Raw genomic sequence first — 55293 nt, 5'->3', positions numbered from 1 at the left:
CCGAGTAGCGGCCGGCGATGATGTCGAAGATTCCTCCTTCATCGCTCATCACCGACAGTCGGCCGCCTTGTTCGGCGATGAGCGAGGTGACCGTCTCGGGGGTGCAGTCGTCCGCCAGCAACAGGGGTTCGGCCGGCACGGTGAGCGTGTCGGCGGTCTGCGCGAGACCGACGGCGGTCTTCACCATCTCGTCTCGCTTGTCGCTGTCGGCGGACGCGGCTTTGACGGTTGCCTTGTCCGCCGCTTCCTTCGCCAACCTCGCCGTCAGCTCCGCTTCCACGATCCGCGGCTTCATCGCCGCCTGTAGTTGTTTCTCCGCCTCGTACAGCGGGTCGGTCAGCAGCCCGAAGACGGCCGACTTGCGGTTGCCGGGCGGGAGCGCCACCACCGTGTAGAGGTTGGTCGGCTCGCGCCAATGACCTCGTACGTGGACTACCGACCGGCCGCCGGCCGCCGTGGCGAGCACGGCGAGGGCGACCGAACCGGCGAGGTCGACCGGGGTCTGTGTCTCTTCCGCGACGGCCGCCACGAACTCCCCCAACCAGGTGGGGAAGACGTGGGCGGGAAACCCCGGCCGCTCACGGCGACCGGTGAGAGGAATGGGGTCCTCCCACACATCCGGTGCCGCGTCGTCCTCGCCGGGCGGGTCTTCCAGGGTGGGCAGTCCGGCCCATAGGTCGGGGCTGTCCACAGGTTGTGGAGTCATGACACTGCCCTCCCTTCGGCGGTGGTGGTGTGGGGGCAGACGCCGACGCTCACGCGGGCGCTCAGCCTGATGACGGCGGCACGGCCCCGGGCGCGTTCGTGATGCCCACAGGCACAGAGCCAGTCCGCGACCGGTACGCCCTCGCACTGGATCTGAAAACCGGGGGTGATGCCGGTGATGGTGACCGTCTGCGGGTCGGAACCAACGGCAGAAAGGACGCCCTTGCGGGCGGCGACCTTCGGTTCGCCCACGGACGGCTGTAGCGGGCCCTGTACGGCGCCCTGAGTGCTGTTGGTGGGGGTTCGGGATGCTTTGTTCATGCCGCGCGCTCCACAGCCGTCTCAAGGCCGTTGGCGACCGCGCGGCGGGCGTAGGGCTCCGGGACGCCCACCAAGACGGCGGCCGTCACGATCTCCTCGCCGATGGCTGCGAGTCCGCACGGTCCGGGACATGCGGTGTGCTGTGCTGCGAGGAACCGTGCGACGCCGAACGCCTGTGATCCGGCGCCGGATTCGGTGCGGGCCCGTACGAGGGTGAGGCCGCGTTCCAGGCCGGTTCGGACGTAGCGCTCGGTGTGGCGGCACCCGGTGGCCACCTCTCGCGACCAGGTTGCGCGGGCGGGAAGAGAAGAGTCCACCTCCCCCGGGGCGGGGGTGGTGTCTTCCTTCACCAGCAGCGCGCGCACGGCCGCCGGGAGAACGGCCATACGGCCGGACCCGGGTCCAAGCCAACGGGCGTACTGCGTCAAGGACTTGATATCGACGCCCGGCCGGACCGCGTTCGACGACCGCATGGCGCCCCGGTAGATCCAGTGCTCGCCGCGCGTCGTCCGCACGGTCCGGGTAGGGGGCAGGGTCGCGCGGGCCCATGCGACGGCCGCCGCGTTGTCCAGGTCGACGACCGTCAACCCGGCCCCTCCGGGGTGGTAGGCGACCGTTGCCGCCTCACGCCATGCCGGCGCCCACGGGGGCGAGGTGAGGACGTGCGGGTCAGTGGTCGCTGCCGCCCACCCGTGGCACGGTGCCGGGCACTGGCAGGGGCCCGCCGCTTTCATGTTGGGTCGGTCGCCGCAGACGCTGTCCTTGCAGGAACGGCAGTTGCCGAACGGGAGCTTGCCCGCTCGCAGGGGCAGGACGGGGACACCGGCCGCCGCGAGGGCGAGGGCGACGTGCAGGGGGTTCGTCGCGGCGTTCACGAGATCAGATCCAGCGGACGCGGCCGGGACGGGGCGCGCCCCGTTCGAGTGGCAAGGGCTGAGAAGCCCTCGCCGGACACACGCAGTTGAGTCATGCTGTAGGTCTCCTGTTCTGCAACGTCGGGATCGGAGACCGTGGGCGGCGGGCTGTCCTTGTCCGGGAGTGCCGCCGCCCACGGGCAGAGCTAGAAGGGCGGTTCGTTGCTGTAGCCGCCGGGACCCCACGGGTCACGGCCGTTGTCGCGGCGACGCCACCACCGGGGCCGGCGCGGCAGGGGCATCAGGTACCAGCGGCGGGTCTCGTTCCAGCAGCCGCAGGGCTCCCACTCGTCACCGGCGTACTCGCCGTTGTCGTCGCCGTAGGGGTGCTCGATGCCGCCCAGTCCCTCGCAGTTGAAGCAGTCCGGGCGGGGTGTGTCGGTCAAGACCAGGGACCGGTGAGGCCAATGGGCGACCTGAACGCGGAGTCGGATCACGGGTGTTGTTCTCCCTTGTCAGCCGTAGAACTTGTTGCGCTTGACGACCGCCTTGCGGATGTTGACCGTCGTTCCGCCACGGCTCCCGCTCGCGCTGAACACCTGCACGGCGATCCAGCCGCCGAAGATGACGGCGGCGAGGATGACGAGTTGGGTCACCAGGGCGGTCAGGACGGCGATGAACGTCGTGAGCAGCAGCAGTCCGCCGCACACGGCGAGGAACCCGACGCCCCCGAGGGCGACGTTCACGGCCGCGCGGGAGACGGCCGGCTTGGCGGTGACGACCGGGTCGGGGTGGGCGGGGTTGAGGGTGTAGCCGGTGACGACGCGGCCGTCGGGGAGGACGACACTCGTCACGGCCGGGATGGTGCCCGGCTGCATCGGCATCAGCGGGGCGGTGTGGGCGGGGGTGAGCGGGGTGGGGATGTGGACTTCCACGGCCGCCCTGTCGCGTCCGGTCGGACGGCCGTACGCGGTGGGTTCGTTCATGGTGCTGGACTCCTTTCGGATCAGCGGCCGACGCCGGGGACGGCGTCGGTGAACGCGGTGACGAGGTCGTTGATGGTGTGGGCCGCGCCGGTGTTGGCGAGGTAGAAGCCGAAGAGCGCGACGGCGACGACCGCGCCGGCACCGACGGCCTTGAAGCGCAGCAGCAGCGCGACGACGACGGCGAGCAGCAGAACGAGCGGGATGGTGATGACCACGAGTTGTCTCCCGGCGGGGTCAGCGGGTGCCGGCGCGGTAGGTGCGCGCGGCGCGGTTGTAGATCCAGCGGCCCACGCGTATGCGCTTGCCGGTGGCGTCGCAGCGTCGGCAGTCCTTGCCGCGCTTGGTGTTGCCCTTGCGGTCGGTCTTGAAGCCGTGGCCCATGCCCTCGCACTTGCGGCAGTCGCCGAACGGGCTCAGCCAGCACTTGACGACGTAACCGAGGGTGACGAACAGCAGGAATGCGGTAGCGAGCAGTACAAGGCTCATCAGGGGCCTCTCAGAGGGGTTGGAGGGGGTTTCCGCAGGTCGGCCGCTACGTGCTAGCGGCCTGATCAGGGGTGGTTTGGGTCGCTAGCAGGGTTGCTACCGGTAGCGACGTGTGCCGCTACCGGTAGCAGGCTGCGGGGACCTATCCGGCGTCCCGCTTCTTGTTGCGCTCCGTAATCGTGGTGGCGATGTCGTCGCGCTTGATGCCGCGCTTGTTGACCTGTTCGCCGTCGATGCGCCGGCTGATCTGCACGGTGCCGATGCCGAACGGCTTGAGCGCGGCGGTGAGTGCTTCCGCCTTGGGTTTGGGCTCCATCTCGGCCCACGGGCCGTAGACGTCGGGGCGGAGGTCGGCGAGTCGGTCAACGACCGTTTCGGACCACACCTTCGTCTCGCCCTTGCCGAGCACGGCCGCGACGTCGTCCAGGATCGTCGCGGACGTCTCCGGTGCCGGGCTCTCGCCGACCGCGTCGCCGGACAGCGTGCCCTCGGCCTCACGCAGCGCGGCGGCGCGGGTCAGGATGCGTTCGGCGTCCCGGCCGTCGGCGAGGTACGTGCGCACGATCCCCGAGTCGTCCGACATGCCCTTGAGCAGACCCACACCCTTGTGGGACTTGAGCAGCTTGGACGCGTCCAGTCCCTCCGAGTACGACCCGGCGCCGAGGATCGTGTCCGACACCTGGTAGGCGCCGACCCGCAGCGCGAACCGGGCCTGATGCTGGTCCCGCAGCTCCGAGGGGCACGCCTTGTCGTCCGGCTTCTGCGTCGCGGTCATCACCGAGACGCCGACGGCCGGCGCGACCCGGGCGAGGTAGACCATGAGGGACAGGATTTCCTTGCCGTGCTCGGGGTGGGTCAGGTACTCCTGCACTTCATCCACCACGAACAGGGTCAGGGGCATGTTGAGCTTCTTGTCCCGGCTGATCTCCGGGGTGAGCTTGCCCTCGGGGCAGACGTGCAGCGGCAGTTCGGAGAGCCGGTGGTAGCGGTCTTCGACGTCCGCCTTGAGTTCCCGCAGCGAGGTCAGCAGGTGCTGAACGGGGTCGAACCCGTTCTTGGGCACGATGCCGAACCCGATCCGGTGGGCGACCTTCGCGAACGTGCGCCAGTCCGGCGACGCCTTCCCGTCGAACAGGTACAGCCGCACGTACGGGTCCAACGCGGCGGCGAGGGCGATGGTGCGGGCGGAGAACGTCTTGCCCTGACGCGGGACGGCGCCGACCAGCAGCGACAGCCACAACATCGTGGCCATGACCGGGTTGCCGCGTTCGTCGACGCCCCACGGGAAGGGCTTCCAGAAGTCCACCCTCGTTGCCCCCAGCAGCGGGGACTTGCCCGACGGGACGGCGAGCGGGTCACGGTCGGCGATCCAGTACGACACCCGACGACCGCTGGTTTCGTCCTTGTCCAAGAACAGTTGGGTCGGGGCGATGTCCATGCCGGACGCGAGACGTGCGTGCGCCTTGAGCGCGTCTTCGAACGTCTTGCCGTACGGCAGGTCGACGACGACCCGCCAGCCGTCCCCGTCCCGACCAATCGGCCGGGGGAACGAAATCGACTGATCCTTGGCCGTCAGGCCAGCCGCCTCATGCGCGCGGATCACGATGTCCGAGGACAGCTTGCGCTTACGGAACGTCACCTTGGCCATGTCAACCAACGGCCGGTCCGCCGGCGCCCCCGCCACACCCAGCGTGGTGGTGAACGCGGCGATAACCAGCATGAGCAGCCACGACGGCGCCATGACGTACAGGGTCAGCGCGGCGGCCAGACCGACGAAACCGCCGACCGTCGCCACGATCCCCCGCAGCCTGACGCGGTCGTTGCGCTGCCGCGACAGCTTCAAGTACTCCGCCGCGTCCTCGTTCGCCACGGACGCGATACGCAGCGACTTGCCCTCCGCGTCGAACACCCACCGGCCGACCGCGGTTGACCAGCGCCACGCTCCGCGCGGCGAGTACATGCAGATCTTCGGCGTGTAGACGAGCGGCAGACGTACGGCGTGGTAGCCGGCCACTGCCGAGTAGTGGCGAACTGCCCACTTGCGGACGGCCGTTCGCTGGTCAGGGAGCTTCACCCAGTCCGGCAGGACCGGCATACGGGCCTTGTCCCGTGCCTCCATCCACTCGCTGACGGACGGCGGGTAGACCTCGCGCGGCGGGTCGACCGGGGCACCCTCGGCAAGTCCCTCCGTCTCGGGGTCGTCGGCGTCGGGGAGTTCGGCCTGCCACTCCCCGGGCTTGACCGCGCCCTCGCCGGTCGGCGCCGGCGGGTCGGTCTTCTTCTTCAGCGGGAACGGCACGATCTCGGCCGTCGGCTGTTCGGTGCCCTCCGGGTCCCCGGGGGGCGTGAAGGTGGTGGTTTCCGTCACGATGTACGCACTCCTTCGGGAGTCGAAGGGTCCGGCCGGCTTGCTGTGGAAGGTCGGGCGGCCGGACCCGGGTTGTGGTTGGTTCAAGCGGCGCGCTGTTCCTCGGGATAGGCGCAGGTCACACAGGCTCCGAGCGAGGTGGGGATCACGTATCCGGCGTCCCGGCCGCACTCGGGGCAGCGGCGGCGGGCGGCATTGGCTTTGGCGAGCGCTGCCCACCTCGCCGGGGTCATCGGCCGCACCGGACGGGCGAGGTCGACCCGGTACAGGTAGGCGGTCAGCGGTTCGCGCCGGCGGCGCGGCCGGAAGAGTTGAGCCGCGATGTCCTGACCGCCCGGCCGTAGTCCACGGATGCGGAGTTGGCGGCGGGTGGCCAAGTCGTCGGGGGCGCAGCGCCACGGGTAGGTGGGGATGCCGAAGCGTTCGCCGTCCGGGTCGAAGCAGTCGGCGAGGGTAAGCCGCTTCACGCGGCCTTACCGCCACCGGCCGCGCGTTCGGCGAGGATCGTGTCCCGCAGCGTCCGCGCGTTCGCCGGCGAGGTGTGGAGTTCGCGGCGGATACCCTCCGCCGTGACCCGGCTGTCCGGCCAATCGGCGGTCGCGGTTCGGGCCTCAGCGAGCAACTGATCCGCCGTGCGCTTCGGCCGGGGTGATCGGGCCACGGAGGGAACCCGGCCGGTTGCCCGGCGGGATCGCGGGGAGTCGGCCGCTACCGTCCGCCGCCCCGTCGACCCGGCCGACGTCCGGTCGGTCTTCACCGGTACCGGCACGATCGGCGAGGTGATCGCCGCAACCGGCTTGAGGGGAAGCGTCGGCTTCACGCAGTCGACCGCCACCGGATCGGGCACCGAGAATCGAGTCAGCACCACTGTCGGCACCGGGGTCGATTCCCGCAGGTCAGCCGTAGACCGTTTCCTGATGGTCTCGGTAGATTCCTCCGCATTCGTGACCAGGGCGGGGACCGGGTCGGTGCCGCCGAACATCGACGCGAGGGCGGCATCCGCACCGGCGGTGATCCGGTCGCGCTGAACGTCCAGCAGCCTCGATCCGAGCGCCGCGTCCCCGACCCCGACCTTGCGGGCCAGACGCCATGACGCCCGCTCCGACCGCTTCCTGACCCGGTCGGCCGGATGCTGAGCGGCACGAGCGCGGTGGTAGGCGAGGGCTTGGACGGTGTCGGCGGTGCGCCGCTCGTTCTCCGCGTCGCGGCCGTCGGTGTGAACGACGATCCGCCGCGCGAGAAACGCCATGCCCTCCGCCGATACGGACATGCCCATGGGGGTCAGGGCGTAGATCACGGTACGCCCCGGGTCCGGCGCGGCCATGGCGCCCATGACGGCGGCGGCGGCCGGCAGTGCCCACAGTCCGATCCGTACGACGCGCGGAGAGGACTGTCCCAGCATGGTCAGACCCAGCAGCACCAGGGCGAGGACGGCGGTCGCGCCCTCGCCGGCGGCGAGGGCACCGAGGGCGGTTCCCTTGCCGTAGGCGTGCCCGATGTTGCTGTAGGTGCCGATGCCGCCGATCACGCCCGTGGCGAGCATCGGCACGAACGCGGCCGTCAGCACGCCGATCTGAACCCTTGTCAGGGGCTTGCGCGTCTCGCTCATGCCGCTTCCCCCGTCCCCGAGCGCAGGGCGCGAGCGGAACGCAGGAAGGGGACCGTGCGGGTCAGCGCGTCGGCGTACAGGGCGTCCCAACCGGCGATCTCGTCACCGGCCTCACCCATCGCGGCCAGGTCGGCGAGGACGTCACGGGCCGCGTCCTCGCGGGCCGCGCGGTCGTCGTCCGTCTCGGACTCCAGCGGGCCCCGGAACAGGTCGACGTCGATACCGAGCGCCAGTTCCGCGAACTCCAGGTCGCCGAACGCTTCCTGACCGGCGATGAAAGTGCGCATACGCATGGTGGGGTTCTCCATTCAAGTACGTCGGGATGGCGCGGGGCGGTCGGCTGTCCTGTCCGGGAGTGCGACCGCCCCGCGAAGAACGGGGGTCAGACGGTGGTGATGGTGAGCGCGGCGCGTGCTAGGCGATCTGCACGTGGCCGCTGGTCACCCGGCGGCGGACGTTCAGGTGACCGGCGCCGGTGATGCGGGCGCTGCCAGAGGTGGCGTTCACGGACAGACGGCCGGTGGACTGCGGGGTCGCGGCCATGCGGACGTTGCCGGACGTGAGGTTCAACCGGGCGTTGTGGCCGCTGTAGGCGCCGACGTTGACGTTGCCGGACGTGAGGTTGATGTCCAGCGGACCGGTCACCTCGCCGACGACGACGCTGCCGCTGGTGACCGTGGCGTCCAGGTCACCGGTCCGCTCAGCGGTCAGCGTGCCGGACGTGCCGACGTACTCCAGCCGCGCCAACGTGCCGGTGACGACGGTGTTGGCGCTGTACGTGCTGATCGTGGCCACGGACCGCGCGGGCAGGTGGACAACGGCCTCAATCGGCGTCGCCGCGTCCCCGGCCGGGCCGGTGGAGGTGACCTCGCGGCCGTTGACGAAGACCTTGCCGCCGCCGTGGCCGGTGATGTGGACGTTGCCGTTCACGATCTGCACGCCGTTGCCGCCGGAGAACGTCATGGTGCCGCCACCCATGCGGATGGTGGTGCTGCCGTTCATGCCGCCGGCGACGTCCGGGACGCGAACCCCGAGGTTCTGCCCGTTGAGGCTGACGGTGGTGTTGCGGATCGCGTCGGCCGACGGGCCGGATGTGGCTTCCGTCGTCAGCACCATGCGCGCCTGCTTCAACGCGGGGTCGACGACGACGCGGATGCTGCCGGTGTTCATCGTCAGATCCAGGGCGATCGGGCCGACGACGTCCACGGGGATGATTCGCTCGGTCATGGGCTACTGCTCCTGACTACGCCGGGATAGGAAGATCCGGCGCGGCGGGCTGTCCTGTCCGGGAGTGCCGCCGCACCGGATACGCAGGCCAACGCCGCAGAAAGCGGCGGGCCAAGTGCCCCGACCGGGAGTCGAACCCGGCCCGAAGACCATCGGGGCTGTAGTGCTGGGGAGGGTCAGCCGTTACGGCCGTAGGCCTCGTTCAGTTCCTTCTCAACGTCCGTGCACTGACCGGACGCGATGCGGTCGTAGACCTCCTGACCGCACTGAACGGACTCCGGGGAGGTCAGGTCGGACGACTGCTGCGACTGCACGCCGAACATGTGGACTCCTGAGGTGTCGTAGGTGGTGGGCCCGCGCCGAACGGATCGGCGGGCCGCGCGCCCCTGCCTGCTTTGCTGCGTACGCCCGTGGTGGCCGGGCAGGGGCTGAGGTTTCGTCGTTCTCGAATCACGCTGTTCAGTTCTCAAGTAGCTGCCGATCACGGACGCTCGCGGCGAGCGACCGAAGCCGCCTTCCTTACGAGCTGTTCCGTGCCGGTGATGCAGTACCTGTTTTACAGGTACTGCATAGGGGTCCGTCAAGTACAGCGACGGGACTTCCTGGCTTCGCACCGGGACTTCTTGGTGCACCATCAGAATCGGTGCAGGTCAGGGGAGTTGGTCACCCCACGCGTGGACACCTCAGGGACTTCTGGCTACCGTCAAGAGGTCCCTAGAAGTCCCACCGGGAGAGCAGATGTCCAACGAACGTTTGCGTTCAGCCCTGTTGGCACGTGGCATGACCGTTCAGGGGTTGGCCGAGGAAATCGACGTCAACCCGAAGACCGTGGAACGGTGGATTACTCAGGGGAAGGTGCCGTACCGGCGACACCAGTACGCCACAGCGTCCGCGCTCAGGGTGGACGTCACGACCCTGTGGGACGACACCCGGGCTGTGGACAGCGCTGCGGACCTCAGCAAGGCGGAGATCGTCACTGTCTATCCGCATCGCCACCTGGTCCCGTCCGGCCTCTGGCGGGAGATATACGAGCGTGCTGAGAGGTACCTCGATGTCCTCGTGTACTCGGGGCTGTTCCTGTCTGAGGACCCCCAGTTCCTTGGTCTCCTCAAGAGGAAGGTGGAGCTGGGGGGACACATGGGGCAGACGCAGGTGCGCATCCTGCTCGGAGATCCCAAGTGCGCGGCGGTGAAGCAGCGCGGCATCGATGAAGGTCACGGGATCATGGACGGCAAGATTCGCAACGCCCTGGTCAACTACCGCCCGCTGTTCGAGAGCCACCCGGAAATACGGTTCCGACTACACGAAGCCACGCTGTACAACTCCCTGTTCCGCGCGGATGACGAGATCCTGGTCAACACCCATGTCTACGGCGTCGCCGCGTACATGGCTCCCGTCCTCCACCTGCGGCGGATGCCCGGCGGCGGATTGTTCGACACCTACGCCAATAGCATCGAACAGACCTGGGGAGGAGCACGCCAGGCCACGGAAGCTGACTTCAAGGGAGCCTGACCATGGGACGCATTGACCACTTCCACAACCCCGACGCCCCGCCGGCCAACTCGGTCGTTCCGTCCGTGGTGGCGTTCGTACAGAACCCCGCCGGACAGGTGCTCCTGATCAAGCGTTCCGACAACGGCCGTTGGGCACTGCCGGGCGGGGGCCATGACGCCGGCGAGTTCATCAGCGACACCGTGGTGCGCGAGGTCTTGGAAGAGACCGGCATCAAGGTGGAAGTCCTCGAACTGTCCGGGATCTATACCGACCCCGCGCACGTGCTCCAGTACGACGACGGCGAGGTCCGGCAGCAGTTCAGCATGTGCTTCCGCGCGCGGCCGGTGGGCGGCGACGTCCGTACGAGCAGCGAAACGACGCAGGTCCGTTGGGTCGACCCAACGGACCTGTCTCAGTACGACATTCACCCCACCATGCAACTCAGGATTGAGCACGCGATGGATCAGACGCGGACGGTGCCCTACATCGGCTGACGCTTGGCGGCGGCGACCTGTTCGAGCACGCGTGACGTGCTCGCAAGGATCTCTGGCTCAGCTCGGCGGATGAACGTTCCGATCAGGCTGTCCGGCCCGTATCGGCCGGTGATCTCGTTGATCCGGTCCACTGGGTTCGTCGGCGTGCCGTCCGGCGTCGTGTTCATGTCGCAGTAGCACAGCGCGTCGTTCAACCCGGCGGGTTCGCGTGGGAACTCGCCCTCAAGCTCCTCGCGCAGGCCCCGGGCTTCCGCCTCCATCCACGCGCAGGAATGGTGCGCGACCAGGTTCACGACCCGTTCGTCCGCACGCGCGATGTCCCGGAGGTAGCGCGCACCATCGAGCGGGTGGAACCCCGTCTTGGCGAGGTCCGGCGCGTAACCGATGTCGTGCAGTACCGCAGCCGCTTCCAAGAGCTCCGCGTCCTCGCCGACGACGGCCGCGATGGTGCGCGCCCTCTCAGCGACTCCGAGCGAGTGCTTCCAGCGACGCGGCAGCGGCTCAGACAGCAGCGATTCCGCGAGCAGGTACGCCCACTCAGTCAGTCCCGTCAAAGTGACGAACGCTCCTCTCGATTCGGCAGGGCCCGCACGGTCCGTAGCTTGCCCTGCCCTCCCTCGGACAGCCATCCCGCAGCTTCCAGCTTCTCAAGTGCCTTGGTCACGGTCGGACGTGAGACCTCAAACCTCGTGCACAGCGCCGAAGCACTCGGGAAGGTTGCTCCCACCTTCAGCTTGTCATCCGTGATGACCTCAACGAGGCGTTCCGCGAGCGGCCGGCGGTCGGTCCGCTGTCCGTCCCGGATCACGCGCCAGCGTCCACCGGGAACCGGCTCCGCAGCTCCCTCATCCCGGAGCACTCCGAACGCCCGGAGTACCACGCCGCGAGACACGTCATGATCACGCATAACGTCTGCGGCCGACGGTAGTTCCGCCATCCTCGGGTTCGCCTCAATCTGGCCTTTGAGTAGATCCGCGATCTTCTCGAAGGTCCCGCGCGGGTTGGCGTCCTGCGCCACGTGGCTCCCCCTCATTGACCTCGTTGGCGTCCCGGTGGCGCCTCACTCCAGCTTCCCACGGGTGGGCCGTCACTCAGTAGATACACCCATAGAACCCTCCAAGATACGCACTGACGTTCGACTTTCTAAAATCTCCCGCATGTCGGCTTTGCTATAGCCAGAATGCTTCTACAGCAGGGGCATCGAGAAGAAGGCTTCCACGGGCATACCGAAGGGTAGACATGAGCGGCCAGTCCGTCATAAACGAAAACTCCATCATGGAGGGGCTTCGACGAGCATTCCGCAGCGATGGAACAGCAAGCGGCGACTTCACTCTGCGAGACCCCATTCCGCTAGGCAACGGGAAGACGATAAATGGCGCAAGCAGTGCTGAAATAAGAGAAATCGTAGCTCGCCTTAACAGCGCAAAATCGAAGAGCGAGAGTTCGTTCCAGTGGGAAAATGAGGCGGAGTTCTCCCTGGTTGCACTCGATCAGATCGGCGCTTTCGATAGATTTTTCGAGGACAAGGCGTTTGAAGGACAGGGCGATAATCCCGTAACCTTTAAGGTCGGAAAACCGTCCCGAGAATTCGCCGCCTATCTACTTTGCAAGTTCGTGGAAAATCCGGCTCTTCTGACATCTCCGAGAACCAGGATGATATTGAACCGGATGCGCCAGGGCATCGATCGAAATGCGCTGAGTTATGACCCAGTTGCAGGCGACTCACTCTTCGATGTCATCGCCGGGGGTCTTCGCGCTACTACGTTGCAAATCACCGCCGCCAAATCCCGTGCAGACTTTGAGGCACTCGCCAATTCTTTCCTTTTTCATGCCGCTTACAATACGGATGCAGCAGCTCGAATCGGCCTAGAAACGATGTTTCGACCGCAAGCTATCCAGCGCGTCCGGAGAAGTCAAAATGGTTTCTTTGACGCACCCAGGCAGACCTACGACGCGGACCTGGTGCACCACTACCTCATGGGCGTCGCCGCAGAAATCCCACTATTGGAATATCTGGCCTACTATCACATTGCTGAGCATTTTTTCGGAAAGGTGTTTAATGAAGACTTGATAGACCAGGTGCGGTCAAGCATTACCGATCCATCGTTCTCCGCCCGCCGAGATAAGGATATAAATTCGATCATTAAGATCGTCACAAAAATTAAAGGTCAAATCAAAGATGAGGGTGGAATGAACGAACAGCGGTCACTGAAATTGGTGCTCGATAAATTTGTCAACATTCCTCGTCTCGTAGCCGACCTCAACGCCTACGACGTCAGCTTGGTCGACCACTACGCGAATAGCGACGTCCCTTTTGCCGGTGCAAGCAAAGTGAGCCTTGGCGCAAATGATGAAGAGGCCGTGCGCAGCGCAATCGCAAAAAGAATCTATAAGGTTAGGAACGCCTTGGTGCATGCCAAAGAAGGAGAACTGCCAAAATATGCACCCTTTGCGCACGATGAGGAGTTGGCTCGCGAAATTCCCCTAATGCGGTTTGCAGCAGAGCAGATCGTCATTGCGCAGGGAAAGGTCCTGTAACCCCCCGGACGCCGCCCTATCTTCATAGAGCACCGAAGGGAGCTGGGATTCCTTCCTGGCTGATCAGCGCCACCGCGAGAAGGGCGCGGCATCGATTGGATGCCGCGCCCGTCCTGGTACTCACGATTCCACCAACTAGGACTTCGACCTCTTCTCCACGATCGCGGTCGCCTTCCGATGTAGATAGATCGGAAACTCCGGATCCCTCAAGACTTCTCTCAGATCCGACCGAGATTGAATCCGGTCGTGAACCACTGCGGCAATTGCTTCAACATTCCAAGACCGCTGGAGGTCGCGAGTCACACCACCAACAACGCCATTTATTGACAGCGCTTTGGAGTGCGCCAAATCGGCACCGAAAATGCGCGTACAGCATTCGGTCAGAATCTTGTGCGGCGTTCGGTCATCAGTCTCGACCGTGTGCACAAACTCAGGAAGCACCGACTGTGGAATCAGCAATGCCCATAGGACTCTCCGCCCTTGATGGCTGAACTCTTCCACGGAAACCGCACCGTGCAGATACTGGTCGACTGCAGAATCACTCAGTGGAGGAGTACCCGGCCAGGATGTTCCCTGACTGATAGCAAATGCACCGTCAACAAACAATGCATGACCCGGCAGAAGGTGACGCGATAGGGCGATAAGTCCAGCCGATGCAGACATTTCAGCTTGCGAGAGAGCATCCAGAAGTGCCGACATCGAGGCCCGCTCGAAGGAGGTAACACTCTTAACCAGAGGTGACAGCCATCGGTCGGGCGCCAAAACGCGAGAGGCGAATTCGTTCGCTTCTCTTTCCTGCGATCCGGTCACCCTGTCAATGGAATACTCTTCTTCAATCGATACGCCATTCACCTGACAGCCAATCGAACCCACATGCCAGGCCAGTTCGATGTGTGCCCATTCGTGCGCCAAAGTGAAGCGTTCACGCAATTCCGGTAGCCCCGAGCGTACAAAAACTCGCGGAGGTTCTACGCCAAGCGCAGTGACCGCATCGCATTGGTGAGACCAGTCATGATATTCGACCTGGGCACGTTCAAAAAGCAGCGCCCTGACGTCAACCGGAGGGGTCAAATTGAGCTTTTCAACTAGGATCCCGGCCCTGTTTCGCGCAGCATTTAAAGGCGACCAGTTTTGCGCAACCAAGTAAGAACACTCTCAGCCTCGTTGGAAGAACCAGCACGCGCCGCCAAGGCGAGCTCACTAGCGGTATTCTTCAGTTCTTCATTCACCGTACGGCCGTGCCTTCTGGCCGAGAGAATGAAGCGGAGGGTATTCGGCTTCTCGACCCACAAGCGATACTCGTCCCACGTCAGACCCAAATAATCGTGCAGTTCAAGGTCCGAGTCGGATTCATGCCAAGAATCGACGTAGGAGTCAATGTCCGTGATCCCAGATACGCCTGTCAGGGCGTCATCAACGAACGTTGCGCTAGACATCGATACTCCTTCCCCTCACTGCGGACTTGATCGTTTCACCTGTGACTGGATGGGCGACACCGATGTGCCGTCCCCGCTTGTTGAAGACCTCAACCTCACCTCCGTGCTCCCCATCCCACGTGTAGATGCGGCTCCCATCGGCCTCATACCAGCGGCGGGAGTTGTAGACGTATCGTGAGTTCAGGCCATGCAAAAAGCAGTCTGGAGGCAAGTTTACCCAGGGCACAAGCAGCGATGCTAGCTGCCATCACTGGGAGACGTGACGGGTTTCATGACCTCCCCGCTCACAGGCGGTGTGGGGTCGCAAGCCGTGTCCTCTCACCAACCCCCGATGTTGTTCAGGTCTTTGCCCAGTGCGCTGACGTCGGCCACCGTTCCCCGCCGTACGCACATCCCTCTGACCTGCCGCGAAAGCCCCTGGACGGCCGGCCGGACAGTTGAAAAGCATGTCGGGGGCGATCCGGAGAGCCATCGTCCGAGTCAGCCACCCTGGCTCCGTCTCAGTTTCCGTCTCATTCATAGCCGTTCAGGCCCGTTCAGAGCCGTACGGACTGCGGGTTCCTCCGGGGCCGCGTACGGCTCTGAACGGGCCTGAACGACCCCGAACACCCCTCTGACCTGGACCAACAGACTTGGAAAGCGTGTTGGGGGCAACCCCTCACGAGTTCGAATCTCGTATCCTCCGCCAGTGCCTCACCGGGCACGATGTCGAAGGGCCCCGCTGTTCGCAGCGGGGCCCTTCGACGTGCGTGGTCTCAATTTTGGTCTCAGTTGCCGTGATCGGACCGGGGTGGGCTTCGGTGAACAGCGATCCGGTTCACCGTGGCCGTCACTCCTCCTCAGCGGATTCGGCGGTCCAGGCGATGTGCGGTGGCACGACACGTGCGCACAGGGGCCCGCCGCGCGCATCGGTCAGTCCTAGGCGGCCTACCAGCAGGCCGTTGCGCGCGGCCGCGTCGAGTACGTCGACGGGCACAGCATCGAGCATCAGCTTGGCGCGGCGGAACATCGTGAAAGTGCCGGCGTCGTCGACGCTGCCCCAGGAGAGGTAGATGAACCGGCCGCTCGGACGGCCCTGCACGTAGGGGCCCTTCACGTCCGTGCCGGCCGGCGAGGTCGCAGTGGTGCACTCCAGGGTCCAGGTCGCCGAGACCGCATCGCCGGGCTTGGGGTCAAGGAGTTCCGCCGGACGGTCGCGGCGTTGCACGGCGACGTGGATGTTGCGGTACGCCGGAACGTCGTTGCCGCCGAAAGCTCCGGATGGGCAGGTGAGGCCAGGAAGGTCGACAGCGTCGATGCGGATACGCATGGCGGCCATCATCCGCGCGGGACGCTGCTTGGACCAGCTCTCCGTGTGGTGCAGCGGGTAGGGAGCAGGTCAGTGGCTGCGGGGCGCGTACATGATGACGGCCATGCCGGCTAGGCAGACCAGGGCACCGATGACGTCGTAGCGGTCGGGGCGGTAGCCGTCGGCGGCCATGCCCCAGGAGATCGAACCGGCGACGAAGATCCCGCCGTACGCGGCGAGGATGCGTCCGAAGTCGTCGTCGGACTGGAAGGCGGCCACCACTCCGTAGATGCCAAGGGCGATCACACCGGCGCCGATCCAGATCCACCCCCCTGTCTTCGCGCAGGCCCTGACAGACCAGCCAGGCGCCGCCGATCTCGAGCAGGGCGGCGGAACGCCGGACGGTCACGGGCGGTGGGCCTACTTGCGGTTGGCACTGGTGATCCGGAGCGGTTCGACGGGGCCCTGACAGCCGCACTCGCCCTGTTCGGAGGTAACCGCAACCGCAGGCGGCACTGCGGCGGCCGAACCACCATGTGGCCCCGGCCAGCGCGGCCAGTGCGAGAGCGACGCCGGGCAGCCGGCCCACCACGGCGGACGCACCGGCTCCGACGACCCCCGCGGTGATCAGGGCAGGCAGCAGGCAAGATGCCAGGCAGGCCAGCCCGGCCAAAGAGGCCAACGCCTTGGGTGCACGGCGCGCAGCCGGGTCAGCAGCAGGGTCCGGCTGGCGGTTCTCCTCGGCAGGGTCGGTGAACGGGAGAGGACAACGGGGGGCTCGCGGCGCACCCGGTCGGATCGTCGGCTGACCTGCGGCGACTCTGGTTCTCGGCGGATCCACCCGAATCCGTCCATGGTCCCGGGACTACGTCGCGGTCATAGCCCGATCATCCGTACCTTGCTGCCGCACAGCCGGGTCATGCCATCAACATCCGACGTGAGGATGGCGACCGGGCCAGGCTGACGCAAGGCCGTTTGACCCCGGAGAGCGCCCATTGCAGTCGGGGCAGGTTCACTCTCGCGTGACTCGCCTCCACGATGGTGTTGGCGCTGACGACAAGGTCCGCTCCCATGTCGTGGAACACCTGGAACATCGCCAGAACCTTCCGGTCCTGCGTCACCCAGGCCGACAGCCCCTCGCTGTCCAGGACGACAGTCTCAATGTGGCCGCTCACGCGGCGCTCGTGCCGCCGGCGGCCTGCGTCGTACCGAAGATCCGCGCCCGCGCCTCGGCCAGCTCTTCCTCGCTGAAGGCCCCGTGCTCGTCTGTGTGACTGCGCAGGTCGGCCCCCAGTTCGAGCGGGAGCTCAGCCGTACAGTTCCGACAGATCGACACCAACCACGCTCACCTCGACGCCGAAACAGTCGTGGCGAACGGCACGGCAAGGCTCTCCTCGGGAATGTCATGATCCGGACCTGTAAGAGCTGGAATCAGTCGAATACGCGCGCAGGTACAGCGGTTCACCCCGCCTGCCGGTGACGATGGGCCTGGCATGGCACGCCTTCGACCGGGCAGAGGGGGACGAATGGGTAAGCAGGTCAAATGCGGGTCGACCCATACCAAGACCGGCAAGCGGTGCCAGAAACCAGCGATGATCGGTTACTCCCGCTGTCAGTTGCACCGAGGCGAGTGGAATCCGCCGCAGAAGAAGAAGACCAAGAAGCGCTAGCCGCAAGCTCTGGTGCGGTTCACTGACGGGGAGTTCTGGGGCCTCGTGACGGCGTGCCATACGTTCGCTTCCAGCGGGCTCGGTGTCGTTGGTCGCCCTGGCCGGAGCCGTTGACGCTGATCAGGGACTGCAAGGTGGCTCCGTTGTTCCACAGTCCGAGGTGGTCTCGGTGGATGGCGAGGATGCCGTTCTGCAGGGCGAAGGTTTCGGAGGGGCGGCTGAAGCGGGTGGTGGTGACGAAGACGGCCAGGTCGGCGCCGAAGTGAGCTTTCGCGCCGAGGAGGTCACGCACCTCCCGGCTGGCGATGGTGCTGGTGGTGGTGTAGCGCTTGCACTGGATGATCATCGCGCGGCCGTCCGGGAGGCGGCCGGTGACGTCGGCGCCGTTGTCTCCGGAGCCGCCGACGCGGCGGACGTCGGTGCAGCCGTCGCGCCGGCAGAGAGCCGCGACCAGGTCTTCGAATTCGGTGCCGGACATCCTGTCGACGTCGGCCAGTGTCCGATGGCCGACCTGGATCGCGTCCTGCCCGCGCCAGTGCCGGTCGCCGGCGCGAACAAGCCGGTCCTTACGTAAGAGCCACCAGGCTCCGGCGGCAAGGCCGCCGAGCACAACCGCTCCGACGAGGTACGGCCAGATCACTGACCAGAACACCACCAGCGTGACCAGTAGCAGGGCGCCACCGCTGAGGATCACCTTCCACTGGCTGCGTGCGGATGATCGTCGCCCGCGCTTCCTGGCCATGGCTTCCCCTCCGTCGGCTGTCTGCCGAGCAGTGTGGACAGCGGTGCGGTGGCGCAGGTAGGCCGCCTCTTGGCCAATGGCTCGAATCCGGCCGCCGACCTGGGTGAAACGGGGGCAGCTGGTCGCCGCCGGCCGGCTTCCGGTACGCCGGTTACGGGACCAGCTCGATGTGAGGGTGGGACGGGTCCGCCGGGCAGGCGTGGAGCTGGAGGCTGTAGCCGCCGGCGATGTCGATCAAGGTGAAGTTACCGGCCCTGGCGCCCAGGGGAGGCGGGGCCGGGTTCGTCGGTTCCTCCTCGGCTGTCCAGGTCTCGCTGCCGCCGTCCCATTCCCAGGAGGCGATGGTGAGGAGCGGGACCTCCTCGGTGCCGCACTCGGAGCAGGGGCGGGGCTTGGGATCGGTGAGGCTCCAGCGGGTCCAGCCGCCGGTCTTGCAGCCTGGAGCGGTGGAGAGGTTGTTCAGGTAGAGCTCGCCCGGGTCGTCCGCGTACATGCTGTACCGCGCGGGGTCGATCGACTCCCAGCGGCCCTCGTCGTCCAGCTGCTCCCGAAGCTCCTCGCTCAGTTCCGAGGGGTGGGGGCACTCGGTGACCTGCTCCGGTGAGACCAGGCACGGCTCCGGGAGGTAGGAGTCCCGCTGGACGATCGGCGGCTCGGGCGGTGCGTCGAGGACGTCTGTGACGGTGGCCGAGGAGCGCCAGAAGAGGGCTGTCCGAGGGTGGGCCGTCTCGTGGTCGAAGGGGCACCAGAGAACCTGGAGGAGGTCCGCGTCGGGCGGGCACGGGAAGGGGCTGTCGCGGGCGTAGAGCTGGGCGACGGGCAGGAGAGGGATCGGGCCGACGAACCCCGGGCGGTCCGCGAACCGCTCCCAGGTCGCCCGTTCCTCGGGAGTCCACTGAGGTGCCTCGGGGTCGAGGCGCCGCCGCTCGGCCGCCGCGGCGCGGTCGTGACGGAGGATCCGGACGTCGTCCGGCGAGTGGACCACCGGGGCCGCGCGGCTGTCGTGCGGCTCGTCGCAGTACGGCCACGGCTCGTCGGCGGGCCACAGCAGCGGCCCGCCGACGGAACTGTCGTGCACCGTCGGAGACCCCGGCCGCGGGTGCAGCCGGGTCGCCGTCCGCGCCTGCGGGGCCAGTTGAGGGAAGAGCGCGGTGATGTCGAACGGCCGCGGTGGGGTGGTGAAACTCGTTCCGGCTCCCGGTGGGCCGCTCACTGGACCAGCTCGATGTGCGGGTGGTCCGGGCAGGACGGGCAGGCGTGGAGCTGGAGGCTGTGGCCGCCGCCGATTCCGATCAGGGTGAAGTTCGCGGGTGGGGTGCCGGGGAGGAGTGGAGTCGGGTTCGTCCCCTCCTCCCCGGGGGCCCAGCTGTCGCTGCCGGCGTCCCATTCGAGGGTGGCGATGGTGAGGAGCGGGAGCGCGTCGGTGCCGCATTCCGGGCAGCGGCGGGGCATGGGGTCGGAGAGGCCCCAGCGCGACCAGCCGCCGGTCTTCCAGCCGGGCGAAGTGGACAGCTCGTTCTCGTAGAACTCCTGCGGGGAGACGGGGCCGGAACCACCCCAACGGCTCGGGTCGCTCACTTCCTGCCGCAGCTCCTTGTCCAGCTCCATGAAGGCGGGGTACTCCGTGACCTGCTCCGGTGCCAGGAGGGACGGCTCCGGGAGATACCCCTGCGACTTGATCGCGGACGGTTCGGGCGGCGCGTCCAAGACGTCGGTGACGGTGCCCGCGGAGCGCCAGAAGAGGGCTGTTCGGGGGTGGGCGGTCCCCTCGTGGTCGAAGGGGCACCACAGGACCTGGAGAAGGTCCGCGTCGGGCGGACTGAACGGGAGAGGGATGTCACTGGCGTAGAGCTGGGCGACGGGGAGCATGGGGACCGGACCCTCGGGCCACGCGCGGCCCTGGAGGATCCGCTTCTCGGTGGCCAGTTCCTCGGGCGTGGGCCGCGGGGCCGGGCCGCCGAGGTGCCGCCGGCTCGCCACCGCCGCCTGGTTGCGGCGGAGGAGCCGAATATCCTCCGGGGACAACACCCTGCGCGTCGCACCCCTTGCGTGCGGTGCTGCGCAGTGCGGCCACGGCTCGTCGGCGGGCCACAGCAGCGGCCCGCCGACGGAACTGTCGTGCACCGTCGGCGACCCCGGCCGCGGGTGCAGCCGGGTCGCCGTCCGCGCCAGCGGGGCCAGTTCAGGGAAGAGCACGGTCACGTCGATCGACCGCGGCGGGGTGGTGAAACTCATCCTGGCTCCCGAGGGCACGAACACGGTGTGGAGAGTAATCAGTTGCCGAGGTTGTGCGCTCCGCCGGTCTGGGTGTTCGGAATATAGATGCCATCGAACATCGGTTCGACCGAGCCGTCCTCGCGCTGGACCGTGGCGCTCATCGTAACGCCCACCGGGATCGTGCTGTCGGCGGTCATGTAGCGGGGAGTCACCTCGTAGAAGATCGCGTCCTCCTCGCCGAACGAGGCCAACCGCACTTCGTCCCGGACCTGCTCCTCGTACTCCCACATGCTGCCTGCACCGGTGTTCATCCCGACCTGCCAGCAAGGCACGAGGTTCTTCGAGATCCGCCCGCCGAGAATGTTGGCGACCAGGTGACAACGGGCCAGCTGCTCACTGAGGTTGTGCGCGACGGCGTAGTCGGCCGCGTCCAGCCAGCCGGTGATCTCTCCACCGGCCTCACTGCCGGGGCCGAGCTTCTTGCCCAGACAGGCTGTGGCCTTGGTCGCCCGGTAGCCGGCTGCGCTCGTCTGGTCGTTCTTCCTGACGTGCGGGACCGGTTCGGTCGTGTTCAGGATCCAGCCGTTACCGGCCGGACGCGCGCCCTCCGGCGAGATTCCGAGGCACTCCGCGTACGAGCCGTCGAGCGACGTCGTGAGCCTCAGCGTGAACTGGTCGGCGTCGATGACCCGCTGGCTCGTGAAGCCGTCGGCGAGCTGGCTGTCCGCGAACTGTTTGTCAACGGCGGCGACATGGGCGCGCACACATCGCTGGGAGGTGTCGAGGCTCGAACCGCCGTTGAGCTCGTGGATGACCCATCCGTTGTTGCCGGGGTAAGGAATGAGCTCGGCGCACTCGGCACCGTCCCTTCCGCCTTCCTTCGTCTCCGCGAAGGGGAACTGGGCACAGGTGTCGGTCGGTATGAGGTCGCTCGCGTCCGCGAACGGCTCCGACGCTCCGTTTCCACAGGTGCTGCTCGTACGGCCGTCCACGCCGCTCGTCGACCGGGTCAGCGGGGTGTTGAGCCCCCAGCCGTCGTTGAGGCTCTTCTGGGCCCACAGATACGCCGCGACAGCGCCGCCCTGATCCGAACCCTGCGTGCTCATCGACAGCTCGGCCATCACGGACGGAACCGCGCAGCCCGCCACCGACGTTCCGCCGACCGCGTTGTCACACCTGATCTGACGCGAGTTCTTCCACGACGCGTTCGGGTCGGTCGCCGTCGCGCCCGGGGACGTCACGTACATCGCGTAGGCCGTGTAGAAGGAGGCGGAGGAGCCCGCCGTCTGCGCCGAGGAGAAGGTGACGTTGCCGGTGAGGGTCTGGTTGAGGGTGATGGCGCCGCCGAACCAGGGGGCGGTCTTGGTGGCCGTGCATCCGGCGTCGCACGAGGCGCGCAGCTTGGCGTTCAGGGACGTGACGTCGCCGGTGGCCAGGGTCATGGTGACGGAGACCTGCTCGTTCCAGGTCGTGGCCGTCGGGGAGAGGTCGCCGCCGGTGGAGACCTCCAGGACGCCGCGTCCGATCTCCAGACCCCTGCTGTCGCGGAGGATGTAGGTGATGTTGATGCCGGTCACGCAGTACGAGAAGCGCTCGTAGCTGTAGTTGCCGGGGCTGGTGATGTCGCAGCTTCCCGCGGCGGCTGCTGCTGCGGAGGCGGCAGGAGCGGCGGCGGCCGCGCGGGTCTTCGCCTTCGCGGGGGCGGGGGTGATCGTCACACAGGACTCGACGGCACCCGCGCGGCGCTCTTTCGAGCCCGGCGCGGTGGCGGTGCAGTCCTCACCGGAGCCGGCCGCGAACTTGCTGGTCTCGGTCCCGGTCTCGGTCCCGGTCTCGGTGTCGGTCTCGGTGTCGGTCTCGGTGGTCTTCACGTCGTCGGGCGCCGCCGACTTGGTGGCGGACGAGGCCTTCGCCGTCGCGGGCGGCTCGGCCGCCCGGCTCGTCGCGGCCGTCGTGACGACGAGGGTCAGGGCGGTGAGGACGGTCAGAGCCGTCGAGCGGGCGCGTCTCCTTGTGACACGCCCGCCACGTATTCCATGCATGGGGGCAGGAACTTTCCGTAAGGGGAGGGGGAAAAGGGGGCGCCGCCTGATTGCGCCGCCCCCGGGAAAGCGAACGGGTGGGATCAGCGGGATCAGGACGCGAGGGTCCAGATGTCGCTGAGGCCCTTGGTGATGCCGGAGACCAGGTCCTCGCCGGTGTCCGTGATCTTGCCGACGACGGGCTTGACGAGACCGCCGCCGAGCGCCTTGTCGGCGGCGCCGACCCACTTGTAGGCGCCGAAGGAGACCAGGCTCAGGCCGGTGCCGGCGGCGGACTCCCAGAAGGCGCCGCTGGTGAAGCCGTGCTCGATGCCCGTGAAGAGGGTGCCGAGGGCGCCCGCGCCCGCGGAGACTCCGGCGAAGAAGCCGGCCGCGGCGAGGGCCGGCGGGAAGACGGTGGCCGCGAGGGCGCAGCCGGCCGCCAGGAACCCGGCGCCGATGCTCACCACGTTGGCGGCGTCCGCGTAGAACTGGGCGTCGTTCCACCACTCGTCGGCGTCGCCGTCCGCGGTGCCGTTGGGGTTGACCTGGTTGTTCTTGTCATTGTTGGCGGGGTCTTGCTTGGCGTCGCGCTCCTCCTGGGCCTTGCGCGCGGCCTCCTTGGCCTTCGCGATGACCTCGGCCCGCTTCTTGTCGGCGACGATCTGCTTGGCCTGGGCGTACGCGGCGGCGGCGGCCTTCGCGTCGGCGGAGGCGGCGAGTTCGGAGGCGCGGGCCGCGGCGGCGGAGCGCTGGGCCTCGGCGGACGAGGCGAGGGCCGCGCGCGCCGAGTCGACGGCCTTGTTGGCCGAGTAGTTGGCGGAACGGGCGGCGCCGCGGGCGGTGGCGGCGGCGTTCTTCGCCTTGGTCGCGGAGGCCTGGGCGTCGGCGGCCGACTTGTCGGCGGCGTCGGCGTTGTCCCGCGCCTGCTGGGAGTAGTCCTTGGCCTTGGCGGCCGAGTCGAGCGCCTTCTGCGCCCACTTCTGAGCCTCGGCGGCGGCATTGCGGGCGTCGGCGGCGGCCTTCGAGGCCACGGCCGCGTCCTCCTGCGCCTTCTCCGCGATCTTGGCGGCGGCGGCGATGGCCCCGCGGACGGCGGCGACGTGGGTGGCGGTGTCGAAGTCGAGCTGCGCCGTGCGGAACTGGACCACCGTGATGAAGTGGCGCAGCATCCACGCCGGTCCTTCGAGCGCGACCTCCGCGTAGGCCTTGGTGAAGGCGCCCGCGATGTTGATCAGCTCGACGGCCCGGACCTTGTCGTCCTCGTTGACGGCCAGCGGGTAGTCGTGGTCGAAGAAGCGGTTGAGGGAGTCGCTGGTGTTCTCGTCGAGCGCCTTGTTGCCGGCGTCCTTGACGGCCTTGCCGGTACCGCTGTCGCCGAGGATCTTGTTGATGGCGACACGCAGGTCCTCGTCCGAGGCACGCTTCATGCCGCCGGTGAGGAAGTCGCCGACGGCCTTGGAGCTGGTGCTCTCCAGCGCGGCCGCGGCTGCCGCGGCGACCTTCGGACCGCCGACCGTCGCCACGTGGAGGGTGGTCTCGCGGTCGTCCTCCCCCTGGGCGAGGACCCGGTCGAGGTCGATCCAGGCCCAGACGTCGTCGTCGGAGCCGGCGAGGGCGTGCTGGGCGGCCTGCCGGGTGTTGGCCCCGCGTGCGTCGATCAGGGCGACCGCGGCCTGCCTGCCCAGGGTCGCGGCGACCGACATGTCGCCGGAGTACAGGGCCTCTTCGGCCTTGGCTATGAGGTCCTTGGTCGCCTGGGTGGTGCGCTCCGCCATCAGCCGCTTCTCGCGGACGTCGGAGAGTTCGGCCTGCTCGATGGCGGCAAGCTGCCGGGCCTCCTCGAGGGCCTGCTGCTTGTCCTGCTCCAGGGTCTGCGCCTCGGCGGCGCGGGCGTTCTTCTCCACGTCGATGGCGTCGCTGACGGCCTGGGTGGCGAGGTTGGCGGCCTTCACGGCCTCCCCGGCGTGGGCGGTCGACTTGTTGGCGTAGTCGATGGCCTGACCGGCGAACTTCACGGCCTCCTCGGCGGCGTCCGCTGCCTTGTCGGCGTGGTCGGCGGCGGAGTTGGCGGCGTCACGGGCGGTACGGGCCGCCTTGGCGGAGGCGGTCGCCAGTGCCTGGGCGGCGGACGCGGCGTTGGTGGCGCGGTTGGCGGCGCTGGTGGCGATGGCGGCCTGACGCTTGGCCTCGTTGGCCTCCGCCTGGGCCGCACCGGCGGAGGCGGCGGCCTGGGCCGCGGCGGTCGCGGCGGCGGCACTGTTGCGGGCGGCGGAGGCGGCGGCCAGGCCGGCGGAGGAGGCCGCGTCGCCGGCGAGGGCCGCCTTTGCGGCAGCGGCTGCGGCGCTACGGGCCTTGGCGGCGGCGTTACGGGCGGCCACCGCTGCGTCCTTGGCGCCCTGCGCCTTGCCGGCGTCCTTGGACGCGGCGATCGCGGCGTTGTAGGCGCGGGCGGCGGCGTTGCCGGCCTTCGCGGCGGCCTGGGCGGCGCCCACGGCGGCCCAGGACGCGCGGCGGGAAGCCTGCACGGCGGCGTTGGAGGCGTTGACGGCGTTGCGCGAGGCGTCGGCCGCGCCCTTCGCCGCACTCGCGGCCTTGCGGGCCGCGGCCCCCGACTTCTGTACGTCGCTCTGGGCGGCGGCGGCCTCGGCGGCGGCCTTCTCGGCGGCCTCCTTGGCCTTGACGGCGGCGGTCTCGGCGCGGGCCCCGGCCTCGACGGCCAGGTTCGTCTCGCGCTCGGCGCGCTTGCCCTCGCGCTCGACGACGGCCACCAGCTCCTCGATGGTCGCCGACTCCTGGTCGCGGGCGCGCGCGATGTGCTGGCCGGTCTCCATGAACCACTCGACGTCGTTCGCGGTGCCGCTGAGCGCGCGGTCCGCGTACTTCTTCACCTCCGGACCACCGGTCAACAGCATGGCGTTGACCTGGAGCCGGGTGTCCTCCAGCCGCGCGTCGTACTGGCCGTCGCCGAGGAAGTCGATGAGGGCCTGCTCGGTGCCGACGGTCAGGGCGGCGTTGGCCTTGCGCACCACGGCCTTGTCGCCGGTGGACGCGACGATGCTGGTGGCGACCTGGAGGTCCTCGCGAATGGCGGCGGCGAAGCCCTGCGAGAGGAATCCGGCCACCGCTCCGTCGCCGTTGTCCAGGGCGGCGACGGCCTCGCGGCGCAGGCCCTTGCCCGCGCGGTCCAGACTGCGGACGATCGCGACCCGGTTGTCCTGCACGATCTGCTGCGGCAGCGTCTGCGCGAGGAAGGTCTGGATCTCGGTGTCGGTTCCGTAGAGAGCCCTGGTCGCGGCGGCTTTGACACCCTTGCCGCCGGTCAGCCACGCCCGGACGGCCTTGGCGCGCTCGGTGTCCGGCAGCGGCACCGGGTCGGCGCCCGCGGTCTCGGCGGCCACGGCGACGGCCGGCCGCAGGATCGAGGGGGTGGCGGCGACAGCGGTCGTCGCCGCGATCGCTCCGAGAACACGACGTCTGCTCCAGAAAGCTGTCTGCATACGGAATTTGCCCTTCTACGAGTAATGCGGTGACGTGTCGGATTTCGCGTCGCAAATGGACGACAGATCCGTGGATCGACGTTCGCACAAGTCGTGAACAGTATCAACGCAGTAAAAAACTTGGAGCAGTTGGATCAAATGAGGCTTGAACTGTGCAGTCGCATATGACCATTTGACGGACCGACACATTTCCTTCGCAAATACAGTTCACGATTCGGGTACATGGTGAAGCGGCCCTCGTACCAGCTGGAGTACCGGGACGGCGTTCCCGCTGAGCACTATCAGACGCAGACCGTCTCGCAGGAGAAGGTGCTGGCGGCGCTGACCGGTTGGGCGACCGGCAAGGCGGGCTGGCGCGACGGGTTCATGTGGAACAACATCGGCGACATGTTCACGTCGGCACCGTCATCCGGGGGATAGCCCCCTGCTGAGGACGCCGGGTCACCGCAATGTGCGGGTGCCTGTGTGCAGGCGACTGTGTGGGCATGTCACGGATGAGCTCCCCCATGATGCTGCGCTACGCCCTGAAGACCGTCCGCGCGCGGAAGGCCGGGTTTCTCGGTGCCTTTCTCGCTCTGATGTGTGCGGGTGCCCTGATCACCGCGTGCGGCACGCTGCTCGAGACGGGGTTGCGCGGCGCCGTCCGGACCGAGCGTTATGGCGCGGCCCCGGTTGTGGTCTCCGCCGATCAGAACGTCCATCGGACCACCGTCAAGCAGAAGAAGGGCAAGACCAAGGTCAAGCACAAGGCCAAACCCATCGCCGAGCGCGCCTGGTTGCCGGAAGGCATCGGGCGCACTCTGGCCGGCACACCGGGTGTCGCCCGCGTCGTCCCCGAACTCACCTTCATGGCCGAGCCGTTGACCCCGAACGGCACCGGTGGCAGGGCCGCCTTCGGGCATGCCTGGGAGTCGGCGGTGCTGACGCCCTACCGGCTCGTCGCCGGTACCGCCCCCGCGGCCGTCACCGATGTCGTCGTCGACCGTCACCTCGCCGAGCGCGTCGGCCTCGAACCCGGTGACCGTCTCGCTGTTCAGTCGACGCAGTCTCCACGCTCCTACCGTGTCTCCGGAATCGCCGCCCCCGCCGCGGCCGTTCGCCACCAGACTTCCCTCTTCTTCTCCGACGCCGAGGCCCGGCGTCTCGCCGCCCGGCCCGGGCAGGTCACCGCGTTCGGGGTGATCCCGGACGCGGGCACCGATCCGGGCCGGCTGCGTGACGCCGTCGCGACGGCGCTGCGTGGCACCGGCGCCCAGGTCGGCGCCGGAGACGCCCGTGGGCCTGTGGAGTTCCTGGACGCCGCTGCCGCGCGCACCAAGCTGGTCAGCATGGGCGGCGCCATGGGCGGCACCTCACTGCTCGTGGCGGTTCTCGTGGTCGTCGGGACCTTCGCGCTCTCCGTCCAGCAACGCCACCGCGAACTCGCCACGCTCCGGGCCGTCGCCGCCACCTCCGGGCAGATCCGCAGGCTCCTCGGGCGGGAGGCCCTGATCGTCGGAGCGGCCGCGGGCACGGCCGGAGCACTGGTGGGGCTTCCCCTGGGCAGTTGGCTGCACGGCAGGTTCGTCGCCCTGGGCGCCGTACCCGCCACCTTGGAGCACACCGTCGGCGTCTTCCCGCCGCTCGCCGCCCTTGCCGCGACCCTGTCCGGTGCGTGGGCCGCCGCCCGGATCGCCTCGCGCCGGGTCGCCCGGATCCGCCCTGCCGAGGCGCTCGCCGAGGCCCGGACCGAGCGCACCCGTCCCGCCTGGGGCCGTCTCCTCGCCGGGCTGCTGCTGCTCGCCGGTGGCGTCGTCCTCGTAGCCCTGCTCAGCGTCCTGCGCAGCGAGCCCGCGTCCACGCCGGTGACGTTCCTCGCCGTCGTCGTCCTGTCCGGTTCCGTAGCCCTGCTCGGCCCGGTACTCGTCAAGGCAGCCGCCCTTCTCCTCGCCGGCCCACTGCGCCTGACCGGCCCCGGTGGCAGGCTCGCCACCGCCAACCTCCGGGGCAACGCCGCCCGCATGGCCTCCGTCGTCACTCCCCTCACTCTGCTGATCGGCATGACCTGCACGGTGCTGTTCGTGCAGCCCACCCTCGGCGACGCCGCCCGCGCCCAGGTCCGTGAGAGCGTCCGCGCCGACTGGGTGGTCGCCTCCCGAGGGCCCGGTGTCCCGTCCGAGGCCGCACGGCAGCTGCGTACGCACCACACCGTCGTCACCGAAGTGGTCCGTACGACCGTCCGGGTCGGGCTCGACAAGTACGCGGCGCAGGGCGTCAGCCCGGCCGGCCTCGCCCGCACCTGGGATCCGGACGTCACCGCCGGGTCCCTCCGAGGGCTCACCGAGCGCACCGTCGCCGTCAGCGAACTGGCCGCCGACCAGCTCCACCTGAAACCCGGAAGCACCCTGAAGCTCACGCTCGGCGACGGCACACCCGCCACGCTCACCGTCGCCGCCGTCTACACCCGGGGTCTCGGCTTCGGGGACCTCACCTTCGCGCACGACCTGCTCGTACACCACGTCGACAACCCGCTCTCCGCCTCCCTCCTCGTCAGCACGGACCGTACACAGACACAACTCTCGACTACTCTGCGTGAGTTCCCGGGGCTGGAGATTCTCTCGCCGGCCACCGCCGACTCACTCCAGGCGCAGCGCCTGCGGGCCAACGCCGAGGTCAACTTCCTCGCCATGGGGCTCGTGCTGGCCTTCACGGCCATCGCCGTGGTCAACACGCTCGCCATGTCGGTCTCCGAGCGTGTCCGGGAGTTCGCGCTGCTGCGTCTCGCGGGGGCGACCCGCCGACAGGTGCTGCGCATGCTGCGTACCGAGGCCCTGGCGGTCCTCCTCCTCGCCGGTGCCCTCGGCAGTGCCGTCGCCCTGGCCGTCCTGACCTCGTTCAGCATCGGCATGACGGGAGAGGCGGCACCGGCCGTCGTACCGCTCGTGTACGCCACGGTGGTCGCCGTGGCCGGGCTCCTCACGCTCGTCGGGACCGCCCTGCCCGGGCGGGTGGCGTTGCGGGTCCGGGCGGTGACGGTGGCGACGGCCAAGGAATGAGGTACCGCCGGAAAGGGCATCGGGTCGGGTCGGGAACAGTCGGTCCCGCCCCTGCGGTTGCACCCCCGGGGGATCGGCCTGGTACGGGCGGGGAACACGGAGACCGTAAGGTCGTCCGCCTCGCCACGTCCGGGCCCCCGGGGCGACGGCACGTTCGCCGCCGCTCACTCGGAGTCGGACGTATTCACACGCTGGAGGACTGTTCCATGACTGACCGGCCCTTGACGCTCATGGCCGTGCACGCGCACCCCGACGACGAGGCCACCGGGACCGGAGGGGTCCTCGCCCGGTATGCCGCGGAGGGCATCCGCACAGTCCTCGTGACCTGTACCGACGGGGGATGCGGTGACGGGCCGGGAGGCACGAAGCCGGGTGATCCCGGGCACGATCCGGCGGCGGTCGCCGTGATGCGCCGACAGGAACTCGAGGCCAGCTGTGAGGTCCTGAAGATCAGCGACCTGGAGATGCTCGACTACGCCGACTCCGGGATGATGGGCTGGGCCGGCAACGACGCCCCCGGATCCTTCTGGCGGACCCCCGTGGAGGAGGGCGCGGCCCGGCTCGCGGAACTCATGCGGCACTACCGCCCCGATGTGGTCGTCACCTACGACGAGAACGGCTTCTACGGCCATCCCGACCACATCCAGGCCCACCGCATCACGATGGCGGCGCTGGAGATGACCGGGCTGACACCGAAGGTGTACTGGACCACGATGCCCCGCTCGAAGATGCAGCAGTTCGGCGAGATCATCCGCGAGTTCGCGGAGGACATGCCGGAGCCGGATCCCGCCGAGGCCGCCGCGCTGGCCGAGATCGGTCTGCCCGACGACCAGATCACCACCTGGGTGGACACCACCGCGTTCAGTGACCAGAAGTTCGACGCGCTGGCCGCGCACGCCAGCCAGGGCGAGAACATCTTCTTCCTCAAGATGGGCAAGGAGAGGTTCGGCGAGTTCATGGGCCTGGAGACGTTCCTGAGGGTCCAGGACACCACCGGCGCGGCCATACCCGAGAACGATCTCTTCGCCGGCTTGCGCTGATCGGCTGTTCGGGCCGTTCGGGCCGTTCGGCTGCTCGGCTGCTCGGCTGTTCGGTTATGGAGCCGTCCGGCAGTCGTTCCACAGCGTGGCCAGGTGGGCCGGGATCTGGGGGATCGCGGCGCAGCCCCGAGGGTCGGCGGGGAAGCCGCCGTCGGCCAGGTAGCGCCAGCCGGTGCCGGGGCTGTCGACGAAGTACTTCATCGCGGCGCCGTCGTCCTGCAGGGCGACCTGCTCGGCGTAGGTGCTGCCCGGAGTGAGCTGGAAGCGGGTTCCCGCGTAGCGGGTGCCGTCACAACTGCCGTAGTAGAACGTGCCCTTGACCGGGGCGATGTGGGTGAGGGGCGGCTGGGCGTGGCTGCGGTAGGCCGCCGTGACGCTCGCCTTGACCGCGGGCGGTACCAGCAAGGAACGGCAGCCGCCGGTCCTGGCGGGGGCGCCGGCGGTGGTGGGCCCGGCCAAGGGCGAAGGGGATCGCACCGCGTTCGAAGGGCTGCTGCTGGTCACTGGACCGCCGCTGGTCACCGGGCCGCTGTTCGGCGTGCAGCTCGTGAGCAGGGCGACCGCCGCGGCGACCGTACCCAGAGCGGCAGCGCGGGCGAGGGAGTGCTTCCGACGCGCCATTTCCACCATCCTCTCCGATATCTTCAGAAAGGCCCGAGGTGGCGTAAGTCGGATACGTTCCTCCGGTCTTGTACATCAGGACGCCGCATCCTGCACTGCGGTTCCCACCGGCACCACGGCGAAGGGCCCCACCGCGAACGGTGAGGCCCTTGATCCATGACTTACCGGAGGAGCTCAGTACAGGCCCGTGTAACCGTTCCAGTCGGTGGCGATGCGGGTCTTCGTGCCGAAGGTGGCGGACGGTGTGCCGCTCCAGCGCCACAGGGAGCCCGCGCTGTCCCGGCCGACGAGGTCCGGGCGTCCGTCGCCGTTCAGGTCGCCGGGTACCGCCAGGGCGTTGACGGAGATTCCGGTGGCGATGCGGGTCCGGCTGCCGAAGGCGCCCTTGCCGTTGCCGAGCCAGCGCCACAGCACGTTCGCACGGTCCAGGCCGACCATGTCGCCGATGCCGTCGCCGTTCATGTCGCCCGCGCCGACCAGCCGGGTGTAGCCGCCCAGGCCCGCGGCCACCTTGACCCGCGCGGTCAGGCCGCCCCTGCCGTCGCCGGCGTAGCGCCACAGCACGCCTGCCCTGTCGCGGGCGATCAGGTCGGGGTGGCCGTCACCCGTCAGGTCACCGGGGGAGGTCAGCACGTCGTACGCGCCGAAGCCGGTGCCAAGCGTGCGGTGCCAGGTCCTCGGCGTGAACGCGTCGCCGCAGGTGCCGTTGTACCGGGTCAGCTGCCCGGCGGAGTCCCGCACGAGGAGATCGTTGCACCAGGGGCCGCTCAGGTTACCGAACGGTACGAAAGTCGACGAGGTGGGCCAGCCGCCGCCCAGGCTCTCGGGCCTGTCGATGGTGCCGCGCCCGGAACCCGGCGCGATCCCCAGCTGACCGGCGCTGTCGAAGGTGATCAGATCGCCGATGCCGTCCCGGTTCCGGCCGAATTCGTGGCGCTCCAACGACCGTACCGGCACCTGCTTGTCGTAGAGCAGCGTGCTCTTGCCGCCGTTCACGGGCCGGGCGGTCAGTCTCATCCGGTAGCTGCCGGTACGGACCACCGCACCGTTGCGGGCGCGCCCGTCCCAGGTCACGGCGAGCTTGCCGCGGGCGAGGCCGCCGGTGAAGGTCCGTACCGCGGCGCCGCCGGAGGTGGTGATGGTCAGCTTCCAGTTCGCGGCCGGTCTGGTCAGCTGCCAGACGCCCTCGAAGCCCTTGCCCTGGCACAGGTCGACAGGGGTGGGGAGGATGGCGTCGGTCACCGCGAACGGGGAGGTGGTCACCTTGGGCCATTTCACCGTCACGTCACCGGACGCCGTCAGATAGGCGACCGGGCCGCCGAACCGGTCGACGTTCCAGAACCGGCCGCGGCGATCGGGGAGAGCGTACGGCGGGGACGGCAGCGGGCCGAGTACGTCCGTGCGGACCCGGTTGGCGGGGACCGCGCCCCGCAGATAGGTGATCAGCAGCTTGCCGGCCTTGTCGTCCTGGGAGACCAGATAGCCGTCGGCCAGTTTCGCGTAGCCCCGCGGGACGGTCTGCTTCGCCCGCGTGACCTGGTCGTAGACGTACGCCGGCGCGTTGCGCCCGCAGGACCAGTAGATGTACCGGCCCACCACCTGCAGATCGGACGGAAGGCAGGAGCCGAGCGACAGGCTTCCCAGCTTCCGCATCGACGGCAGCGAGAACCTGTCCAGCACGGGCCTGCCCCGCGAGTCGGTCCCCGCCGTCCACAGCGTGTTCCCCCAGAGGGCGGCAGCCGGCCAGGAACCGCGGGCCAGCACCTTGTCCCCGTCCCGCACCTGCTGTCCGCCTGCGTATATGACCACCCGGTACGGGCCGGACGCCGCCACGACAGCCGAGACGGGGTCCACCGGGTGGGAGATGTCGCCCTCCCCGGTGCCGGTGAGCCGCAGGCACTCCTCGTAGCACTTGATGGGGATGCCGCCGTCGGACTCCCACACCACGTAATCGAGTTCGCGCACCTTCTTCGGTGATGCGGCGGTCAGTGTGCCGTCGGCCGCCAGGGAGAGCGCGGAGGCGGTGAGATCGGTGCCGGCGACCGGACTGGTCGCGTCCGCCCTCTCGGTGCCGAGCAACACCCGCCCCTGGTCGACGGCGACGCCACCGGCCTCGTACACCGAGACGGGCGGCAGGGGCACCACCGGCTTGGCGGTCGGCGCCCCGTCCGGGCCCAGGGTGACGCGCTGGATCGCCCACTGCTTCGCGTCCGTACCGCCCTCGATGGTGAAACTGCCGTCAGCGCCGTCGATCAACGTGCCGGTCGAGGCGGTCAGCAGTGTCCGCGCCGGGCCGCCGGTCACCGGCACGGCACGGATCGCTTTCTTGCCGCCGTCGGGGTACAGCACCCAGTCGCCGATCGCGCGGGCCTCCGGCCAAACGCCTTCCGGAACATCGAAGCGGTGCCCGGGAACCTCCGGATGATCGCGGTCGACGATGTACAGGCTCCGCTTGTAGGCCTTGTCCTGATAGGTGAAGAGAACCCTGTCGGCGGCCATGTGGGGATCGTCCAGGGCGCCGAGGCCGTCGTCGTACGGGACGTAAGTCACCGAGGCGGTCTCGAAGTCGAACAGCGCGGCGCGGTAGACGCGATCGCTGTTCTGGTAGACGAACGCGGCTCCCCGGTTGTCCGACGTCGGGCGGAACACATTCCCCGTGAAGTCGTCGTCCACGCCGGTCACCAGCCGGTCGACCGGCCTGCCGCCGCCCGCGGGCATCTCCAGGAGGTGGAGCGTCCACTTCCCCTCGACCTGGCGGGAGACCAGCAGACGGTTCTCGGCGAAGACCTCGGTGACCAAGTCACCGTCCAACAGGGTGAACCGCGTCGCTTTGCCGGTGGAGTAGTGCCGGATCTGCCACACGTTCCAGGTCGGCGGAACCATTTCCAGCCCGAAGCCGCCGTTGTACGTGTCGAAATAGGCTCGGGGGAACTGCCCGCTCGAGCCGTCGCGGCCGATCCACACCGTCGAGGCGTCGCTGTCGTAGTACCTCGGGGTCGCGAGGTACCCGGTGTTGTCGGCAGTGGCCAGAAACGCTCGCCGGGGCGCGGTCCGGTGTGCGCCGGGCAGCGTGACGGACGGCATGGCGCGGTCGTCCGCCGCAACGGCGGCCGGCCCCGCCGTGAACTGCAGCAGCCCGGCCACCACGGCCAGGGCCGCCGCGACCGAGACCGCCCCGGTGGCCGACCGCTTCCTGAACAGCTTTCCGTGCTGCTTGCTGAACTGCTCGCTGAACTGCTTGCTGAACTGCTTTCTGTACCTGTTCGAATTTCCGTTCCGCGTCGCACGCAGCGTCATGCGTCTCACGCGTCCACCCCCGTCTGTCCCTCCGTGTACATGCGTCGCCCGCATGTACCGCCCAGTCAGACTCACGCCACGGTGAATGCGTTGTACGAGACCTCACTGTCGGTCGGGTGTCTCCGCGAGGGTCCGCCAGATCTCGGCGGCCAGGTCGATGTTCGACGTCTGCTGGGCCCGTTCGGCGAGTTCGCGCAGCTGCGAGCTGCCCTGCTGGGTGTGGCCCTCCTGGATCAGCAGTCGGCTGTGGAGCATGTCGAGCCGGATGCGGTCCCGGTAGGTGAGCCTCAGTTCGTCGAGCACGAGTTCGTCGTGGGCCGCGCGCGCGTCCTCGTACCGGCCCTCCTCGAAGGCGAGGTGCACCCGGAGCGTCAGCATCTCCTGGCGCAGCACCGGGGTTCCGACGAGGGCGAGCGCGGGTTCCGCCTCGTCCAGGCGCCGCCCGCACTCGTCGAGCCGGCGGGGTGAGACCTGGAGGTAGAGGGAGGCGGCGGCCAGTCGCAGTCGCATCCACAGGACCAGGTCGAGTCGGCTGTCGAACTCCTCTATGGCCTGCTCGAGCCGTTGCCGGGCGGTGGCGGAGTCGCCCTGACGGAAGCTCACCGTGGCCGCCGCCCACAGGGCTTCCGCGCGCAGGGTGTCCGTACGTTCTGCCACCAGGGCGAGCAGGTCGTCGGCGTGCGCCCTGGCGTCGTAGAGCCGGCCCGCCTCCGCCTCCACCGAGACCAGCGTCAGCAGGGCCGCGCCGGTGTCCTGGACCGACAGTTTGTGATCGTGGGCCAGTCGGCTCGCCTCCTGCGCGGCCTCCAGTGCCCGGGGAATATCCCCGAGGGAGCGCAGACAGCGGGCGAGCTGGGCACGTGCCCTGCACTGCAGTTCGGGAATCATCAGTTCCTCGGCGGTGCGCACCAGTTCCTCGCGCAGCCTGGCCTCCTCCACGCGCTCGCCGTGTCCGGCCGCGGCGCCGGCGAGGAGCCACAGGACCTGCCAGCGCAGCGTCGGATCGACGGCGGGCGACTGCTCCAGGGCCGCGGACAGTTTCCGCAGCGCCTCGTCGCCGCCGTCGGACGAGGTGGCCAGCGCGAGGGCCTCGGCGACCGAGCCGACGCTCGGTTCGTCGAACTCGGAGGGGTCCACCTGGAGCCGTTCGGCCAGGTAGGCGACCGCGCGCGCGGTCGGCTGGCGCGCCCCCGACTCCAGCCGGGACAGATAGCCGGTCGACATGTTGTCGCCGGCGACGGCCGCCTGTGACAGCCCCCGTTCCCTGCGCATTTCCCTGAGGCGGCGTCCGAAGGCAGGTTGCTCCACCATGTGGGTCTCCCCCAGTTGCTCGTGAGGGTGGCGGGGCCTCGTCCGGCAGGGCCTGAGCCACCTCGTGAGATGAGATGCGTGATGTGTCCCCCGACGCCGTGACCACGCTAGTCGCGCACGGGGGGACTGGCAAGGATTTGCCAAGTTCGACACGGGCGATGCGCGTGCCATTTCTGGCAAGCATATGCCCCAAGCGCTTCACCGGGCCCTTCGACCGGTGGATCCCCGGCCGTTCACGAGATCTTCACCTGCCCTCGGACTGCCCATTTGAGCAGCCAAAAGGGGAACATCCGCACGTCACGGCCCGATTACTCACCGCTTTGGCAAGTACTTGCCAAGCTCTGGCAAGCGCTGTTACGTTCGTTTGGCAACACCGGAGCACGTGCCCTGTCCCTCCGGACCCACAAGGTGGTGGTCAGCAATGCACGTCCTGATCGACTGGCCCTAGGCCCTCGCTCGAACCAGCACGGAGACAACGCAACCCAGCAGCGACGCGAGAGGAAGCCACTCATGCCCGAGCTCATCGGAATCGAGCAGTGCGAACAGCTCAGCGCAAAGCAGGTACAGGCTCTCTACCGGGACTACGTGAGCCGCAGCCACGTGTCCCTCACCACCACGTTCGGCTTCGGCAAGCAGCTGATCGAGAAGGCCGAGGGGGTCTGGCTGCACACCCGGGACGGCGGAAAGATCCTCGACTTCACCGGGGCCGTCGGGGTCCTGAACCACGGGCACAACCACCCGCGCATCCTCGAGGCCCGCAGGCGCTTCGCGGAACGCGGCCGGATGGAGGTCCACAAGGCGTTCCTGTCGCCCTATGTGGCCGCGCTCAGCCACAACGTCGGCCGGCTCCTCCCCGGCGACCTCGACATCTCGTACTTCCCCAACTCGGGCGCCGAGGCGAACGAGGGCGCCATCAAGCTGGCGTACAAGTACCACGAGGGCAAGCGGCAGACGATCCTGCGGTCGGACATCAGCTTCCACGGCAAGCTGATCGCCACGGGCAGCCTCACCGGCTCCCTGGAGAACAGCTTCCGCTTCCCCGGCATCCCCAACGTGACGTATCCGTACGGCGACATCGACGCCATCCGCGACCTGGTGGCCGCCCACCGCACCGCCGACGGGTCATGCGACGTCTACGCGATCATGGTGGAACCTTTCAGCGCCTCCACCATGAACAGCTGGACCGAGGCCGCGCTGCGGGAACTGCGGGAGCTGTGCACCCGGGAGGACATCGTCCTGATCTTCGACGAGGTCTACACCGGGTGGGGCAAGTCGGGCAGCCTCTTCTACTTCATGCGCTACGACGGGCTGATACCGGACATCCTCACCTACTCCAAGTCCTTCGGCGGCGGCAAGGCGTCCATCGCCGGATACACCACGCGGGAGCCGGTGTTCCGCAAGGCCTACGACCGGCTGAGCGAGGTGATCCTGCACTCCACGACCTACTACGGCTTCGGCGAGGAGACGGCCACCGCGATGGAGGCCGTCAACATCATCGTCGAGGAGGACTACCCCGGCCGGGCCCGCAAGATCGAGGAGATGCTCACCCACGGGCTGGCCGAGATCCAGCGCAAGCACCCCGAGACGGTGAGGGCCACCGAAGGCGTCGGCGCCATCCACGGCGTCTTCCTCGGCGGCGGTACGAAACTGCTCGACCTGGCGGGCAAACTGGCGCCCTCGGGGCTGGCGGCCGACCCGAAGTTCCGTACGAAGCTGATCACCAGCGCGGTGATCGCCGAGCTCTACCGCGAGCACGGCATCCTCACCTACTTCAGCCCCAACGGGGACAACCCGCTGGTGGTGGCGCCCTCGCTGGTCGTCGAACCGGCCGAGGTGAACTACTTCCTGGAGAGCCTGGACGCGACCCTCGCCAAGGGGCTGCCGGGCCTGCTCACCAAGTTCGCCCGCGACCGGGTCCTGGCCCGATGGTGAGCCGCGTCGTAGTCACGGGCAGCAGCGGCATGCTGGGCCGCAACCTCGTCGCCCGCTTCGCCGCCGACGGCTGGTCCGTCACCGGCCTCGACATCGCACCCAGCGGTCAACAGCCGTCCGGCGTGCGGGAGATCACCGGCGACATCCGCGACCCGGAGGCGGTGGGACGCGCCCTGGAAGGCGCCGATCTGCTGGTGCACTGCGCGGCGGCCCTGCCGAGCTACCCGGCCGAGGAGATCCGCTCGATCGTCGTCGGCGGCACCCGCACCCTCCTCACCGCCGCCCGCCGGCTCGACGTACCCCGCGTCGTCCACATCTCCTCGACCGCCGTCTACGGCCTCCCGGAGATCGTCCCCACCCCCGAGACCCACCCCTACGCGCCCGTCGACCACTACAGCCGGGCCAAGGCAGAGGCCGAGGCGCTCGCACTGGGGTTCCGGGACGAGGGCATGGTGCTGCCGGTGCTGCGCCCCAAGACCTTCGTGGGCCCGGGTCGCATGGGCCTGTTCTCGATGCTCTTCGAATGGGCCGAGGAAGGCCGCAACTTCCCGGTGCTCGGCCGCGGTGACGTACGCATCCAGATGCTCGCCATCGACGACCTGGTGGACGCCGTCGTCCTGGCCGCCACCGCGCCCGCGTCCGCCGCGAACGGCACCTTCAACGTCGCCGCCGCCGAGTTCGGCACCCTGCGCGAGGACTTCCAGGCCGTCCTGGACGAGGCCGGACACGGCAAACGCATCGTCTCCGTCCCGGCCGGGCCCGCCCTCGCCACGCTCCAACTGCTCCAGAAGGCCCATCTGTCCCCGGTCTACGGACGGCTCCTGCAGAAGCTGCGCGCCGATTCGTACGTCAGCACCGACCACATCCGGGAGACGCTCGGCTTCGTCCCCCGCAGCTCCAACCGGGACGCCATCCTCGCCACGTACCGCTGGTGGCGCGAACAGCCGCGCGGAGCGCGGGCCGCCCGGGCCGGCCGGACCAGCCGCGACCCCTGGCGCCAGGGCGCCCTCGGACTGGCCAAGGTCCTCTTCTGACCCGTACGGCGGATCCGCACGTCGCCGTTCCCCCCACGCGACGCCCCACCCAACGCCCCACCCAACTCCCCTCGCTCTCCCTCGACTTCTGGCACGAGGAGATCACCCATGTCCACCGTCACCACGCCCGGTACGCGCCCGTCCCTGGACGCGTCCGCGCTCGCCGCTCCCCCGACTCCCCCACAACGCGCCCGCCGGCGCGGTCCGTTCGCCGAGCTGCTGACCCTGTCCCGCCCCTACCAGTGGGCCAAGAACCCGCTGGCCGTGGCGCTCGCCCTGATCACGATGCCGGTCTGGGGGACCGACACCGTGCTGGGCATCGCCTGGTCGACCGGGCTGTTTGTGCTCGCCTCCGTCGCCGTGTACGTCCTCAACGACGTCCTCGACCGGCACCGGGACGGCCTGCACCCCGTCAAACGGCACCGCCCGCTCGCTTCCGGCCGACTCCGGGTCCCCACCGCTCTCGCGTTCCTGGCCGTCGTGTGCGCGCTCTTCGCGGGCGGGGTCGCCCTCGCCTCTCCGGCCCGCTGCTGGCCCGTACTCGTCTACCTCGCGCTGAACCTCGCCTACAGCCTGCGGCTCAAGCACATCCCGCTCATCGACGCCTTCTGCGTCGCCCTCGGGTTCGTACTGCGCACGCTCCAGGGGTACACGGCCGTCGACGTGCCCGCCTCCGGCTGGCTGCTGCTCACCGTGTTCGCGGTCTGCCTGCTGCTCGTCTTCGGCAAGCGTCGGCACGAACTGGCCCAGGGCAACGCCTCCCACCGGCCCGCGCTGCGCGGCTACACCGTCCCCTACCTGGACCATCTGACCGTGATCAGCGCGACCCTGGCCACCGTCGGCTATCTCCTCTGCGTCCGCTCGGACATGGCCCTCCAGGACGGCACGGCGACCCTGGTCCTGCTCACCGCGCCCTGCGCGTTCTTCGCCGTCTTCCGCTATCTGCAGCTCCTGCTCGTCGGACACGGCGGCGCCGACCCGGTGCGCACCCTCTCCGGCGACCGGCTGCTGGTCGGCAGCGGACTGCTGTGGGCCGCGCTGACGGCCGTATGCCTCGCGGCACTTCACTGACTTCGCCGGCACCGACCTCTCCGGCCCCACCGAAGGAACGATTTGCCATGGACTCGCTCCCCCTGGTCTCCGTCATCGTCCCCAACTACAACTACGGCCGCACGATCGGCCTGTGCCTCGACTCGGTACGCCGGCAGACGTACCCACACCTCGAGGTGATCGTCGTGGACGACTGCTCCACCGACGACTCCGCGCACATCGCCCGCGAGGCCGGCGTCACCGTGCTCAGCACCGGTACCAACAGCGGGGTCGCCGCCACCCGCAACGTCGGCGTACGACATTCCAACGGCGAGGTGCTCCTCTTCCTCGACTCCGATGTGGCACTCGCCCCGGACGCCGTGGAAAAGGCCGTGACCCGGCTGCTCGCGGAGCCCAACGCCGGTGCCGTGTGCGGTATTTACGAACCCGTACCGCTGATCCGGGACAGCATGGTCGAGGAGTGCCGCTCCCTCCAGGCCTACTACTGGCGGGAGACGGCGGAGGGCACCGTCACCTTCCTCTTCCCGTCCATCTGCGCCATGTGGCGCCGGGTGTACGACGACGTAGGCCCGTTCGACGCCCGCCTCCGCCAGACCGAGGAGGTGGACTACGGGCTGCGCCTCTCCGCCCGCTACGACCTCATCCTCACCTCCGCCGTCAGAGGCACCCACGACGACGACCACGAACTCCTGCCACTGGCCCGCAAGATCTTCACCCGGGCACGGCTGCGCATACCGCTGTACGCCCGTCGGCGGAAGTTCGCCAAGGGCTTCGAGACCGCGTCCCGCGCGTGGGGCAGCCTCGCCGCGCTGCTGGCCCTGCCCGCCCTGCTGCTGCCGCTGCTCGTGGGTCCCGTCGGCTGGCTCCTGCCCGCCGGGCTACTGGCCCTGTCCCTCGGCTGCGACCTCGGCATGTACCGCTATGTGCGCGCCGCGCGCGGCACCGGCTTCCTGCTGTTCTTCGTCGCCGTCCAGTTCGTCTTCAACCTGGCGGTCGCCTCCGGGGTGGTGACGGGGGTCCTCCACTGGCTGCTCTCCGGCCGCTTCCGCGCCCTGTACGACCGCGAGGACGCCCCCGTGGCCGTCCTGCCCGCCCACTGAGGACGGGGAGAACCATGGCCACGGACAGCACGCACAGCACTCACCGTCCGCACAGCACGCACAACACGCGCGGTACGGATATCGCCGACCGCCTCGACCTCACCCGGGAGCCCCCCTCCGACACCGGCTCCGATGCCGTACGCCCGGATGCCGCCGCCGCCCCCGCGACCCCACCCCGCTGGTGCCTCTACACCCGGCTGCTGGTCGCGGTCGGCGTCGGATGGCTGGCCCTGCTCCTCCTCCAGTACGCGCTCAGTGGCCGTTGGTGGGCCATGATGGCGCTCAACCTCGAACCGCCCCTCGCCTTTCTCGCCGTACCCCTCCTCCTGCTGGCCGGTGTCCCCGCCGCCCGGCTGGCCCGCCGCAAGGTGCCCCGGCGGCCCGCGCTGGCCGTCACCGGTCTCGCCCTGGCCGGGCTGGTCCTCGGCTACCCGTGGGCGGGCCTGAACCCGGCCGCCCTGTGGAACGGCGACGCCGAGGCACCCCCCGGCGCACTGCGCGTCGTGTCCTTCAACACCCTGGCCTGGGGAAAGAGCACCACCCCCGACCGCTTCTACCAGGCGCTGAAGGCACGCAACGCCGACGTCTATCTCCTCCAGGAGTACGTCTGGAGCGACCAGGACGACGCCAACGAGCGCCGGATCGACGACATGGCCCGGATCAGAAGGGAGTTCCCCCAGTATCACGTGGCCGTACAGGGCGAACTCGTCACGCTCTCCCGGTACCCGATCGTCGCCCGCCCGCTCGTCGGCCCGTACCGGGCCACCGCCCGCGCCGCCTCGCCCGACTGGTACGACGTCTACCGGACCGGGAAGGTGCTGCGGACCGACATCCGCGTCCGGGGGGAGGTCGTCTCCCTCTACAACGTGCACATCCCCGTCCAGGTGGACATGCGCGAGAGCTTCCTGACGCCCACCTTCTACCGGGTGATCCACGACCGCGAGGCGGCCCGCCGCGCCCAGTACCGGGGGCTGCTCGACGACATCGACGCCAACCGCAACCCGCTCCTGGTGGCCGGGGACTTCAACACCACCGCCGCGATGGGCGATCTGCGGCCACTGCGCTCGGCACTGGACGACGCGGCAGACCACGGCGACTCGGTCCTGCCCCTCTCCTGGAACGAGCAGGGCAGGCTGCGGCTGTGGCGGCTCGACTGGACGTTCACCTCGTCGGGCCTGAAGACCTACCGGTACGCGCTCAGCGCGCTGCCGGAGATCTCCGACCACCGTCTCCAGGAGACCGTCGTCTCCGTGCGGGCGTCCGGATGAGCCGGAGCAGACGCTTCCTCAGAACGGCCCTGGCGGCGACCTTCCTCGCCGCGGCCACCGCCGGCATGGGCGCGGTGCTCTGGGGACACGGCGACGACGTCCTCACGATGCTCTCCGGCCCCCGGGCCACCGCACTGCTCGGCTGCGCGCTCATGGCCAAGTCCCTTGGTCAGCTTGCTGGTTGGGCCTCCTGGCGGGCCGGCCTGACCGGGCTCGGCGCACCGCTGCCCGCCCGGCAGAGCGCGCGCATCTACTTCCTCGCCCTGCTGGGCAAGTACATCCCGGGGCCGGTGTGGGGAGTGCTGGCCTACGTCCGACTCGGTGGTGCGGTCGGCGTGGGAGCCGGCCGGATGGTGACGGCCTATCTGCTCAACACGGTCGTGGTGCTGCTGACCGCCGCCGTCGTGGGCCTGCTGTGCGCGCCGGGGCTCGGTGCCGGAGGCCTGTGGCTGCTGGCGGCGGCCCCGCTCGCCCTCGCCGTGCTGTGGCGCCCGCGGCTGCTGCTGCGTGTGGTGTCGGGGGCGGCCCGCTTGCTGCGACGCGAGCCGCCCTCGGCGGAGTTCTCCGACCGGAGTGTGCGAGCGGCGATCGGGCTGGAGACGCTGTGCTGGGCGGTCTCGGGCCTGCACCTGTGGCTGATCGCCGTCCTGCTCGGCGCCTCGCCGGGACGGGCGCTGCCGGTCTGCCTGGGCGCGTTCGCCCTGGCCACGGTCGTCGGGGCGCTCACCCTCGTGGTGCCCGACGGCGCCGGCACCCGGGAGCTCGTCCTGCTCGCCGCGCTGTCGGCCGTACTGCCCTGGGCCCAGGCGGGCGCGGCGGCCCTGGCCAGCAGGGTGATCTGCACGGCGGCCGAACTGCTCGGCGCGGGCGGGGTGTTGCTGCTGACCGGCCGGAAGAAGATCGACAAACTGCCCGGAGTACCGGTGAAGACACCGGTCACGGAACAGAGTGCATGAACAAAGGGAGTGACATGAGTGACATGAGTGACCGGCGGCGAACCCTTGTCGCCGGCGGACCCGAGGTATCGGCCCTCGGGCTGGGCACCTGGGCACTGGGCGGCCCCTCCGCCGCCGGTGACCAGCCCCTCGGCTGGGGCGCCCGGTTCGACCGCGCCGAGGCGGCGGACGTGTTCCGGGCCGCGTACGACAGCGGCATCACCCTCTACGACACCGCCGACGCCTACGGCACGGGCACCGCCGAACGCCTGATCGGCGAGACCCTGTCGGGCAAGCCGGACACACGGGACCGGATCACCCTGGTCTCCAAGTGGGGCAACACCATCGACGAGGAGGCCCGCCAGCTCACGGGCCAGAACGCCACCCCCGGATACGTCCGCCAGGCCCTGGAGGCCTCCCTGGGCAGGCTCCGCACCGACTACCTCGACCTCTACCTCCTCCACCTGTCCGGCCTGCCCGTCGCCGAGGCAGACGAGCTGCTGGGCACCCTCCAGGACCTGGTGACGGAGGGCGCGATCCGCGCGTACGGCTGGTCGACGGACGACCCGGAACTCGCCGCCGCCTGGATCGGCCAACCCGGCTTCGGGGGCCTGGAGTTCGAGATCAACGTGGTGCACGACGCACCCGCCCTCGTCGACCTCTGCGAGACCCACGACATCCCCGCCCTGGCCCGAGGCCCCCTGGGCACCGGCCTCCTGACCGGCGCACACCCGCTGGGCTCCCTGATCACCGACGAGCAGGACTTCCGGCGCCGCTCCCCGGACTGGCTCAACTACTTCAAGGACGGCGCACCGGTGAAGGAACTCGCCGAGGCACTGGAGTCCGTACGGCACATCCTGACCTCCGGCGGCCGCACGCTCACCCAGGGCGCGCTGGCCTGGCTGTGGGCCCGCTCACCCGCGCTGCTGCCGGTGCCGGGGGCGCGGACGGTCGCCCAGGTACGGGAGAACGCCGCCGCGCTGGAACACGGCCCGCTCACGGCGGACCAGCTGCGGGAGATCGACGGCCTGCTCGCGGCGAGGTGAGACGCCGAGACAGTGGGTGGATATTGGGTGGATATTGGGTGGATATACGGCCGCGCCCCGCTGGTGGGATCCAGCGGGGCGCGGCCGTATGTCGTCATGTCGTGTCTGTCACCTGGTGTCACCTGGTGTCAGCGGGTTCGCGGCCAGTCGATCTCCCGGCGCCGCAGCCACCGGGACACGGGCCGACGCGGCCGGGAGTCGTCCGGTACGACGGGCGCGTCCGGCAGCGCCGACATGGCGCCGACCTTGGCGTGCCAGTCGGCGAACACGCCGAGGAACAGCGGGTGGGCCTGGGTCTGCGTCGATCGCCTCATAGTTGCCACGACTTGCTCCCATGTCTGTTGCGTACGGCTGTTTCTCGCTTGGTTGTCGCTCTCGTACACATTCGAAGTTAGGGGGAAATGGCTCGCTGCTACCGTCCAATGGCATGCGGGTATCACAGACCAATTCACGGACCAATCCGGCGGGAGATCTCCTGCTGCACCTCGGCGGAGCCGACGACGGGCCGCTGCACGAGCGGGTGAAGCGGGCGCTGCGCGCGGCCATCAGGGAGGGGCGTATCGAGGTTGGCACCGCGCTGCCGCCGAGCCGTCAGCTGGCCGCCGACCTGGGCTGTTCGCGGTGGGCGGTGACCGAGGCGTACGGGCAGCTCGTGGCCGAGGGCTATCTCGAGGCCCGGACGGGCTCCGCCACACGGGTGTGCTGGTCGAACACCCCCGACGCCGACGCACCCGACCGCGCCGCCCCGCAGGCTGCGGTGGCCCGGTTCGACCTCGCGCCCGGTCTGCCCGACCTGCGCGCGTTTCCGCGCCGCCGGTGGGCGGACGCCGTCCGCGCGCAAGTGACGGAGGCCGAGTTCACCGAGTTCGGGTATCCGCAGTCCGGCGGTCATCCCCGGCTGCGGCGGCTGCTCGCCGAGTACCTGGCCCGCTCCCGGGGTGTCGTCGCCGACGCGCGGGACGTGACGGTGTGCACGAGCGTGACCGATGGCGTACGGCGCGTCTGCCACACCCTGCGGGCCCAGGGCATCACCGCGGTCGGCTGCGAGGAGCCCGGCTGGACCCGGCTGCGTGAGGTGATCCGCGCCGCGGGCCTCGACGCGGTGCCCGTCCCGACCGACGAGGGCGGCCTGTGCACTGAGGACCTTGCCGGACACGCTGGCCTACGGGCGGTGCTGACGACCCCGGCGCACCAGTTCCCGCTGGGGAGCGTGCTCGTACCCGAGCGGCGGGCGGCCCTGCTGCACTGGGCACGCCGGGTGGACGGCGTCGTACTGGAGGACGACTACGACGCCGAGTTCCGCTACGACCGCCGTCCGGTGGCCGCCCTCCAGGGCATGGACCCGTCCAGGGTGATCCTGTTCAAGTCACTCAGCAAGATCATCTCCCCGGCGCTGGGCATCGGCTGGATCGTGGCGCCGCCCCGCTGGACCACCCGCCTCCATGAGGCCGACCAGGCGGCGACCCAGCCCCCGACGGTCGACCAGCTGGCCTTCGCGACTCTGCTGGAGTCGGGCGCGTACGACCGCCACCTACGCGCCTGCCGCCAGCGCTACCGCAAGCGCAGAGACGCCCTGGTCCGCTCCCTCGCCACCCACATCCCGGCCGCCCCGATCTCCGGGGTCGCGGCGGGCCTGCACCTGATCCTCGGGCTGCCGGCGGATGTGGACACGGCGGCGGTGGTCAACGGGGCGGCCCGCCGTTCCCTACGCGTCGCCGAGTTGGCGGCGTACCACGCGACGGAGGCGCGCGGCGAGCATGGGTTGGTGCTGGGGTACGGGAACCTTGCGGACAGTGCGGTGGAGGAGGCGGTTCGGCGGCTTCGGGAGGCGATTGAGGAGAGTGGGCGGGGGTGAACAGGGGGGCCGGCGGGGGCAGTTCGCCGGTTCTGGTCGTCGGTCACTGGTCGTCGGTCACTGGTCGTCGGTTCACTGGTCGGTTCGCCGAGCTGGCGGGGTGCCCGCGCCCCCGGTCCACATCGTCAGACTTTGATGACCTCGATGGGGGGTCCACAGAGCAGGCTGATGTCCTCCGGGTCTGAGGTGAGGACGGTGACTGGTCCCGGCACGGAACCTGCGATGGCCGCGAGGACAGCGTCAATGGCGTACTTGTGGCCTCCGAGGCGGTGGCCGCGCAACAGTACTGCGGCTTGGTCGGTGACGTTCTTGGTGACGTCATGGACGTCGATCCGGGAGAGCACCCACTGGATGCGGGCGGGGTGGACGCGTTCGTAGTCCGCCTCAAGGGTGGTCATGGCAGTCGTGGCCACTCGGATGCCTTCTTCCGAGGCTGCTCGGACGAGAGCCAGGACGGTGCGGTCCTTGAGGTAGAGCTTGGACAGGCCCTCGCTGTCGAGGAGGAGCGTGCCGGGCATCAGGCTGCGGCACCGCCCCCGGCACGCTGGTCGTGACGCAGCACGGCGCGGGCCGCCTCGATCTCCTCCCGGGACAACGGATCGTGGTCCGTCTCGAAGTCCGTGACGATCTCACGCAGCTTGTCCATGGCCACACGCTGCTCCAGCGCCTCGGCCACGTAGGCGGAGAAACCGCCGGGACCCACATGGCTGCGTGCGGCCTCGGCGAGGTCTTCGGGGAGACTGATGGAGTACTTCTTGCTACCGCCCATGCCCACGATCCTACCGGTGGTAGCAATTGTTGCTGGGTGAAGCGGGCCCCGTTAGGCCGGCCATCACCTAGCGGTAGCGGGTGTTCTACCGGTTGTCGGGCCACGTCAGTTCCAGGCACAGGCGATCAGCTGTCCGCCGAGTGGGCGTTGGCAAGGGCCTCGCCGAAGAGCCGTCCGGCGAGTTCCACGCAGCGCATCCGGGCAGGAGAGAAGTCGTAAGGCATCTTGGTGATCGCTGCGGCGGCACTCATCTCTGTGCTCTCTGTGCCCTCCTCCCCTTTCAGGTCGGCGTCGTAGATCTCGAAGATCTTCTCCTCGGCCGCGTCGAGACCAGCTGCCTCGATGGCCTGATTCAGGGCCATTAGGTGAGCGCATCGCTGTACGGCGACCTCTTCGACGCGCGGGTCGTCGGGTTCGACGCCGTCGTCGAGGGCGGCCTCGGCCGCCTCAAGACGGTCCTCCTCGGCCCGCAGGTCGGGGTGGGTGGCCAGCACGATGAACGTGCCGGCCTGGATGGCGGCGCCCAGCGGCCCGAAGATCCGTTCTGTGACCAGCAGGGCGTCCAGATCGGAGGGGCGCAACGCGCCCGGGGGCAGGTGGCTGAGCCGGTCCGTGACCAGTTCGGAGAGCAGCCCCAGCGGGCTGCCCACCGCCTGCAGGCGGTGGACAGCCGCGCGCCGACGTTTGATGGCGGCCTCCTGCGCCGCCAAGGTTTCCTCCAGCCTGCTCAGGACCGACTCGATGCCCGGGGCTTGGTCCAGGGCATCGTCTCCAGCTTCGTCCCGGGCTTCGCCGAAGGCGGCCCGCATGTCGTCCAGACTGATACCGGCATCAGCCATCTTGCGGATCCACAGCAGGCGGATCATGTCGTCATAGCCGTAACGGCGGCGGCCGTCCCCGCCGCGCTCGGGCTCCGGCAGCAGACCGATCTCGTGGTAGTGGCGGACGGCGCGTGGGGTGATCCCGGCGAACGCGGCGGCATCCCCGATCTTGACCTGCCGGGGAGGCGTGAGGGAGGGGTACATCGCAGACAGAGCCCTTCGTGCTGTGATGCCCCCGACCCCACCACATGCCGCTACGGCATGTGCAACAACCTCGCGGGGCCGCGTACCGAGTCGTTCACCTGCGTTCATGAGCGGCTGACCTGTGGGGTGAGTCCAGGCGTCGGTCTGGCTGAATGGCCGCGGACGAGGCTGAATGAGACGGAAACTGAGACGGCGATGTGCACTGCTACGTGCATGGCACGTCGTGGGGCAGAGCGCAGGCGTCGTCACGCAAGTGCAGCCTGTCGAGGTCCTGGACCAGTCCGACGGGGAACGGATGCATCGCCCACTTGGCGCGATAGCCGGCCTCGCCATGCTCCCTGAGCACCGTGTGGGCCGCTTCCAAAACAGCGTGAGCGAACGCCGAGCGCGGATGGGTCGACTGCCACATCACCGTGCCGTCGGACTCAGGAAAGTCGGGGCTGACGGAAATGTCGGGGAACTCGTAGATGGTCACGTTGATCGCGTCTTCTTTTGTGCGGAGGATCCAGCGCAGTTCCTGCGGCTCGGCGTCGAAGAAAAACCGGGCTGAGCGCTGCTGCCCGTACAACGCGCCTGTTGCCGCTACGAGGTCCGCCAACGCGTCAGTGCAGTAACTGGCGATCACCGATACTGTCCGAGAGCCGTCGGCCAGGTGGCATCGCGCCCAACCATGTCCGATCAGTTCCCACTTCAACTGAACGACGCCTGCTGGCCCTTGAATCATCGACACGGGCCCAGGCTACGGGCAGCGGTCGCCCCTGAGGCTTGGGAAGCCGCGGGCACTTGCGGCTGGTACGGGCGAAGACCTGGGCGAACGATCGATACACGGCCTTGACGGGCTCGCCAACCTTCACCATGCTTCCTCGCTGTTCCCCCCTCGATCTGGTGCGCTTGTTGCGCGTGGACTCAACCACTGGCTGGATCGGGCTGCGCTATCAGGGCAGTCAGCTCGGCGCCGGTGACGCCCGGCCGGAGACGAACCGCCTTGTTGGTTTCCGGCCTTCGGCCGGTGGCCTGGTCGGGAGCAGTGGCCCCGGTGCTCGCGGCGCCGGGACCACCTTTCCTGCTTTGCTGCGGATGGAAAGCCCGGGCCTACAGGTAGTACCAGTCCACGGCGGTGTCCAGGCCACCGGAGCCGTTGGTGAGGATGGAGACGGTGATGACCGGGTTGCCCTTGGTCTTGCCGCCGACGTACCAGCACTTGACGTACTGGAAGCCGCGCTTGGGCGGGCACGACTGGTCCGAGCGGTAGGCGACCTTCCGGCCGTTGATCGTGTGCACGCTGGCGGCGGTGAGGTGCAGGCCGTCCCAGTACGAGCTGGAACCCGCGCCGTCGCAGGTGGTGATCTTGGCGCCGCTCCTGCTGTTGTTGTACCAGTCGGACGCGGCGCAGTTCGCCAGCCGCTTCACCGCCGTCGCGCGCCAGCTGAAATCGCCGCTGTACTGCATGGCCGCATTGGCCATTCCGGCGTTGACGCCGACCAGGACGGTCGCGGCGGCCGCCACTGTGCCGAGGCGGGCTGCGATCTTCTTCACGCGCGGGCGCGTGGAAGCTGCTGTGGTCACTTCGATCCTTAGGTGCCTAGACGTATCGGGCACAGGTATTGAAAGTTCAAGCACTTACCAGCTCCTGACCAAACGGAGAACGCGCCCGGTCAAATGGATGATGATGCCCTTCATTTCCGCTCACCTCTCCGTAGATGTGGCTGTGCGGACAGGCCGGGGCGCGTCACGGTCCCGGTAGCGGGTCCTGCCGCCCGGCCGGATGATTGTGATCGCCCTGGCCGTGCTGCGTACGGCACGATCAGCGCCAGGCCGACATGGCCGGTGGCAACAACGTGTCCGAGTCCACCGTCCGCCGTCGGCGCGACGAGCTGATCGCGCTGCTCGCCGCCCAGGCCCCGCGCCTGGACCGGGCCTGGTCGACGGTTCTATTTCGCTCCGAGCGTGGAACGTGCCCAGGGGCAGAGGGCATCAGCTCAGGGCTTTGGCGACCTCAGAGATGGTGGGCCGATCCCCCGGCGCATGACTGAGCATCGCGTCGACCAATTCGCCCAGCTCACCGGGTACTTTCACAGGCCGACGTCGGCCGTTGGCCACGGCTTCTCTCTGTACGAGTCGCGGAGCGTCGTCCGGGTACTCGACCGCCCGCCAGCCCGTGGCGGAGATGAGCAGTGAGGCTCCGAGTGCGTAAATGTCTGCTGGTTGCGTCGGCTCTGCTTCCCCGGTGTCGAGGACGCTGCGCGCGATCTCTGGTGCTTCGTAGTGGACGAGGCAGCCGCGGAAGGGGAAGTCGTGCCCCTCGGGCACGTGACCCCCGTGGGCGAGGGCGAGGTCGATGAGGTGTGTCCGCTCGGGCCCGATGATGAAGTGGGCGGGCTGCACGTCACCATGTGCCCAGCCCTTGGCGTGGAGTTCGGCCAGCGCCTGGGCGCATTCCAGTGCCTCGCAGGTGTCCGGCCCGATTGAGGGGTCTCGCTTCCGGTAGTGCTCCCACAGCCGGTACAGGTCCGGCCCCTCGTGCCACGGCTGGAAGTTCCACGTACCGTGCTCCCATTCGCCGTACGCGATGTCCTCGACGCCGAGGCGCAGGAGAACGGCACCCTCGCGTGCGGGCGCGAGCGCGGTCCAGGGCTGGGCAGGCCAGTCGGCGGTGGCCTCGATCGGGTAGCCGAGCTTGACGGCGTAGTGGCCCCGGTGGCTTTCGACTTCCCAGACCGTGGAACCCCGACGGTTGATGACCATGCGCTGAGCCGTGGGCATGAGTGCGTCGAGCAGCACGATCGGCAGTTCAGGGGTGTCAGGGGTTGAGCTGGGCAACGTCTCTTCTCCTTCCGGGCGGGCGCGGCCGACCGCGGCTTCAGGCCGGCCGCGCTGCGGTTGTCGTGTGCTACGCCTGACCGTACGGTCGACCGCAGTCCGAGTCGCACTGTGCGAGATTCACGCCATTGACGGTCCACAGGTCGTCGAAAACCATGAACCCGGCCGCCTTCATGGCGCGTGCCGAGGCGGCAACCATCTCCGGGTCGCGGGCGCCTCCACCGGGCTTGGGGTTGTGGTGAAGGAAGCGGCCCGCGTGCTGCTCACAGAGTTCGGCGTACTCCTTGGTGTGCAGGATGAGCGCGTGGAGGCCGAGGTCCACGTCATCGGACGGGACCATGGGGACGGTGGCGGTGGCCGCCGTGACGAGGAACGCGACCGCCTGGTCCGCGATCCGCTCCGCACGCTCGGCCGACTGCCCGCTGTGGATGACCACGAAGTGGGCAAGGCTCTCGAACAACTCCTCACCAGCTACCGCACGACCAGTCTTCTGATCGTTCGCTGTTGCCGTCATGTGCTCTCCTTGGGTGAGATTGGGTGGGGCATTTGCGCTCGTCCTGATCGCCGAACTCGGCACGTGGACGACCACAAAGCGGATCGGTTAACCGGCCCCGACACGGCGGAGCCATGAAGTAGGCCCCGGTCTGGGGCGGTCGGCCTACTGAGGCGCTGTAGGAGCCCCGCCGGTCACCAGGCTGGGTGGACCGCTGTCGAAGCAGGTGAACTTGACGGCGCAGGTATCACAGCCCGACACGACTATTGCTGTTCTTCACCGCCAGACGTGCGCTCAGTTCCTCCCGCGCGCCGAGCGCCACCACGTTGTCCGGTATGGCATCCCACTCCAGACCGCCAGGAATCGGCCGCATCTGCACGCGACCGCCGAACTCGCCCATGACGATGCCGATACGGTCTCTGGCGCTGTCCTTGGCCAGTTCACCGATGCCCGGTCTGGTCTGCTGATTGCTCGCCATGCACACGAGCTTCCTGCCGACCACCAGGACGGGGGAACCACCGACAAACCCCACTTCGGGACGTCCCGCGTCGGGTAGAACGTCCCTAGTGCCGTCCCCGGATGTTGGGAGAGATTGAGATGCCGAACGAGAGGTTACGTGCGGCCATGGCGGCCGGCGGCTGGACGTACAACGCCCTCGCGGACAGGGTCGAAGTCGATCCCAAGTCCGTCGAACGATGGGTCAATCTGGGGCGTACGCCGCGTCGTGCCACGGCCATGTTGGCGGCAGAAACGCTAGGAGAAGACGTGCACGCTCTATGGCCATCGCTCAGGCAGGCACGCCCCGCCCGCGCCGTCAGTCCGGAACTTGTGGCGCTCTACGACCAGCGAGCGGACATGCCGGTATCCACCTTCGTGGACGTGCTGGCCCAGGCGCACGAGCAGATCGACGTCCTGGTGTACGCCGCCGTCTTCCTGCACGAGGCGTACCCAAGGCTCAACGAGCTCTTGAAGGAGCGAGCGGCCGAGGGCTGCGCGATCCGTATCGCACTCGGCGACGCGGAGAGCTCGAACGTCAAACAACGCGGCAACGAGGAGAAGTTCGGCCACGGAATCCAGTCCCGTTGCCGCCTGGCGCTGATGCACTTCCGCCCCCTTGTCGGGGTACAGGGCATCGAGGTACGAACCCACGCCACGACGCTGTACAACTCGATCTACCGGGCCGATGATCAGGCACTGGTCAACGCGCACGCCTGGGGCGTGAACGCCTACCGAGCCCCTGTCTGGCACCTGCGCCGAAATGGGGCAGGCGGCATGTTCGATACCTACGCTGACAGCTTCGACGCGGTGTGGGCGACCGCGACGCCAGTACGAGAGAAGTGAGAATGGCACGCACCGAGTACTACGACGACCCGGACGCCCCCAAGCCCAACAGTCTGGTCGTCGCCGCGTCCGCGGTGGTCACTGACGACGAGGGACGCATCCTCCTGCAGCGCCGACGAGACAACGATCTCTGGGCGCTGCCCGGCGGCGGCATGGAGATGACCGACTCGTTGCCAGGAACCGCCGTCCGCGAGGTGAAGGAGGAGACGGGCCTGGACGTGGAGATCACCGGGCTCGTCGGAACCTACACCGACCCGCGGCACGTCATCGCCTACACGGATGGTGAGGTGCGTCGACAGTTCAACGTCTGCTTCAACGCCCGTGTAGTTGGTGGGCAGCTGGCTATCTCGGACGAGTCCACGGAGCTGAGGTTCGTCCAGCCCGAGGAGATTGGTCAACTGCCCATGCACCATACGCAGCGGCTACGAATCCGGCACTTCCTAGAGCAACGTGAGCGGCCCTATCTCGGTTGATTAGACCCGGCCACTGATCCGCAGCTCGAGACGCCACGCTTTCCAACTGTGGTGGCGCCTCGAAGGGCCGCGTACAGGCCGGTTCAGTGCGTTCATAGGCGGTCGGTCCCTGGAGCGACTACGGGCCTCGGTCTCGTCTGAACGGTCGTGAACGAAGCTGAATGAGACGGAAACTGAGACGGACGGGCTCGTCATCTCAGCATGTCAGGGCGTCCGGTGCGCGGATCCACGCTGACTCTGAGGGGAGGCCAGGAGCGCTGCCATGCGTGGCCTTGGGGAGGCCGGAACTCGAAGACGAGGGCTGATCCTTCGGCGAGATGCGTGGCGGCCCGCCCTGGGTAGCCGTCGCCTTCTGAGCGTCAACGGTCTTTGCCGAGGGTGGGAAGGCCGCCGCCGAAGGGGCGGTATGCAGAGCCGTTCGCACGAGGTATGATGCCGAGCTTCCTCTTCAGCGCGGCCAGGTGCTCCGCGTCCGCGCCCGCCTGCTTGGCTTCGTCCTCGGCCGCCCGCAGGCGTGCCGCCTCCGTGTCGGAGACGATCTGCTTGGGCTTCCCCGAGATGACTTCTTCTGTCTCATGGAGGAACCCGAGTCCCCAGAGCCGGTACTGTTCGGCCGCCTCGCTGTTGCCGATATCGAGTGCCTCGCGCTGCTGCGCTTCGAAGTGCCGGGCCGTGTTGACGCAGAAGGCGTGCCGGCTTCTACCGATCCACGTCTTCCCCGACATGGTGTTGTCGCTGGCTCCCATGGTCCCCCCTCGACGCCTTTGACGGATCGTATCCGCCCGACCACGGGGGCAGGAGACTCTCGCGAAGCTGGGTGAAGGCGGCGGCTTGCCCACGCCGTTGACCAGAGCGGGCCGTGATGGCTGACCGTGAGCTCTCAGCTTGGGAAGCTGAGAGAACTAGGGAACGCTGCTGGGCTGACCTGCAGCAGAAGGATGTCGCTTTCCCCCTGCTTGCCCGTACCATCTGGCACGCGTCTGGCACGACCTCTTCGTCCCGGACTCAACCGGGTGGTCACCGGCATGGCTCGCCCTGGCGGTTGCGCATACAACAATCTGCTTCGTGATGCACATGCGAGTCCCGATAGGCCATGGTGCAATGAACGAGTAGCCGCATCCCACATCTCAAACCTAGTCCAATAACTTGGCGAGCGTGAGATAAGGCAGGCACGCCATGGATAATCAGCGAAACCCCCACCCGATTATAGCTAATATAGCTGGCATCATCACTATTGTCGTGGGCATCATTGCTCTCGCTGCTTTTATCGGCATCAAGGGGTGTGATTCCGAGGGTGGCGGCGGGCAGTCCAATGATTCATCAAGCGTATCGCCTGCTGACGCGTCCGAGAGTGTGACTCGAACGCAATCAGAATCACAGACTACGTCATCGGCGCCTACGAAGCAAACGCCCGAGTCGCTCAATTTGGTAGAAGTCGACCCGCTGTCTAGCAGTTACGGGATTGAATCGGGTTCGGCGGATGTGGCAGGCAAGACCTTCCCTCAAAGCGTCTCTCTTCGGGTTGACAAAAACTCAATTCCTGCCAATGATGCCGAATATACCCTAGGGGGGAAATGGAAACTATTTGATGCCGCTATCGGGGTGCGAGACGACTCTCCCACTGGCGGGCGACTAACTTTCCAGGTTTTCGCGGACGGCGCCTCGCTATATTCGCAAGAGTTGGCAAAGGGTGAACCGAGGGAAATTCACCTCAAGGTCTCAGGCATTCAAACGCTAAAGATCAAAGTCTCTTTTACTGCCGGCGAATATTACGACAATTATTCCTACGGAGTTTGGGGAGACGCTCGCGTGGTCAAGTGACCTGCCTGGGTGGGATTCGAACCTGCAACACCCGCAATAAGGAGAGCGGCTGGGGCGTCGGGCCGGTGACCTGGGGCTTCGATAACTGATGAAACACCCAGCAACTCGATGAGTGGGCACCCTCGTTGACCGCGGCTGACCCCAGCTTCTGGCACGGCAGTGGCAAGAACCTCATCCGACGACAGCCAGCCACGAGGGCGGGTGCGCCGACTGACCAGGCGCGCGTATGCCTCGCTGCACCCCCACCGGCCTCAGCCACGCTACTGGCGTGCGTCCTCGACCAGAGCCGGGACGGTCAGTCAAGGTGAGAGCATCAGATGTACTGCACTGCTCTCAGCTTTGGGCGGCTGTGGGTAGCTCGGGGCGGCTTGGTCGCTGACCTGAGCGAATGGTTGTGGTGCGGCTGGCTCGGGCTTGGTTACTTTCACCGTGGTTCCCCGCTCGATTTGGTGCGGTAGTGGTGCACCGCTCCCATCCCCGTTCCGGTCTGCTCGGTTCGGGCCTCCCCGCCGGGGTGGGCGCACTATCGTCGCGTACATGAAGGTCCGTCACAACGTCCGTGCAGTTCTGCGTGATGGCGGTCATCGGGTGTTCCTGCGCCGCAGGTGGCCGGGTGGAGCCTCTTACTACACAACCGTCGGTGGGGGCGTCGAAGCTGAGGATGCAGACCTTGAAGCGGCTCTAAGCCGCGAAGTGATGGAAGAGATCGGCGCCACGATCGGCCCTGCTACCGAGTTCCTGACCTTGACTGAACCGAGCGAAAAGGTCACCGTCGTACAGCACTTCTTTCGCGCTGACGTGCTGGACATGGATCTCAACCGCCGTAGCGGCCCTGAGCTCGAAGATCCCGACATAGGCGACTTCTCGCCAGTGCGAGTCACGCTGGACGAGTCAGCGGTGAGAGCGCTCGAACTCATCCACCCGAACTCGCGGACTACCTGCTGGAGCACGCCGAGAATTGGGGTGCCTGAGAGGTTGTCAGCGCTCACGGAATGTTCCCGTCGGGGTGTGATCCGCTCACGGAATGTTCCCGCGGGCCGCTCGTCGGTTCCCGGTAGTGCGCTCGTGATG

56 protein-coding genes and 2 pseudogenes (1 of these 58 only partly in view) are annotated in these 55293 nt (G+C 68.4%); 18 read left to right on the top strand and 40 right to left on the bottom strand.

Going from position 1 to position 55293, the window contains the following annotated elements:
* From ABZ855_RS32230 to ABZ855_RS32170, 13 genes are all read right to left on the bottom strand, one after another.
* Window positions 1-691: the beginning of a YfjI family protein gene (locus ABZ855_RS32230; protein ID WP_360813046.1), read on the bottom strand. It extends 857 nt beyond the left edge of the window; only the first 691 of its 1548 coding nucleotides appear in the window; it begins with the start codon at window positions 689-691; the stop codon falls past the left edge of the window.
* An 11-nt stretch (window positions 692-702) separates the two neighbouring features.
* Window positions 703-1026, bottom strand: a complete 324-nt coding sequence (locus tag ABZ855_RS32225) for a hypothetical protein (protein WP_360812914.1) — start codon at window positions 1024-1026, stop codon at window positions 703-705.
* A complete protein-coding gene (locus ABZ855_RS32220) occupies window positions 1023-1901 on the bottom strand; it encodes a bifunctional DNA primase/polymerase (RefSeq protein WP_360812912.1) in 879 nt (292 codons plus the stop codon). Before ABZ855_RS32220 ends, ABZ855_RS32225 begins: the two co-directional genes overlap by 4 nt.
* 185 nt (window positions 1902-2086) lie before the next feature.
* Window positions 2087-2377: a hypothetical protein gene (locus ABZ855_RS32215; protein WP_360812910.1), complete on the bottom strand. Its 291-nt coding sequence runs from the start codon at window positions 2375-2377 to the stop codon at window positions 2087-2089.
* Between the two features lie 18 nt (window positions 2378-2395).
* Entirely contained in the window at window positions 2396-2866 is a 471-nt protein-coding gene (locus ABZ855_RS32210) for a hypothetical protein (RefSeq protein ID WP_360812908.1), read from the bottom strand.
* A gap of 20 nt (window positions 2867-2886) precedes the next feature.
* Window positions 2887-3081 carry a hypothetical protein gene (locus ABZ855_RS32205; RefSeq protein WP_360812906.1) on the bottom strand — a complete coding sequence of 65 codons (195 nt, stop codon included), beginning with the start codon at window positions 3079-3081 and terminating at the stop codon, window positions 2887-2889.
* Window positions 3082-3100: 19 nt separating this feature from the next.
* A complete protein-coding gene (locus ABZ855_RS32200; RefSeq protein ID WP_360812904.1) occupies window positions 3101-3352 on the bottom strand; it encodes a hypothetical protein in 252 nt (83 codons plus the stop codon).
* Window positions 3353-3494: 142 nt separating this feature from the next.
* Window positions 3495-5720, bottom strand: coding sequence for a cell division protein FtsK (locus ABZ855_RS32195; RefSeq protein ID WP_360812902.1), 2226 nt, complete (start codon window positions 5718-5720; stop codon window positions 3495-3497).
* Between the two features lie 83 nt (window positions 5721-5803).
* Window positions 5804-6187: an RRQRL motif-containing zinc-binding protein gene (locus tag ABZ855_RS32190; RefSeq protein WP_360812900.1), complete on the bottom strand. Its 384-nt coding sequence runs from the start codon at window positions 6185-6187 to the stop codon at window positions 5804-5806.
* A complete protein-coding gene (locus tag ABZ855_RS32185; RefSeq protein WP_360812898.1) occupies window positions 6184-7329 on the bottom strand; it encodes a conjugal transfer protein in 1146 nt (381 codons plus the stop codon). Before ABZ855_RS32185 ends, ABZ855_RS32190 begins: the two co-directional genes overlap by 4 nt.
* Window positions 7326-7616, bottom strand: a complete 291-nt coding sequence (locus ABZ855_RS32180) for a hypothetical protein (protein WP_319213249.1) — start codon at window positions 7614-7616, stop codon at window positions 7326-7328. The genes ABZ855_RS32185 and ABZ855_RS32180 overlap by 4 nt, the downstream gene beginning before the upstream one ends.
* 127 nt (window positions 7617-7743) lie before the next feature.
* A complete protein-coding gene (locus ABZ855_RS32175; RefSeq protein WP_360812896.1) occupies window positions 7744-8556 on the bottom strand; it encodes a DUF4097 family beta strand repeat-containing protein in 813 nt (270 codons plus the stop codon).
* 176 nt (window positions 8557-8732) lie between these two features.
* Window positions 8733-8879 (bottom strand): hypothetical protein, encoded by a 147-nt coding sequence (locus ABZ855_RS32170; RefSeq protein ID WP_360812894.1) that lies wholly within the window; start codon window positions 8877-8879, stop codon window positions 8733-8735.
* 415 nt (window positions 8880-9294) lie between these two features.
* Between ABZ855_RS32170 and ABZ855_RS32165 the strand changes: the two genes are divergently transcribed.
* Window positions 9295-10068, top strand: a complete 774-nt coding sequence (locus ABZ855_RS32165; RefSeq protein ID WP_360812893.1) for a helix-turn-helix transcriptional regulator — start codon at window positions 9295-9297, stop codon at window positions 10066-10068.
* 2 nt (window positions 10069-10070) lie between these two features.
* Window positions 10071-10544 carry an NUDIX domain-containing protein gene (locus ABZ855_RS32160; protein ID WP_360812891.1) on the top strand — a complete coding sequence of 158 codons (474 nt, stop codon included), beginning with the start codon at window positions 10071-10073 and terminating at the stop codon, window positions 10542-10544.
* Here the strand turns inward: ABZ855_RS32160 and ABZ855_RS32155 are convergent.
* Window positions 10532-11098, bottom strand: coding sequence for an HD domain-containing protein (locus tag ABZ855_RS32155; RefSeq protein WP_360812889.1), 567 nt, complete (start codon window positions 11096-11098; stop codon window positions 10532-10534). The two genes, ABZ855_RS32160 and ABZ855_RS32155, sit on opposite strands and share 13 nt — an antisense overlap.
* Window positions 11095-11562 carry a GntR family transcriptional regulator gene (locus tag ABZ855_RS32150; protein ID WP_360812887.1) on the bottom strand — a complete coding sequence of 156 codons (468 nt, stop codon included), beginning with the start codon at window positions 11560-11562 and terminating at the stop codon, window positions 11095-11097. Before ABZ855_RS32150 ends, ABZ855_RS32155 begins: the two co-directional genes overlap by 4 nt.
* A gap of 221 nt (window positions 11563-11783) precedes the next feature.
* Here ABZ855_RS32150 and ABZ855_RS32145 point away from each other — a divergent pair, with 221 nt between their 5' ends.
* A complete protein-coding gene (locus ABZ855_RS32145) occupies window positions 11784-13082 on the top strand; it encodes a hypothetical protein (RefSeq protein WP_360812885.1) in 1299 nt (432 codons plus the stop codon).
* 135 nt (window positions 13083-13217) lie between these two features.
* On the opposite strand, the gene ABZ855_RS32140 is transcribed toward ABZ855_RS32145, so the two are convergent.
* The 12 genes and pseudogenes from ABZ855_RS32140 to ABZ855_RS32085 all read right to left on the bottom strand — a co-directional run bounded on the left by ABZ855_RS32140 (window position 13218) and on the right by ABZ855_RS32085 (window position 25956).
* Window positions 13218-14225 (bottom strand): ImmA/IrrE family metallo-endopeptidase, encoded by a 1008-nt coding sequence (locus tag ABZ855_RS32140; RefSeq protein ID WP_360812883.1) that lies wholly within the window; start codon window positions 14223-14225, stop codon window positions 13218-13220.
* Window positions 14198-14518, bottom strand: a complete 321-nt coding sequence (locus ABZ855_RS32135; RefSeq protein ID WP_360812881.1) for a hypothetical protein — start codon at window positions 14516-14518, stop codon at window positions 14198-14200. The genes ABZ855_RS32140 and ABZ855_RS32135 overlap by 28 nt, the downstream gene beginning before the upstream one ends.
* Window positions 14511-14744 carry a colicin E3/pyocin S6 family cytotoxin gene (locus ABZ855_RS32130; RefSeq protein ID WP_360812879.1) on the bottom strand — a complete coding sequence of 78 codons (234 nt, stop codon included), beginning with the start codon at window positions 14742-14744 and terminating at the stop codon, window positions 14511-14513. The genes ABZ855_RS32135 and ABZ855_RS32130 overlap by 8 nt, the downstream gene beginning before the upstream one ends.
* Before the next feature lie 603 nt (window positions 14745-15347).
* The gene (locus ABZ855_RS32125; RefSeq protein WP_360812877.1) at window positions 15348-15827 is read right to left on the bottom strand and encodes a DUF5990 family protein; all 480 of its coding nucleotides are present in this window, start codon (window positions 15825-15827) and stop codon (window positions 15348-15350) included.
* A gap of 69 nt (window positions 15828-15896) precedes the next feature.
* A pseudogene (locus ABZ855_RS32120) lies at window positions 15897-16215 on the bottom strand (YnfA family protein).
* Between the two features lie 467 nt (window positions 16216-16682).
* Window positions 16683-16981, bottom strand: a pseudogene (locus ABZ855_RS32115) (DNA-binding protein).
* The gene (locus ABZ855_RS32110; RefSeq protein WP_360813058.1) at window positions 16978-17142 is read right to left on the bottom strand and encodes a hypothetical protein; all 165 of its coding nucleotides are present in this window, start codon (window positions 17140-17142) and stop codon (window positions 16978-16980) included. Before ABZ855_RS32110 ends, ABZ855_RS32115 begins: the two are co-directional and overlap by 4 nt.
* 353 nt (window positions 17143-17495) lie before the next feature.
* Entirely contained in the window at window positions 17496-18218 is a 723-nt protein-coding gene (locus ABZ855_RS32105; protein ID WP_360812875.1) for a restriction endonuclease, read from the bottom strand.
* Window positions 18219-18369: 151 nt separating this feature from the next.
* Window positions 18370-19431, bottom strand: a complete 1062-nt coding sequence (locus ABZ855_RS32100) for a hypothetical protein (RefSeq protein ID WP_360812873.1) — start codon at window positions 19429-19431, stop codon at window positions 18370-18372.
* Window positions 19428-20453, bottom strand: a complete 1026-nt coding sequence (locus ABZ855_RS32095) for a hypothetical protein (protein ID WP_360812871.1) — start codon at window positions 20451-20453, stop codon at window positions 19428-19430. The genes ABZ855_RS32100 and ABZ855_RS32095 overlap by 4 nt, the downstream gene beginning before the upstream one ends.
* A gap of 38 nt (window positions 20454-20491) precedes the next feature.
* A complete protein-coding gene (locus ABZ855_RS32090) occupies window positions 20492-22477 on the bottom strand; it encodes a DNA/RNA non-specific endonuclease (protein WP_360812869.1) in 1986 nt (661 codons plus the stop codon).
* Window positions 22478-22569: 92 nt separating this feature from the next.
* The gene (locus tag ABZ855_RS32085; protein WP_360812867.1) at window positions 22570-25956 is read right to left on the bottom strand and encodes an ALF repeat-containing protein; all 3387 of its coding nucleotides are present in this window, start codon (window positions 25954-25956) and stop codon (window positions 22570-22572) included.
* Between the two features lie 222 nt (window positions 25957-26178).
* Between ABZ855_RS32085 and ABZ855_RS32080 the strand changes: the two genes are divergently transcribed.
* The 3 genes from ABZ855_RS32080 to ABZ855_RS32070 all read left to right on the top strand — a co-directional run bounded on the left by ABZ855_RS32080 (window position 26179) and on the right by ABZ855_RS32070 (window position 30031).
* Window positions 26179-26376 carry a hypothetical protein gene (locus ABZ855_RS32080; RefSeq protein WP_360812865.1) on the top strand — a complete coding sequence of 66 codons (198 nt, stop codon included), beginning with the start codon at window positions 26179-26181 and terminating at the stop codon, window positions 26374-26376.
* Between the two features lie 86 nt (window positions 26377-26462).
* Entirely contained in the window at window positions 26463-28991 is a 2529-nt protein-coding gene (locus ABZ855_RS32075; protein WP_360813044.1) for an ABC transporter permease, read from the top strand.
* A 206-nt stretch (window positions 28992-29197) separates the two neighbouring features.
* Window positions 29198-30031, top strand: a complete 834-nt coding sequence (locus ABZ855_RS32070; protein ID WP_360812863.1) for a PIG-L family deacetylase — start codon at window positions 29198-29200, stop codon at window positions 30029-30031.
* 54 nt (window positions 30032-30085) lie between these two features.
* Here the strand turns inward: ABZ855_RS32070 and ABZ855_RS32065 are convergent, their stop codons facing one another.
* From ABZ855_RS32065 to ABZ855_RS32055, 3 genes are all read right to left on the bottom strand, one after another.
* Window positions 30086-30652 (bottom strand): hypothetical protein, encoded by a 567-nt coding sequence (locus ABZ855_RS32065; protein ID WP_360812861.1) that lies wholly within the window; start codon window positions 30650-30652, stop codon window positions 30086-30088.
* Between the two features lie 174 nt (window positions 30653-30826).
* On the bottom strand, window positions 30827-33949 hold the full coding sequence (locus ABZ855_RS32060; protein WP_360813042.1) for an FG-GAP-like repeat-containing protein: 3123 nt from the start codon (window positions 33947-33949) through the stop codon (window positions 30827-30829).
* Window positions 33950-34051: 102 nt separating this feature from the next.
* Complete coding sequence (locus ABZ855_RS32055) at window positions 34052-35260, bottom strand: helix-turn-helix domain-containing protein (protein ID WP_360812859.1); 1209 nt, start codon at window positions 35258-35260, stop codon at window positions 34052-34054.
* 510 nt (window positions 35261-35770) lie between these two features.
* On the opposite strand from ABZ855_RS32055, the gene ABZ855_RS32050 reads away from it, so the two are divergent.
* The 7 genes from ABZ855_RS32050 to ABZ855_RS32020 all read left to right on the top strand — a co-directional run bounded on the left by ABZ855_RS32050 (window position 35771) and on the right by ABZ855_RS32020 (window position 43625).
* A complete protein-coding gene (locus tag ABZ855_RS32050) occupies window positions 35771-37192 on the top strand; it encodes an aminotransferase class III-fold pyridoxal phosphate-dependent enzyme (protein ID WP_360812857.1) in 1422 nt (473 codons plus the stop codon).
* On the top strand, window positions 37186-38226 hold the full coding sequence (locus ABZ855_RS32045; RefSeq protein ID WP_360812855.1) for an NAD-dependent epimerase/dehydratase family protein: 1041 nt from the start codon (window positions 37186-37188) through the stop codon (window positions 38224-38226). Before ABZ855_RS32050 ends, ABZ855_RS32045 begins: the two co-directional genes overlap by 7 nt.
* Window positions 38227-38334: 108 nt before the next feature.
* Window positions 38335-39297, top strand: a complete 963-nt coding sequence (locus ABZ855_RS32040) for a UbiA prenyltransferase family protein (protein WP_360812853.1) — start codon at window positions 38335-38337, stop codon at window positions 39295-39297.
* A 47-nt stretch (window positions 39298-39344) separates the two neighbouring features.
* Window positions 39345-40376 (top strand): glycosyltransferase, encoded by a 1032-nt coding sequence (locus tag ABZ855_RS32035; protein WP_360812851.1) that lies wholly within the window; start codon window positions 39345-39347, stop codon window positions 40374-40376.
* A 14-nt stretch (window positions 40377-40390) separates the two neighbouring features.
* On the top strand, window positions 40391-41644 hold the full coding sequence (locus ABZ855_RS32030; protein WP_360812849.1) for an endonuclease/exonuclease/phosphatase family protein: 1254 nt from the start codon (window positions 40391-40393) through the stop codon (window positions 41642-41644).
* Window positions 41641-42600: a hypothetical protein gene (locus ABZ855_RS32025; protein WP_360812847.1), complete on the top strand. Its 960-nt coding sequence runs from the start codon at window positions 41641-41643 to the stop codon at window positions 42598-42600. Before ABZ855_RS32030 ends, ABZ855_RS32025 begins: the two co-directional genes overlap by 4 nt.
* Before the next feature lie 14 nt (window positions 42601-42614).
* On the top strand, window positions 42615-43625 hold the full coding sequence (locus ABZ855_RS32020) for an aldo/keto reductase (RefSeq protein WP_360812845.1): 1011 nt from the start codon (window positions 42615-42617) through the stop codon (window positions 43623-43625).
* 128 nt (window positions 43626-43753) lie between these two features.
* Here ABZ855_RS32020 and ABZ855_RS32015 read toward each other — a convergent pair whose 3' ends face one another.
* Entirely contained in the window at window positions 43754-43948 is a 195-nt protein-coding gene (locus ABZ855_RS32015; RefSeq protein ID WP_360812843.1) for a hypothetical protein, read from the bottom strand.
* A 104-nt stretch (window positions 43949-44052) separates the two neighbouring features.
* On the opposite strand from ABZ855_RS32015, the gene ABZ855_RS32010 reads away from it, so the two are divergent.
* Window positions 44053-45480: a PLP-dependent aminotransferase family protein gene (locus ABZ855_RS32010; RefSeq protein ID WP_360812841.1), complete on the top strand. Its 1428-nt coding sequence runs from the start codon at window positions 44053-44055 to the stop codon at window positions 45478-45480.
* A gap of 125 nt (window positions 45481-45605) precedes the next feature.
* On the opposite strand, the gene ABZ855_RS32005 is transcribed toward ABZ855_RS32010, so the two are convergent.
* The 8 genes from ABZ855_RS32005 to ABZ855_RS31970 form a co-directional block, all read right to left on the bottom strand.
* Window positions 45606-45998 carry a DNA-binding protein gene (locus tag ABZ855_RS32005; RefSeq protein ID WP_360812839.1) on the bottom strand — a complete coding sequence of 131 codons (393 nt, stop codon included), beginning with the start codon at window positions 45996-45998 and terminating at the stop codon, window positions 45606-45608.
* Window positions 45998-46249: a hypothetical protein gene (locus tag ABZ855_RS32000; protein WP_360812837.1), complete on the bottom strand. Its 252-nt coding sequence runs from the start codon at window positions 46247-46249 to the stop codon at window positions 45998-46000. Before ABZ855_RS32000 ends, ABZ855_RS32005 begins: the two co-directional genes overlap by 1 nt.
* Window positions 46250-46374: 125 nt before the next feature.
* The gene (locus ABZ855_RS31995; RefSeq protein WP_360812836.1) at window positions 46375-47274 is read right to left on the bottom strand and encodes a MerR family transcriptional regulator; all 900 of its coding nucleotides are present in this window, start codon (window positions 47272-47274) and stop codon (window positions 46375-46377) included.
* 205 nt (window positions 47275-47479) lie between these two features.
* A complete protein-coding gene (locus ABZ855_RS31990; RefSeq protein ID WP_360813040.1) occupies window positions 47480-47998 on the bottom strand; it encodes a hypothetical protein in 519 nt (172 codons plus the stop codon).
* A 368-nt stretch (window positions 47999-48366) separates the two neighbouring features.
* Window positions 48367-48840: a hypothetical protein gene (locus ABZ855_RS31985; protein ID WP_360812834.1), complete on the bottom strand. Its 474-nt coding sequence runs from the start codon at window positions 48838-48840 to the stop codon at window positions 48367-48369.
* Between the two features lie 408 nt (window positions 48841-49248).
* Window positions 49249-50037, bottom strand: a complete 789-nt coding sequence (locus ABZ855_RS31980; protein WP_360813038.1) for a protein kinase — start codon at window positions 50035-50037, stop codon at window positions 49249-49251.
* Window positions 50038-50164: 127 nt separating this feature from the next.
* Complete coding sequence (locus ABZ855_RS31975; protein WP_360812832.1) at window positions 50165-50608, bottom strand: hypothetical protein; 444 nt, start codon at window positions 50606-50608, stop codon at window positions 50165-50167.
* Window positions 50609-50834: 226 nt separating this feature from the next.
* Window positions 50835-51065 carry a hypothetical protein gene (locus ABZ855_RS31970; RefSeq protein WP_360812830.1) on the bottom strand — a complete coding sequence of 77 codons (231 nt, stop codon included), beginning with the start codon at window positions 51063-51065 and terminating at the stop codon, window positions 50835-50837.
* 119 nt (window positions 51066-51184) lie between these two features.
* On the opposite strand from ABZ855_RS31970, the gene ABZ855_RS31965 reads away from it, so the two are divergent.
* Both ABZ855_RS31965 and ABZ855_RS31960 read left to right on the top strand, forming a co-directional pair.
* Window positions 51185-51928: an XRE family transcriptional regulator gene (locus ABZ855_RS31965; protein WP_360812828.1), complete on the top strand. Its 744-nt coding sequence runs from the start codon at window positions 51185-51187 to the stop codon at window positions 51926-51928.
* Window positions 51929-51930: 2 nt separating this feature from the next.
* Window positions 51931-52401, top strand: coding sequence for an NUDIX domain-containing protein (locus ABZ855_RS31960; RefSeq protein WP_360812827.1), 471 nt, complete (start codon window positions 51931-51933; stop codon window positions 52399-52401).
* Window positions 52402-52760: 359 nt separating this feature from the next.
* Here the strand turns inward: ABZ855_RS31960 and ABZ855_RS31955 are convergent, their stop codons facing one another.
* Entirely contained in the window at window positions 52761-53147 is a 387-nt protein-coding gene (locus tag ABZ855_RS31955; protein WP_360812825.1) for a hypothetical protein, read from the bottom strand.
* Between the two features lie 430 nt (window positions 53148-53577).
* Between ABZ855_RS31955 and ABZ855_RS31950 the strand changes: the two genes are divergently transcribed.
* On the top strand, window positions 53578-54222 hold the full coding sequence (locus ABZ855_RS31950) for an NPCBM/NEW2 domain-containing protein (RefSeq protein WP_360812824.1): 645 nt from the start codon (window positions 53578-53580) through the stop codon (window positions 54220-54222).
* Window positions 54223-54759: 537 nt separating this feature from the next.
* Window positions 54760-55293: NUDIX domain-containing protein (locus tag ABZ855_RS31945; protein WP_360812822.1), on the top strand; the 534-nt coding region annotated here is incomplete at its 3' end.

Source organism: Streptomyces sp. NPDC047042, from assembly GCF_040644035.1.
GTDB lineage: Bacteria > Actinomycetota > Actinomycetes > Streptomycetales > Streptomycetaceae > Streptomyces.
The sequence above is the reverse complement of the archived record's forward strand: the minus strand, read 5'-3'. Positions and strand labels throughout refer to the sequence as shown.

What these genes read in the sequence shown, in the direction of transcription:
- ABZ855_RS31955 (WP_360812825.1), bottom strand. Translation starts at nt 53,147, where the DNA reads ATGGGAGCCAGCGACAACACCATGTCGGGGAAGACGTGGATCGGTAGA.
- ABZ855_RS32185 (WP_360812898.1), bottom strand. Translation starts at nt 7,329, where the DNA reads ATGAGCGAGACGCGCAAGCCCCTGACAAGGGTTCAGATCGGCGTGCTG.
- ABZ855_RS32145 (WP_360812885.1), top strand. Translation starts at nt 11,784, where the DNA reads ATGAGCGGCCAGTCCGTCATAAACGAAAACTCCATCATGGAGGGGCTT.
- ABZ855_RS32200 (WP_360812904.1), bottom strand. Translation starts at nt 3,352, where the DNA reads ATGAGCCTTGTACTGCTCGCTACCGCATTCCTGCTGTTCGTCACCCTC.
- ABZ855_RS31995 (WP_360812836.1), bottom strand. Translation starts at nt 47,274, where the DNA reads ATGTACCCCTCCCTCACGCCTCCCCGGCAGGTCAAGATCGGGGATGCC.
- ABZ855_RS31960 (WP_360812827.1), top strand. Translation starts at nt 51,931, where the DNA reads ATGGCACGCACCGAGTACTACGACGACCCGGACGCCCCCAAGCCCAAC.
- ABZ855_RS32055 (WP_360812859.1), bottom strand. Translation starts at nt 35,260, where the DNA reads ATGGTGGAGCAACCTGCCTTCGGACGCCGCCTCAGGGAAATGCGCAGG.
- ABZ855_RS31970 (WP_360812830.1), bottom strand. Translation starts at nt 51,065, where the DNA reads ATGGCGAGCAATCAGCAGACCAGACCGGGCATCGGTGAACTGGCCAAG.
- ABZ855_RS31980 (WP_360813038.1), bottom strand. Translation starts at nt 50,037, where the DNA reads ATGCCCACGGCTCAGCGCATGGTCATCAACCGTCGGGGTTCCACGGTC.
- ABZ855_RS32025 (WP_360812847.1), top strand. Translation starts at nt 41,641, where the DNA reads ATGAGCCGGAGCAGACGCTTCCTCAGAACGGCCCTGGCGGCGACCTTC.
- ABZ855_RS32095 (WP_360812871.1), bottom strand. Translation starts at nt 20,453, where the DNA reads ATGAGTTTCACCACCCCGCCGCGGTCGATCGACGTGACCGTGCTCTTC.
- ABZ855_RS32060 (WP_360813042.1), bottom strand. Translation starts at nt 33,949, where the DNA reads ATGACGCTGCGTGCGACGCGGAACGGAAATTCGAACAGGTACAGAAAG.
- ABZ855_RS32065 (WP_360812861.1), bottom strand. Translation starts at nt 30,652, where the DNA reads ATGGCGCGTCGGAAGCACTCCCTCGCCCGCGCTGCCGCTCTGGGTACG.
- ABZ855_RS32005 (WP_360812839.1), bottom strand. Translation starts at nt 45,998, where the DNA reads ATGCCCGGCACGCTCCTCCTCGACAGCGAGGGCCTGTCCAAGCTCTAC.
- ABZ855_RS32075 (WP_360813044.1), top strand. Translation starts at nt 26,463, where the DNA reads ATGATGCTGCGCTACGCCCTGAAGACCGTCCGCGCGCGGAAGGCCGGG.
- ABZ855_RS32105 (WP_360812875.1), bottom strand. Translation starts at nt 18,218, where the DNA reads ATGGCCAGGAAGCGCGGGCGACGATCATCCGCACGCAGCCAGTGGAAG.
- ABZ855_RS32000 (WP_360812837.1), bottom strand. Translation starts at nt 46,249, where the DNA reads ATGGGCGGTAGCAAGAAGTACTCCATCAGTCTCCCCGAAGACCTCGCC.
- ABZ855_RS32035 (WP_360812851.1), top strand. Translation starts at nt 39,345, where the DNA reads ATGGACTCGCTCCCCCTGGTCTCCGTCATCGTCCCCAACTACAACTAC.
- ABZ855_RS31965 (WP_360812828.1), top strand. Translation starts at nt 51,185, where the DNA reads ATGCCGAACGAGAGGTTACGTGCGGCCATGGCGGCCGGCGGCTGGACG.
- ABZ855_RS32135 (WP_360812881.1), bottom strand. Translation starts at nt 14,518, where the DNA reads ATGTCTAGCGCAACGTTCGTTGATGACGCCCTGACAGGCGTATCTGGG.
- ABZ855_RS32170 (WP_360812894.1), bottom strand. Translation starts at nt 8,879, where the DNA reads ATGTTCGGCGTGCAGTCGCAGCAGTCGTCCGACCTGACCTCCCCGGAG.
- ABZ855_RS31975 (WP_360812832.1), bottom strand. Translation starts at nt 50,608, where the DNA reads ATGACGGCAACAGCGAACGATCAGAAGACTGGTCGTGCGGTAGCTGGT.
- ABZ855_RS31950 (WP_360812824.1), top strand. Translation starts at nt 53,578, where the DNA reads ATGGATAATCAGCGAAACCCCCACCCGATTATAGCTAATATAGCTGGC.
- ABZ855_RS32070 (WP_360812863.1), top strand. Translation starts at nt 29,198, where the DNA reads ATGACTGACCGGCCCTTGACGCTCATGGCCGTGCACGCGCACCCCGAC.
- ABZ855_RS32020 (WP_360812845.1), top strand. Translation starts at nt 42,615, where the DNA reads ATGAGTGACATGAGTGACCGGCGGCGAACCCTTGTCGCCGGCGGACCC.
- ABZ855_RS32050 (WP_360812857.1), top strand. Translation starts at nt 35,771, where the DNA reads ATGCCCGAGCTCATCGGAATCGAGCAGTGCGAACAGCTCAGCGCAAAG.
- ABZ855_RS32180 (WP_319213249.1), bottom strand. Translation starts at nt 7,616, where the DNA reads ATGCGCACTTTCATCGCCGGTCAGGAAGCGTTCGGCGACCTGGAGTTC.
- ABZ855_RS32225 (WP_360812914.1), bottom strand. Translation starts at nt 1,026, where the DNA reads ATGAACAAAGCATCCCGAACCCCCACCAACAGCACTCAGGGCGCCGTA.
- ABZ855_RS32040 (WP_360812853.1), top strand. Translation starts at nt 38,335, where the DNA reads ATGTCCACCGTCACCACGCCCGGTACGCGCCCGTCCCTGGACGCGTCC.
- ABZ855_RS31990 (WP_360813040.1), bottom strand. Translation starts at nt 47,998, where the DNA reads ATGATTCAAGGGCCAGCAGGCGTCGTTCAGTTGAAGTGGGAACTGATC.
- ABZ855_RS32045 (WP_360812855.1), top strand. Translation starts at nt 37,186, where the DNA reads ATGGTGAGCCGCGTCGTAGTCACGGGCAGCAGCGGCATGCTGGGCCGC.
- ABZ855_RS32030 (WP_360812849.1), top strand. Translation starts at nt 40,391, where the DNA reads ATGGCCACGGACAGCACGCACAGCACTCACCGTCCGCACAGCACGCAC.
- ABZ855_RS32165 (WP_360812893.1), top strand. Translation starts at nt 9,295, where the DNA reads ATGTCCAACGAACGTTTGCGTTCAGCCCTGTTGGCACGTGGCATGACC.
- ABZ855_RS32160 (WP_360812891.1), top strand. Translation starts at nt 10,071, where the DNA reads ATGGGACGCATTGACCACTTCCACAACCCCGACGCCCCGCCGGCCAAC.
- ABZ855_RS32090 (WP_360812869.1), bottom strand. Translation starts at nt 22,477, where the DNA reads ATGCATGGAATACGTGGCGGGCGTGTCACAAGGAGACGCGCCCGCTCG.
- ABZ855_RS32085 (WP_360812867.1), bottom strand. Translation starts at nt 25,956, where the DNA reads ATGCAGACAGCTTTCTGGAGCAGACGTCGTGTTCTCGGAGCGATCGCG.
- ABZ855_RS32010 (WP_360812841.1), top strand. Translation starts at nt 44,053, where the DNA reads ATGCGGGTATCACAGACCAATTCACGGACCAATCCGGCGGGAGATCTC.
- ABZ855_RS32080 (WP_360812865.1), top strand. Translation starts at nt 26,179, where the DNA reads ATGGTGAAGCGGCCCTCGTACCAGCTGGAGTACCGGGACGGCGTTCCC.
- ABZ855_RS32125 (WP_360812877.1), bottom strand. Translation starts at nt 15,827, where the DNA reads ATGCGTATCCGCATCGACGCTGTCGACCTTCCTGGCCTCACCTGCCCA.
- ABZ855_RS32210 (WP_360812908.1), bottom strand. Translation starts at nt 2,866, where the DNA reads ATGAACGAACCCACCGCGTACGGCCGTCCGACCGGACGCGACAGGGCG.
- ABZ855_RS32175 (WP_360812896.1), bottom strand. Translation starts at nt 8,556, where the DNA reads ATGACCGAGCGAATCATCCCCGTGGACGTCGTCGGCCCGATCGCCCTG.